We start from the raw sequence: 53497 nt of genomic DNA, 5'->3' as shown, positions 1-53497 counted from the left end.
TCCACTATTTGGGCATTGACCATCAGGTTCATTTGCATGCAATTGCGCTGTTCATTGTCACCGTTGCGGTGACCGGGATCAGCAGTGCGCGCAAGCTCTATTTTCTGGATGTGGCACCCAAAGAGCAGCGGGTGCGGGGATCGGCGGCGGTCAAGGCGTTCGCGCGTTTAACCGCGGTGTTGTTGTCTGCGGGCCTTGCCGCTGTCGCCCATATGCACGAGGTCGCGATGGCCGTCGCATTCATCGTCGTCGCCAGTCTGGTGTCCTGTATAAACTGCTACCGCATGATGCAACCAGAACGGAAAAAGGCGGAACAGCCCTCGAATTGAGTTTTTGGCGAGCGTCGCGAAAGCCTCAGAAGAAGGATGAAATCTCTTCCAGGGGTTTCTTGAGTTTTGCCACAGCAGGCACAGTCGCTCCTTCTGACGGGTGTCCCACCGCGATAATCATGGTTGGTTTTTCCGACGCGGGCCGGTCCAGCGCGTCGTTCAGAAACCGCATCGGGTTTGGGGTGTGGGTCAGGGTGCTGAGGCCCGCGTGATGCAGCGCGGCAATCAGAAAGCCGGTGGCAATGTTCACACTTTCCGGGACGTAGTAGTTCTTGTACCGCGTTCCATCCTCGAATTGCCCCCAGCGCTGGGCAAAAACCACGATCAGCCAGGGGGCGATTGTCAGATGTTCTTTGACCGCGTTGGTGCCGATGGGCTCCAGCGCCTTGATCCATTCATCCCCGGCGCCACCTGCGTAGAACCGGCGTTCTTCTTCTTCGGCTTCTTCCCGGATGCGGTGTTTCAGGGCAGGGTCCGAGATGGCTGCAAAATGCCAGGGTTGGTGATTGGCGCCTGACGGGGCGGTACCCGCAGTGCGCAGACTGGTTTCGATTACCTCACGGGCAACGGGGCGGGGGCTGAAATCCCGGATAGTATGACGCTGACGCATCTTTTCATAAAATGCCTGCGCCGCGCCCAGCATGTCTGCATCGCTGATGTCGCACCGGTCCGGCAGGGGAATCGGGTCATAGCCAAGAGCGTCACGTGAGAACATCGGTCCCTCCGAAAATGTCGTGTCTGTTTAGCTGCTTTGAGGCAGAAGCAAAATTCGTTCTGAGGCACGTTTGACAGCCTGGGTCAGAGGTTTGAGCGCGGGCGCAAGAACACGCCCAACCTGCCAGCTCAGCGCGACATCCAACGGCGCATCGGGCACGATGGGGCGCAACAGCCCATGTTTCAAAGCCTCCTGCACCAGAGCTGCGGGGTTCATGCCCCACCCAAGCCCGGCAATCGCCGCGTCCACAAATCCGTGTGAAGAAGGCAGGAAATGAGACGGGGGTGAAAGGCGTTTGCCAGTGTGCTGAACAATCCATGCCCTTTGCAGCCCGTCCTTTTGGTTGAAAACCAGGCAGGGTGCCTTGCCAAGTTCTGCCTCGGTCACTTTGTCCCGAAACCAGGTGTTGATGAATTCCGGGCTGGCTGTTGGCAGATAGCGCAACACGCCCAATGGGATCGCGTCGCACCCGGTCACTGTCTGGCCACCAACGGTGACGGCGGCGCTTACCTCGCCCCGTCGCAGCCAGTCTGCGGAGTGATCCTGATCGTCGATCACCAGATCGAACAGCATGTCAGGCACCTGCGCCATCGCATCAACAAACCAGGTGGCCAGACTGTCTGCAGGTACGGCGATACGGACGCGGGCGGACCTTGGTTCCTGCTCCAGCGTTAGTTCTCGAACCAGCTGTGCCTCAAGCAGTCCGACATCTTCCGCGTAACGGGCAATGCGCAGCCCGGCGGGCGTCCCGGTACAAGGGCTGCCCCGATGTATCAGGGTGGCTCCAATCCGATCCTCAAGCGCCCTGATCCGCTGGGATATCGCCGAGGGCGTCACCGCCAGCTCTGCCGCAGCCGCATCAAAGCTGCCATGACGCAGAATGGCAGACAAAGCGGACAGGTGAAGAGGATCTAGCAACATTAGTCAGGCTTAACTCGGGGTAACATCTTTAATTTGATAGATCGCACCAACGGCCTTAGTCAACGTCTTGCAATAGCAGGAGGTCCCATGCCCACGTCCATGATCGCCGGTTTCGCGCTGGGTTTCAGTCTGATCCTCGCCATCGGGGCACAGAACGCCTTTATTTTGCGACAGGGGTTGCGGCGTGAACATGTGTTTCTTCTGTGCCTGACCTGCTCAATGTCTGACGCGGTTTTGATTGTTGCAGGCGTCACAGGGTTCGGGACTCTGGCCCATTCAGCCCCCTGGTTTGAACCTGTACTGCGATTTGGCGGGGCCGCTTTTCTGACGTGGTATGGGCTGCGCAGCTTCGGGTCTGCCCTGCGGGGTGGCGCGGTGTTGGAAACGGGCAACGGCCAGCGAACCAGCCTTAGAACCGCGATGCTTACCGTTCTCGCCTTCACCTGGCTGAACCCGCATGTCTATCTGGATACAGTGGTTCTGATCGGTTCCATCTCGGCACAGTATGATGACCGGGTCGGATTTGCCATTGGGGCGGTCATTTCCAGCTTTGTCTTCTTCTTTTCACTTGGATACGGCGCAGGTGTTCTGTCTCCGGTGTTTGCGCGCCCGCGCGCCTGGCAGGTGCTGGATGCAGTGATCGGTGTCGTAATGCTGGGTATCGCACTGAAACTTGTTGTCATGTGAAGGGTTGTTCCCGGCAGGGTTTCGGTGTTCAACCTAAGCCATGACAACTCTCGCCGTATCGTCGCGCCCGCTTGCCGGTATGTTCTGGATGTTTGCCGCCGGGCTGTCCTTTGTTGTGATGACCGCATTGGTCAAATCTCTGGGCACGACGATGAATCCGATCCAGGCCGCATTCCTGCGTTATGCGCTGGGATTGGTGTTTCTGTTACCGGCCTTGCGGTCGATCATGGCGACCCGGCTGACACCCCGCCTGCTGACGCTGTTCGGTTTGCGCGGTGTAGTACACGCGATTGCTGTCATGCTTTGGTTCTTCGCCATGACACAAATTCCCTTGGCCGAAGTCACTGCGATGAACTACATGACGCCGGTTTATGTCACCTTGGGTGCAGCCCTGTTTCTGGGCGAGAAGCTGGCTTTTCGCAGGGTCGCCGCGATTCTGGTCGCTTTGGTGGGCGTGCTGGTCATCCTGCGCCCCGGGTTTCGCGAGGTCTCACAAGGTCACCTTGCCATGCTCGGAACGGCCCTGATGCTAAGCGGGTCCTATTTGCTGGCCAAGCTTCTTGTCCGCGACGTTCCACCTTCGGTTGTTGTGGCGCATCTGTCCATCTGGGTAACCATAGCCTTGATCCCCTTTGCGGTTGCCGTCTGGACCCGGCCCAGTATGCAAGAACTCGGGGTTCTGTTTCTGGTGGCCAGCTTTGCGACCGCAGGTCATTACTTCATGACATTGGCGTTGCAGGCCGCGCCTGTGGCCGTCACACAACCCGTCACTTTCCTGCAGTTGATCTGGGCCACGCTTGTGGGTGCAGCAATCTTCCACGAAAGCGTCGACCTTTGGGTTGTGGCTGGCGGAACCCTGATACTGGGCGCTGTAAGCTTCATCTCATGGCGCGAGTTCATGTTGAACCGGCGGGACTTGACGCCTCCCAGTATTGCGCCGAAGCTGTAACAAGACATCTCAGTGTTTACATTGATTGACGAGTCAATAAAAACATCCTAGCTTGGTCGCATGACACCTGTATGGGGAAAGCGATGCCAAAAGTTGGAATGGAGCCGATCCGCAAGGACGCGATTGTTCGAGCGACGATTGCTGAACTGGGTGTCAAGAAATCCCTGGATGTAACCGTAAGCCAGATTGCCAAACGCGCGGGCATGTCCAGCGCATTGGCACACCATTATTTTGGCGGAAAGGATCAGATATTTCTGGCCGCAATGCGTCAGATCCTCGCCGACTTCAGCGACGAAGCCAGGGCCCAGTTGAAAGCGGCCAAACCGGGCAATCGGGCAGAGGCGATTATCCACGCCTGTTTTGCCCCTTCGTGTTTCACACCTGACGTGACTGCCGCCTGGATGACGTTTTATGTGTTGGCGCAGACCAACAGTGACGCGCTGCGATTGTGGCAGATCTATCAGGCGCGCATCAGATCGAATCTGGTTCATGCCCTGCGTCCAAGGATGCTGGATCCGGTTGAGGCTGCCGAGAATATGATTGCCCTGATTGACGGGCTCTATATTCGCGCAGCACTCAGCGCCCCGGAAGAACCGCAACTGGCCGTGAACCACGCTATGCGCGTGCTCGATACTCTGCTCGAGGCTGAAAAATGTCAAAACCAAACATTCTGATCCTGATGGTGGATCAGCTGAACGGAACCCTCTTTCCCGACGGTCCCGCTGACTGGCTTCATGCTCCGAACCTGAAGAAACTGGCCGAACGGTCGACCCGCTTTGCCAACGCTTATACTGCGTCGCCGCTTTGCGCGCCGGGGCGGGCCAGCTTCATGTCCGGTCAATTACCCTCACGCACCGGCGTCTACGACAACGCGGCTGAGTTCCGCAGCGATATCCCAACTTACGCACACCATTTGCGCAGGGCCGGCTATTACACCTGTCTGTCAGGCAAAATGCACTTTGTCGGCCCGGACCAGATGCACGGGTTTGAGGATCGCCTGACAACTGATATCTACCCGGCCGATTTTGGCTGGACACCGGATTACCGCAAACCGGGCGAGCGGATCGACTGGTGGTATCACAACATGGGATCGGTGACCGGCGCGGGTGTTGCCGAGATTTCCAACCAGATGGAGTATGATGACGAGGTCGCCTATAACGCCAAGGCCAAACTGTATGACCTTGCGCGCGGCAAGGATGACCGCCCGTGGTGCGTGACGGTCAGCTTCACCCATCCGCATGATCCCTATGTCGCCCGTCGCAAATACTGGGACCTTTACGAGGATTGCGCGCATCTGCTGCCCGAAATCGCTGATATCGGCTATGACAACCAGGATCCTCACGCCAAGCGGATCTTCGATGCCAACGACTGGCGTAGCTTCGACATCACCCAAGAAGATATCCGAAAGTCGCGCCGCGCCTATTTCGCCAATATTTCCTATCTGGACGACAAGATCGGTGAAATCCTCGAAGTGCTCGAAACGACACGGCAAGAGGCGATCATCCTGTTCGTCTCGGATCACGGTGACATGCTGGGCGAACGTGGCCTTTGGTTCAAAATGAACTTCTACGAAGGCTCGGCGCGCGTTCCTTTGATGATTTCATCCCCGGACTTGCCTGCCGGGCGGATCGATACGCCAGTTTCCACCATCGATGTCACACCCACACTCGGGGCTCTGGCAGGTGTTGACATGGCCGAGATCGCCCCATGGACGGACGGTGAAAACCTGGTGCCGCTGGCGCAAGGCGGGGAACGAACCGCACCTGTGGCCATGGAATATGCGGCCGAAGCATCTTACGCGCCGCTGGTGTCGCTGCGCTATGGCAAGTGGAAATACAATCGATGCGCGCTGGACCCGGATCAATTGTTTGATCTCGAGGCAGACCCGCATGAACTGACCAATCTGGCAGACAGCCCCGAACATGCGGGCACGCTGCAAACACTGCGCGCAAAGTCCGAGGCCCGCTGGGATTTGGAGCGCTTCGACGCGGATGTCCGCGCCAGTCAGGCGCGGCGTTGGGTTGTGTACGAAGCGCTGCGGCAGGGCGGATACTACCCGTGGGATTATCAGCCGCTGCAAAAAGCGTCGGAACGCTACATGCGCAATCACATGGATCTGAACATCGTCGAGGAAAACGCCCGGTTCCCACGCGGCGAGTAACCTCTTCATCTTTTTGAAAATACTCCCGCCGGAGGCGTCATACCCGGCGGGTGAGGAGTTGTGAATATGGAAGCAGATTTTGTCATCGTTGGCGCAGGGTCCGCAGGCTGCGCAATGGCATATCGTCTGAGCGAAGGTGGGGCCTCGGTCCTTGTGATCGAGCACGGTGGTACCGACATGGGGCCGTTTATCCAGATGCCTGCCGCGCTCAGCTATCCGATGAACATGTCGCGCTATGACTGGGGGTATCAGTCCGAGCCCGAACCGCATCTGAACAACCGCCGTCTGGCCTGCCCGCGCGGCAAGGTAATCGGCGGGTCGTCGTCGATCAACGGCATGGTCTATGTGCGCGGTCACGCACGCGATTTCGACACCTGGGCCGAGATGGGGGCTGACGGTTGGTCTTATGCGGATGTGCTGCCCTATTACAAACGCATGGAGACATGGCATGACGGAGGCCATGGGGGCGATCCGGCCTGGCGCGGAACCAACGGGCCGTTGCACGTATCGCGCGGTCCACGAGCAAACCCACTGTTTCAGGCCTTTGTCGATGCAGGCCAGCAAGCGGGATACGAGGTCACCGGCGACTATAACGGAGAAAAGCAGGAAGGCTTTGGCCCGATGGAGCAGACCGTCTGGAAAGGGCGGCGCTGGTCGGCGGCGAATGCCTATCTGAAGCCAGCGCTCAAACGCGACAATTGCGATATCGTGCGGGGTCTTGCGTCTCGGGTTGTTATGGAAAACGGTCGCGCCACTGGTGTGGAACTGATCCGTGGCGATAAGAAAGAAATCATCAAGGCCCGGCGGGAGGTCGTTCTGGCCGCGTCCTCGATCAACTCGCCCAAGCTGCTTATGCTGTCCGGAATCGGACCGGGCGCGCATCTGGCCGAGCATGGGATCGACGTCGTTGCGGATCGTCCGGGGGTGGGTGCAAACCTTCAGGACCATCTGGAGCTGTATATTCAACAAGCTTCGCTACAGCCGATCACGCTCTACAAGCACTGGAACCTGTTCAGCAAAGGCCTGATCGGGGCGCAATGGTTGTTTACCAAGACAGGTTTGGGCGCATCGAACCAGTTTGAAAGCGCGGCGTTCATCAGGTCGAAACCGGGCGTGGAGTATCCCGACATTCAGTACCACTTTCTGCCGATCGCAGTTCGCTATGACGGGCAGGCGGCGGCAGAGGGGCACGGGTTCCAGGCGCATGTCGGCCCGATGCGGTCCCCGTCGCGCGGGGCGGTCACATTGCGGTCTGCCCAAGCCGCAGACGCGCCGGTGATCAAGTTCAACTACATGAGTCACGAAGAAGATTGGGAAGATTTCCGCACTTGTATCCGGCTGACCCGCGAAATCTTTGGGCAAAACGCTTTCAAACCCTATGCGGGCAAGGAAATTCAGCCGGGTGCCGCTGTGCAAACGGATGAAGAGCTGAACGCCTTTATCGCGGAACATGCCGAAAGCGCCTATCACCCCTGCGGCACCTGCCGGATGGGGCGTGCGGATGACAAAGGTGCGGTGGTCGATCCCGAGGGTCGCGTCATCGGCGTGGACGGGCTGCGCGTCGCGGACAGTTCGATTTTCCCGCAGATCACCAACGGCAATCTCAACGCGCCCTCGATCATGGTTGGCGAGAAAGTATCGGATTCTTTGCTGGGCAAAGACCCGTTGCCCAAGGCCAATGACCGCCCGTGGATTCACCCCGGCTGGGCAACCGCTCAGCGTTAATCCTTCTGAACTGCCCCCGGTTGAATGCGTAAATTTTCGGCGGTTGCCGGGGGTATGCTGGCAAAAAGTTCAGTGTTCCTGTCCAGATAAGCCTGAGCCACGTTTCAGAACAACTTGCCCCCTGCACGGCAGGATGGCGCGTGGCGTTGTTTTGAAATTCGCGGGATTATTACGGCTAGTTGATCCGGGTCAAAGCGAAAGCCCGGTCACGCTTCTATCACTGATTTGCAACGACATATGAAGGAGCGAACAGAGATGTCTCACACCCCGCATGAACTGGCCGAAGAGTTTCCGGACAAAGTTGAACTGATGAGCCAGCTCAAGCAGTCGGATGCGCATTTTGCCCGGCTGGCCGATGAGTATCATGAGGTCAACCGCGAAGTACACCGCGCCGAAACCAATGTCGAACCCATAGAGGAACTGGCCGAGGTTGATCTGCGCAAAAAACGCGCCGCGCTAAAGGATGAGATCTGGGCGATCCTATCCAAGGCTTAAACCACTGGCGGGGGCTCTGCCCCCGTCGTCGCCAGAGACGCGACTGCGGTGGGATAATAAATCAGACTAAGATCAGGTCACTTCATAGGGCAGGGTGCCGCGAATATGGGTGTCGATGCTCAGACGACGTTCCAGCGGCGGAACCGAACGCTGGTGACATGTTTGCCGCTCGCAGATGCGGCAGGAAATTCCGATGGGCTCGTAGGCGCTGGCATTGTTGATGTCGAGGTTGTCGGCATAAACAAGCGCCGGGGCATGACGGACCTCGCATCCCAGCGCAATGGCATACCTTCTGACGGGTGCACCGAACGAGCCCCCCGATTTTGAGACATCCCGCGCCAGCGAGATATAGCGAACACCATCAGGCGTTTCCGCCAGCTGCCGCAGGAAATGACCGGGTGTTTCAAAGGCCCGATGCACGTTCCAAAGCGGGCAAGCCCCACCAAAGCGCGCAAATTGCAGGCGTGTGGCCGAGTGCCGCTTGGTGATCGTCCCCGCCTGATCAACCCGAACGAAGAAGAACGGGATGCCCTTGGCGCCGGGACGCTGTAGTGTCGACAGCCGATGTGCAACCTGCTCGACCGACGCCCCGAACCGGTTGCTGAGCAGCTCCAGATCGTGACGCTCTTCCTGAGCGGCGGTCAAAAACGCGGTATAAGGCATCAGAGAGGCACCAGCGAAATAGTTGGCAAGACCGATCTTGGCGATGGCGCGGGCTTCGTCGCTTTGGAATTTGGCGAAATCCAGCGTCGCCTCCAGCAACTGGTCCTGACTGATCAGCGCGACCTGCAACAGAAGCTGGAACACCTGCGTCTGCGGCGCTGCACGGGAGGACAGGCGCAAAATTTTGCTGTCGACATCATAAGCGCGCAAGGGGCCCATATCTGAAAAAACCACCTGAATTCCGCGTTCTGAAAGGCTGCTCAGGGCGGCTTGCCGGATACCGCCGGGGCCGTCGGCGCGGTTGGCAAAAAGTTCCGCTGCCCTGTCCACGGCGTCGATGTAGTTGTCGCAATAGTGGAAGAAATCACGCACTTCTTCCCACGGGCTGGCCTGAATACGTGCATCTTCACGCCCCAAAGCCTCGTCCAGCGAGGCTAGTCGTTCATGTGTCTGCCGGTAGGTTTTGTGCAATTCGATAAACGCGCGCGCCAGGGCCGGGGCGTTGGAAGCTGTCAGGCGCAGATCGGCCAGAGGGGGCTGTATGTCGGCAAAAACAGGATCGGCCAGCGCCTCGCGCATGTCTGAAACAAGACGTTCGCTGTCGCCGGTGCTGAGTTCGGTAACATCCATTCCGAATTCCTGCGCCAGAGCCAGCACAACCGTGGTCGAGATCGGCCGGTTGTTGTTCTCCATCTGGTTCAGATAAGGTAGTGAAACGCCCAGTTTGGCGGCAAATTCGCGCTGCGTCAGGGTCAGGCGCGTCCGCATTTCGCGCAGTTTCGCGCCCGCATAGAGCTTTTGGGTGGCCATAGGATGCCTTTGCAAGTTTTCCAATTTCCGAGGTTAACTTTGCAAAGTCATTGGGGCAAGCGGTTACAGCCCCAATTGTCGTTCTCTTCGTACGACAGTTGAAATTGCGACGATCGCCAGAACGGCTGTTGCCAGCATCAGCCAAAGCAGCGGCATCGCGCCGGTTTCACGTGTCAGCAAGGCACCTGCCAGCGCGCTCAGCCCGGCGCCGCCGCCCAGCATGATGGCACCACTCAGGCCCGATGCGGTTGCAGCCAGTTGAGGGCGCACTGATAGCGCGCCCGAAGTTGCGTTGGGGATGACCATGCCATTACCGACGCCCACAAATGTCATGAACCCAAAGAAACTGAGTGCGGTTCCGCGGTCCGCTAGAAACAGCAATGCCGATACAGCTACGCCAAACGCATTGAACAGGCTTCCCCACAGCACCATGCGGTTCACGCCGAACCGCACTGAAAACCGCCCGCTCATGAAGTTGCCGACAAAATACCCAACTGCTGGTGCGCCAAAATAAATGCCAACCTGCGCCGCGCTCAACCCGAACAATTCTGTGCCAATGAAAGGTGCGCCGCCGAGATAGGCGAAAAACGAACCCGATGAGAAGGCGCAAGCCAGTGAGTATCCCCAGAACCGTGGCGAGGTCAGAAGTTCGGGGTATTCCTTGAACTGCTGGACAAGCGTTTTGCCGCTCTTTGCCGATGTTTCCCCAAAGTCCGAATAGGTCAGTGCCATAGTCAGCAAACCTACGGCAAAGGGCAGCCAGAAATTCGCTTTCCAACCAAAGCTTACTTCCAGCAAGCCGCCGACGGCAGGGCCAATCATCGGAACTACGGCCATGCCCATCGTCACATAACCGATCATTGAGGCAGCTTGGTCCTGATCGTACATATCCCGTACCGCAGCGCGGCTGAGAACCATACCGACAACCACAACCGCCTGACACATCCTGAACGCCAGAAAAACCGTAGCATTGGGTGCAAAGATGCACCCAAGGGTCGCCATCAGGAACAGGCCAAGGCCCCACAGTAAAACTGGTCTGCGTCCTGCCTGATCCGCAATTGGACCTATAAGAATTTGCAGAATGGCATTGATCAGCAGATAAAGCGCAATCGACAGCTGCATGACCTTGTAATCGGTTTCGAAATACTCGGCCATGTTTGGCAGGCTGGGCAGAAACAGGTTCATGCTCAGGGCGGACAGGCCCGAGAGTAAAACAAGCGTCGCCAATGTGGGTGGTGTGCGGTGGACCGCGTCAGAGCTGAACTGCATGGTTCACATGTATAGCCGTGGATTTACGGAATGCCAGCCATTCGCAAAATTGCCTGCGAGAATTCGCAGTTTTGCAATTATCCAAATTACTGTTGCTGAAATTTTGCAAATTTGCCGAAAATAGCTTTGGATGAGCGGCCCAAACAGGTAGGGTCCCGTCAAATTTATAAGGGGATAGTCGTCATGAAAGACATTCTTTCCGAGTTGGAAGGCCGCCGCGATAACGCGCGTCTGGGCGGTGGGCAGAAACGGATCGATGCCCAGCACGCTCGCGGCAAACTGACCGCGCGTGAACGGATCGAACTGCTGTTGGACGAGGGCAGCTTTGAAGAGTTTGACATGTTCGTCAGCCACCGCTGCACCGATTTCGGGATGGAAAAACAAAAGCCTGCGGGTGACGGTGTTGTCACCGGTTGGGGCACGATCAACGGGCGCATGGTTTATGTGTTCAGCCAGGATTTTACCGTCTTTGGCGGATCGCTGTCGGAAACCCATGCTCAGAAGATCTGCAAGATTATGGACATGGCGGTCCAGAACGGTGCCCCGGTGATCGGAATCAACGATTCGGGCGGCGCACGCATCCAGGAAGGTGTGGCTTCGCTGGCGGGGTATGCCGAAGTGTTCCAGCGCAATATCATGGCCTCGGGCGTGGTGCCGCAGATCAGTGTAATTATGGGGCCCTGCGCGGGTGGCGCGGTGTACAGCCCGGCGATGACCGACTTTATCTTCATGGTCAAAGACACCTCTTACATGTTTGTGACCGGCCCGGATGTGGTGAAGACCGTAACCAACGAAGTGGTAACTGCCGAGGAATTGGGCGGGGCCTCGACCCATACCAAGAAATCCTCAGTCGCTGATGGCGCGTTCGAAAACGACGTCGAAGCTTTGGCCGAGGTGCGGCGCCTGGTGGACTTCCTGCCCCTCAACAACCGCGAAAAGCCGCCCGTGCGCCCGTTCTTTGACGAACCCGGCCGGATCGAGGCTTCGCTGGACACTCTTGTGCCAGAAAATCCGAACACGCCCTACGATATGAAGGAACTCATCGCCAAAGTGGCGGACGAGGGCGATTTCTATGAAATTCAGGAAGATTTTGCGAAGAACATCATTACCGGGTTCATCCGGTTGGAAGGTCAGACCGTAGGCGTCGTCGCAAACCAGCCGATGGTGCTGGCCGGGTGTCTGGATATCGACTCCTCGCGCAAGGCTGCGCGCTTTGTACGCTTCTGTGACTGCTTCGAAATCCCGATTCTTACACTGGTCGACGTTCCTGGCTTCCTGCCGGGAACAAGCCAGGAATATGGCGGCGTCATCAAACATGGGGCCAAGTTGCTGTTTGCCTATGGCGAGGCAACCGTGCCGAAGGTGACGGTGATTACCCGAAAGGCTTATGGTGGTGCTTACGACGTTATGGCCTCCAAGCATTTGCGCGGTGATTTCAACTATGCCTGGCCCACCGCCGAAATTGCGGTCATGGGGGCCAAAGGGGCGACCGAGATCATTCACCGCGCCGATCTGGGGGATGCGGACAAGATCGCATCTCACACCAAGGATTACGAAGACCGATTTGCAAATCCCTTCGTGGCAGCCGAGCGCGGCTTCATCGATGAGGTGATCATGCCGCATTCGACCCGCCGTCGTGTATCCCGGGCATTTGCCAGCTTGCGCGGCAAACAGCTGAAGAACCCGTGGAAAAAGCACGACAATATCCCGCTGTGATCCTTCTGGGGGCGGGGTGGCCCGCCCCGCTCAATCTTAGACTGCCACAGCGGCTCTGAGACTAAAACGCCCTCAAATTGAGGCGGAATTGACAAAAACCGGCAAATAGTTGAATGATCCGACCCGTCAGACATAGAACCGCGCAGACCAATCGTACTGCGCGCGCGACCCCGGAAGGAGGAGCTCGCCGCTGGTGGGTCCGGGGTCGCGCCATTTGTCTGGTTGCTCTCGCCTTCAGCCATCCTGCTTTTGCAGACTCCGATACTTTGCTGCCGGTTCCGTCGGGCCAGCCAGTGCAACTGAGCGATGTCCTGCTGGACAACAATCCCGGCGAGCTTTGGCTGCGCTTTCGCTTTATCGCGCCCAGAATAGGCGCGTCAGTGGGACGGATCGGGTATGATGTTGCGTCGAAGGATATGGAGCATCTGTGCCAGATTCTGGCCGTTCCATATGTCGCGCAGCATGAATTGCATCCGGCGCGGGTCGTGATCTCTTTGTCCGATCGCCCGGTAGAGTTTGGTGATGCCGCCCCTGATGCGACCCAGTTTTTTGAGGCCTACCGGCTGGAGCAGTCCCAGTGTATCTGGGAGGGGCTTTGACCATGACCGCAGGAATCCATGAGTGCAAAGCGTCTCAGACCAACTGTGCGGCTTTGGAGGTGCGCATCATGATCCCATCCCTTTTCGGGCTCGAATTGCTTTTGTCTGCAAGTATGACACAAGAGGGCCTTTCATGCTGAAGCATCGTGGTTTCCCCGGTCGCCTTTCAGGCACTGACTTTCAGTTCACCATTCGTCGCGCCAACCCAAAGGGCGCTACACCGTTAACGCGGCGCGAGCGGTTTCGGGACCGTAAACCTGCGGACAGGCGCGCTGATAGTGCGTTCATGGAAGCCCTTTGGGCCCATTTCGGCGACCAGCCGTTCGAACGGGGCAATCTGGATGCTGGGCGTTTGAGCTGGCTGTTCGGGCGCGAAGTCATCCCGGCAGAAGACCCCTTTGATCCGGCCAGTTATGATGCCTTGCTCGTTATCGACGTAAACGCTGCGCGCGCATCCTTCCCGGACGTCATCGACGGGATGGACTGATTGTGACATTCGCTGCCGCACATAATCCGATCACTGCCAGTTTCGGGAAAATCCTGCCCGAAACCGGGCAGGATTTATGTGTGGTCTCAGAAGTTCAACTGGGCTGCAAGCTGAACGCGGCTGCCGTCAAAGGTTCTGCCGGTGGGCGCGTCATTCCGCTCGCCATAGATGTATTCGGCGCTGAGCGTCAGACTGTCTGTCGCCTTGTAGAACGCGTTGACATGGATGGTTTCCAGTTCGGTGAAGGACAGCGTGCCGGTCGAGGTCGGCAGATCATAGTCTTCACGACCGTAAGCAATGCCGACATTCCATTTTGCACCGATGTCCTGCCTGAATTCCACGGTATAGCCATCCACATCGTTGGCCTGCCCACCGACAATGGCATCGCCGAGACCGATCAGGTACGGGCCAAGCGCCTCACCTGTGACGTAGTTGACCTGGAACAACCCGCCTTGCCAGGGGCGAATGCCGCCGGAAAGCGTAAAGCCGGTTTGATCCACTTCGACATTGCCGGAATTGGCTTTACCGTACAAAACGGCACCACGGGCAATGTACGTACCGTCGTTATATTCCGCCGAGGCCGTCAGGACGGGATCATCGGAATTCGACCCGCTGACGTTCTCTTCGATCGAGACCGCAAACTGTGCATTGCTGCCAAGCTGTCCGGTGTATCTCAGCTGCGGGACACGAGCGAATGCGATACCCACCGGTCCGTTGAATTCGACAGTGGTCGGGTAGGTGTCCAATGGTTGGAAGTTGGTCCAGTACTGACCGATCAGGAACTGGTCTCCGATGGTGATGTTGGCATGGCGTATGCGCAATTCAGCCGTGCCGCCGGAACCGAACAGGTCAAGTTCAAGCTGTCCGCCAATGTCACCGATCCCGCTTGGGGTGGTGGTGCGCAGTCCGATCCGCGATTGGCGAACGGTTGCCCCGAAGGTGCCGTCGGTTGCGGCCGAGGGTTCGCCGATGACATTCACGAACGCCGTATCCCCCTGATCGTAGTCGAAGTCATAGAAGAAATCGGCCTTCACGTATCCGTAAACGTCCAGAACGGTGTTGCCGATGCGGAAATCTCCGTTGGCGGGGCTGCTTTTGGCGGCTTCCAGCGCCTCGACCCGGGCGCGCAAAGCGTCGAGTTCGGCCTGGGTCTGGGCGTCCTGGGCAACAGCAAACGTGCCGGTCACACTGAGCGCAGAGGCAGCGAGCAGGAGTGCCTTTTTTCTAGTCATAGTCATGTGGGTGTTCCTTTGAGTGCGAGTGTGCCCAAGGACCGTTTCACGCAGCAGAAATCTTTGGAAATCACGAGAAAGAGAATAGAACCATCTGATTTCTCAATAAAATGTGCCTTTTTCGACTTCTTGAATCACAGCGTCTTGAACCTGTCATCTAACGCGCTGTTGCGCCGTAATTCCTTCGCCGGTGGAGTGGCGGCGATTCGTGATGCTGCAACCGCAGAAAGCATCGGAAGCGACCCATTTTGTAACGAAACTGTGACGGTGAACGGGGCTTTCGTGCTGGTAATTCACTTGAATGCTGTCGGCACGAAGTTGCGCGCCATTTTGCGGCTTGGGCAGAAACCAGCCGAGTTGTCCCAGGGAAACAATACTGTGTTTGCTCAACAGATTGTGCCGTGCAAACTGAATGGGCCGTGCGGCTCTACTTTGCCTGCGCCGCACATGCACCTACTATTCCGTACCCCTTCCTTGCGCGGGCAGGCTTGTGTTCCCCACATAGACCTGTCCGCGTTTTTCTTTTTGGCTTCCACGGCCAAAGAGAAGCGAAAACCTGCACAAAACCTGCCTGCAATTGCATTGATATTGAATAACAGGCCCCATTTCGCGCATCTGATCCCAAACGAACCAAGAAACCTAAAAGGGCAGACACAATGCGATTCTCGAAACTCATCCTTGTTGCGGCGACCTGTGCGGGTCTGGCCGCGTGCGGTGACACCACGGGCGAACAGGCACTCCTCGGCGGTGGTGCCGGGGCTGTGGGGGCCGCGGTCCTCAATGCCGACCCGCTGTTTGGCGCGGCCGTCGGCGCAGCGGGCAACGTGCTGTACTGCAAGACACAGAACAACTGTAACTAACGCATATCCTTCGGGGCGCCTGGCGCCTCAGCCATCATTGCGCATCACGCCGTCGTGGGGATCGTACCCTGCGGCGGCGTTTTGCGTTTCCGGAACACCAAGCCAAAGGACGTTTCATGTTCAATAAGATCCTGATCGCCAACCGGGGCGAGATCGCCTGCCGGGTCATCAAGACCGCCCGCAAGATGGGTATCGGCACCGTTGCCATTTATTCGGACGCGGACAAGAACGCGCTGCATGTGTCGATGGCCGACGAAGCCGTGCATATCGGTCCGCCCCCGGCGAACCAGTCCTACATTGTGATCGACAAGGTCATGGATGCCATCCGTCAAAGCGGTGCGCAGGCGGTTCATCCCGGCTATGGCTTCCTGTCGGAGAACTCGAAATTCGCCGAGGCGCTCGAGGCCGAAGGTGTTGCCTTTGTCGGCCCCCCTGTCGGTGCAATCGAAAGCATGGGCGACAAGATCACGTCGAAGAAGATCGCACAGGAGGCCGGAGTTTCGACGGTTCCGGGTTACATGGGGCTGATCGAAGACGCGGACGAGGCGGTCAGGATCTCGAACGACATCGGTTATCCGGTCATGATCAAGGCCAGCGCCGGTGGTGGTGGCAAGGGTATGCGCATCGCGTGGAGCGATGAAGAGGCGCGCGAAGGCTTTCAGTCGTCCAAGAACGAAGCCGCAAACTCGTTCGGAGATGACCGGATCTTCATCGAAAAATTCGTAACCCAACCGCGCCATATCGAAATTCAGGTTCTGTGCGACAGTCACGGAAATGGCATCTACCTGGGCGAGCGTGAATGCTCGATCCAGCGCCGGAACCAGAAAGTGGTGGAAGAGGCACCGTCACCCTTCCTTGATCCTGAAACCCGCAAGGCGATGGGTGAACAGGCTGTCGCTCTGGCCAAGGCCGTGAACTACGCAAGTGCAGGTACGGTCGAGTTCATCGTGGACGGAAACAAGAACTTCTACTTCCTCGAAATGAATACGCGCCTGCAAGTGGAACATCCTGTTACGGAACTGATCACCGGCGTCGATCTGGTCGAGCAGATGATCCGTGTCGCAGCGGGTGAAAAGCTATCGATAACGCAGGATGACGTGACCCTGACCGGCTGGGCGATTGAAAACCGTCTGTATGCGGAAGACCCGTATCGCAACTTCCTGCCGTCGATCGGTCGGCTGACCCGGTATCGCCCGCCGCAGGAAACTTCGGCTGGTCCGTTGCTGGTCAACGGCAAATGGCAGGGTGAAGCACCCGATGGTGAAACCGCCGTGCGCAACGATACCGGCGTCTACGAGGGCGGCGAGATCAGCATGTATTACGACCCGATGATCGCCAAGCTCTGCACCTGGGCGCCGACCCGCGAAAAAGCAATCGAGGCGATGCGCGTGGCGCTGGACAGTTTCGAAGTGGAAGGCATCGGTCACAACCTGCCGTTCCTGTCGGCAGTGATGGATCACCCAAAATTTATCAGCGGTGACATGACAACGGCCTTTATCGCTGAAGAATACCCAGACGGGTTCGAGGGCGTCACGTTGCCCGAAGCTGATCTGCGCCGGATTGCTGCGTCCTGCGCGGCCATGCACCGCGTCGCCGAAATTCGGCGCACCCGTGTGTCGGGCCGGATGGACAATCACGAACGCAAAGTAGGCAAGCGCTGGGTTGTGACATTGCAGGGGCAGGAGTTCGCAGTGCAGGTCAACGCCGACAAAGAGGGGTCAACGGTCAAGTTTGAGGACGGACCGTCCCTGCGTGTCGCCTCGGACTGGACGCCGGGCGATCAGCTGGCGGTTCTGGACGTGGATGGCAGCCCGCTGGTTCTGAAAATCGGCAAGGTCTCGGGCGGGTTCCGTGTTCGCAACCGGGGCGCTGACATGAAAGTGCATGTGCGCCGCCCACGGCAGGCGGAACTGGCCAAACTGATGCCGGAAAAACTGCCGCCTGATACCTCGAAGTTGCTGCTCTGCCCAATGCCGGGCCTAGTCGTGAAGGTCGATGTCGAAGTGGGGCAGGAAGTGCAGGAAGGTCAGGCGCTTTGCACGATTGAGGCGATGAAGATGGAAAACATCCTGCGTGCCGAAAAGAGGGGCGTGGTGGCCAAAGTCAATGCAGGCCCCGGTGACAGCCTTGCTGTGGACGACGTGATCATCGAGTTCGAGTGACCATGTTGGCGCTTTCGATATACATTCCAACGTTCCCGGCGCATCGCGCCGGGGCCATTGGGTGTGGCGAAAGCGTTCAGCCCCCTTCGCGCCGGTCGCGGATCTCGCGTTCGCGCAGGGGGGTCTTGTCGATAGATCTGCCAATCTCACGCACGCTCCACGGGCTGGGTTTGCGCAATTTGACCACGCCGTCCTTGTCGACGAACACCATCTGGAAACCACGCGGTCGCAGCTTGGTCCGGATCGGGGACCGGGCAGACGGGTCCGTGTCTGTTAGCACGATGACATCGCGGTCGCGCATGGCTGCTTCTTCTGCGACAAGCATATCGATCTGCTGCTGGAACCGCGGATCGGCAGGCGTGTCAGCAAAAACCACGATGGGGCGTTTGACCCACAAGAACTCGCTGAGTTCACTTTCACCCACCGGGCGGACAAAACTGTCATCAGACGGCGCGGTTCCGTCTGCCGCCAGGGCAGCCAGAGGGATTAGTGCCGAGAAAACAAAGGCAAGCGTGCGTGTCATGTGGCCTCCTGTTCTTTCGAATATAGCCCCTGTGCCCGCGATTGCGACCGGCGATTTGTGCCGGGTAACCACATTTTCGCGCTTGTGCCTGAAAGAACAGGCCAAGTGCAGGACCTTGGCGCGGACGCTTTCAGCGACCGCCATCCGTATTGACGAGAGGAAATCGAAATGACCGACACAAAGGACTGGAAAGCGCTTGCCGAGAAAGAGCTGCGCGGACGTCCGTTGGGCGACCTGACCAAGGAAACGCTGGAAGGTATCGCGGTCAAACCGCTTTACACCCAGGAAGACACCGCCGATCTGCCGCATATGGGGTCTTTGCCGGGGTTTGGCCCGTTTACCCGCGGTGTCAAGGCCACTATGTATGCCGGGCGTCCATGGACGATCCGCCAGTATGCGGGCTTTTCGACCGCCGAGGAATCGAACGCGTTCTACCGACGCAATCTGGCAGCAGGCCAGCAGGGCGTTTCGGTTGCCTTCGATCTGGCGACACATCGCGGCTATGACAGTGATCACCCGCGCGTTGTGGGCGATGTCGGTAAGGCAGGTGTTGCCATCGACAGTGTCGAAGATATGAAAATACTGTTCGATGGCATCCCGCTCGACAAGGTCTCGGTCTCGATGACCATGAACGGCGCGGTTGTTCCGATCCTGGCCAGTTTCATTGTTGCGGGTGAAGAACAGGGTCACGACAAATCTGTCCTGTCCGGCACCATTCAGAACGACATTCTGAAAGAATTCATGGTGCGCAACACCTATATCTACCCGCCTGAACCGTCGATGAAGATCATCTCGGACATCATCGAATACACGTCGAACGAGATGCCCAAGTTCAACTCGATCTCGATCTCGGGCTATCACATGCAAGAGGCCGGGGCGAACCTTGTACAGGAACTGGCCTATACGCTGGCTGATGGGCGTGAATACGTCCGTGCCGCGACTGAGGCCGGGATGGACGTGGACAAGTTCGCGGGCCGTTTGTCGTTCTTCTTTGCCATCGGCATGAATTTCTTCATGGAGATCGCCAAACTGCGCGCCGCTCGCACGCTATGGCACCGGGTAATGACCGAGTTCGGGGCAAAGTCCGAACGGTCGAAAATGCTGCGCACCCATTGCCAGACTTCCGGCGTTTCGCTTCAGGAACAGGACCCTTACAACAATGTTATCCGCACCGCCTATGAAGCGATGAGCGCAGTTCTGGGTGGCACCCAATCGTTGCATACAAATGCTCTGGACGAGGCAATTGCGCTGCCCACCGATTTTTCGGCCCGCATCGCGCGGAACACACAGCTCGTGCTTCAGGAAGAAACCGGTGTAACTGATGTGGTCGATCCGCTGGCCGGTTCCTACTATGTCGAAAGCCTGACCAATGAACTGGTCGAAAAAGCCTGGGCCCTGATGCAAGAGGTCGAGGAGATGGGTGGCATGACCAAGGCGGTTGCCTCGGGTATGCCCAAGCTGCGCATCGAGGAAAGCGCAGCCCGCCGTCAGGCCATGATCGACCGGGGCGACGAAGTGATCGTCGGCGTCAACAAGTACCGCAAGGAACAGGAAGACCCGATCGACATTCTGGATGTCGACAACGTCGCCGTGCGTGAGGCGCAGGTGGCGCGGCTGGAACGCATTCGCGCAACCCGTGATGAAGCCGCGTGCCAAGCCGCGCTGGACGCCCTGACCAAGACCGCCCAGGAGGGCGGAAACCTGCTGGCCGCTGCGGTCGAAGCCGCCCGCGCCCGTGCATCCGTAGGAGAGATCAGCATGGCAATGGAGAAAGAATTCGGCCGCCACCGCGCCGAGGTGAAAACCCTGGCCGGTGTCTATGGCGCTGCTTATGAGGGCGACGAAGGCTTTGCCGCGATCCAGAAATCCATCGAGGACTTTGCCGAGGCCGAAGGCCGCCGCCCCCGTCTTCTGGTGGTCAAAATGGGGCAGGACGGGCATGATCGCGGTGCCAAGGTTATCGCCACGGCCTTTGCAGATATCGGGTTCGACGTGGACGTTGGCCCGCTGTTCCAGACACCTGCCGAGGCCGCGCAGGACGCGGCGGACAATGACGTGCATGTGGTCGGCATTTCCTCGCAGGCGGCGGGGCATAAAACACTGGCACCGCAACTGGTGGAAGAACTGAAGAAAGCAGGGGCCGACGATATCATCGTGATCTGTGGCGGGGTGATCCCGCAACAGGATTACCAGTTCCTGTATGACCATGGGGTCAAGGCTATCTTTGGTCCGGGCACCAACATTCCCGAGGCCGCTCAGGACATTCTGCGCCTGATCCGCGAAGCGCGGCCCTGACACAAGGCAAGTCTTTCAACGAAAGCTCTTGTGATCCTGCGCCAATGGCGAAAACATGCGGCCGGATCCCTTTGGGTCCGGTCGTTTTCGCAGGAGGGTGCACATGTTACTCGATCATCTGGCCGTCGCGGGCGAAACGCTTGAAGAAGCGTCTGCGCATATCGAACAGGCGCTTGGTGTTGCACTGCAACCCGGTGGGAAACACGAAAAATTCGGGACACATAACAGGCTGCTGGGGCTCAGAGACGGGCTCTATCTGGAAGCGATTGCCATCGATCCGCAGGCGCAGCCTCCGGGCAGGCCGCGATGGTTCGATCTGGACAATTTTCAGGGCGGCCCGCGTTTGACGAACTGGATATGCCGGGTCGAGGATATCGAGGCCACACTGTCGATCTTTCCCGATGGCACCGGAGAGCCCATCGACCTGACCCGCGGCGCGTTGCAATGGCGCATGGCAGTTCCGCCAACGGGGCGTTTGCCGTTCGACAATCTGTTTCCCGCCCTTATCGAATGGCAGGGCGACCTGCACCCGGCAAACATGTTGCAGGACAGCGCGTGCCGGTTGCGACGCCTGGTTGTCTATCACCCCGACGCCCTGACACTGGCCCGTCAACTGGGTGAACTGGATCATGTGGTGTTCGATACCGGCCCCGCGGCTTTGCAGGCAGAAATTGAGACACCTCATGGGCTTCGGGTGCTGGGATGAACATTCGCCCGGCCACAGTGTCAGATGCACCAGCCATTGCCCGGATCACCAATGCGATCATCCGGGACACTTTGGTCACTTTCACGACGGACGAGCGCAGCGCCGCCCAGATTGCCGAAGATATCAAGGCACGCGTGCCTGGTTATCTGGTTGCCGAGCACGACAGCCACGTTATCGGCTTTGCCACATATGGCCCTTTCCGCACCGGGCCCGGTTATGCGCAAACCTGCGAACATACGATCCAGCTGTCACCGGATGCGTGGGGCAAAGGGGTGGGACGTGCGTTGATGTCAGAGCTGGAGGAAGTCGCGCAATCCCAAGGCGTTCATGTTCTGGTCGCGGGCATATCCTCGGCCAATCCGGGGGCTGAGGCGTTTCATGCCGCACTTGGCTATTCGAAAGTTGGGGTGATGGCCGAAGTCGGGTTCAAATTCGGCCAGCGTCTGGATCTTGTGCTGATGCAGAAAATTCTTGGTGCTGAATGACCCGTTGGACCTGACAGTCCTGAATTGTGACGCTAGGGTGCGGTCATGTCGATCTGGACCCGCATATCCGATGCGCTGAGCGCGCTTGCCCAAGGCGAAAGCCTGACCGCAGTTTTTGAAAAACTACGCTCGCCACCGGAGCGGTCCGTGGCCTTTACGATTGCGGTCATCGCACTGGGTGCCAAAATGGCCAAGGCAGACGGTCAGGTGACCCGTGATGAGGTCACCGCCTTTCGCGACGTGTTTCAGATCGCGCGCGAAGATGAGGAAGGTGCAGCCCGCGTCTTCAACATGGCCCGTACGGACGTGGCGGGATATCAGGACTACGCGCGCAAAATTGCCCGCATGTTCTCGGAAGACAGCACAACCCTGTGTGACCTGATGGAAGGTCTTTTTCACATTGCTATGGCGGACGGTTTCTATCATCCGAACGAAAACGCATTTCTCGAAGATGTCAGCCATATTTTCGGACAGACCGACGCGCAGTTCAAAGCGCTGCGGGCGCGCTTTGTCCCCGATGCGCCAAACGATCCTTACACGGTTCTGGGCGTTCCGCATGACATGCCGCTGCCCGACATTCGCAATGTCTGGCGGCAGCTGGTTCGGGAAACGCACCCCGACGCCATGATGGCCCGGGGTGTCCCCGAAGAGGCGATCCGGCTGGCCGAGAAAAAGATGATCGACATCAATCGCGCCTGGGATGAAATCAACGGCGCGCGGGCCTGATCAGATGCGGCTGGCGACCTATAATATCGAATGGTTCGCCAATCTGTTTGACCAGAAAGACAGGCTGATCGTCGATGACAGCTGGTCCGGCAGGCACGACGTCACCAAAGCGCAGCAGATCGAAGCGATTGCCAAGGTTCTGACTGCCATTGACGCTGATGCGATTGTAATCGTCGAGGCGCCCAACACGGGCAGACGCCAGAACACGGTTCGGGCCCTGCAAGCCTTTGCCGAAGCGTTCGACTTGCGCACGTCTGATGCGGTGATGGGCTATGCAAACGACACGCATCAGGAACTGGCATTGCTCTATGACAGAACGGTGCTGAGTGTTCGCCACGATCCCAAGGGAGATATTGCAGATACCACAGCCCCCCGGTTCGATGGTGTATTCAAAATCGACCTCGACATTGATGCGACCGAGGATGTCGTGCGGTTCTCCAAACCGCCGATGGAACTGGCGGTGACGACGCAAGCGGGGCACAACATCCGCCTGATCGGGGCACATCTGAAATCCAAGGCACCGCACGGTGCCGAATCGCGGGACGAGGCGATCCGGATTTCGATTGCCAATCGCCGCAAACAGCTGGCGCAAGCGATCTGGCTTGCACGGCGCGTCGAATGGCATGTTGCGCAAAAACAGCCCGTCATTTTGCTGGGCGATCTGAACGATGGCCCCGGGCTGGATGAGTTTGAGCACCTCTTTGGCCGCTCGTCGGTCGAGGTGTTGCTGCAAGCCGGATTGTTCGACCCGAACGCCGTCACAGCCTACAGGTTTCGGCCCGGGCCGGTGCCTGCTACTGCGCGCTTTGCCCGCCCGGAAGAAGGTAAATTTCTGGACGCATTACTGGATTACATAATGATTACCACGGACCTGCAAGCATATCGCCCGTCCTGGCGTATCTGGCACCCGTTTCAGGATGCCGCCTGTTGGGCTGAACCGGAATTGCGGCAGGCGCTTTTGACGGCCTCCGATCATTTTCCGGTCACGCTTGATATTGAACTGTGACCTTTCCAGCCTGCCACACGGGCCTTATATGTCAGGTATGAAACGCATCTTGCTGATCAGTACGATCTCAGTGTTCCTTGCCGCGCCTGCAATGGCACAGGAAGACAATGAAAAATCCCTGATGGAACAGGGGGCCGAACTGTTTTTCGAAGGTCTGCGCAAGGAAATGGAACCGGCATTGGAAAACTTGCTGGGTCTGGCAGAAGAGTTTGGCCCGGCGATGCAGTCATTCTTGCAGCAGATGGGCCCGGCGCTTGCTGAACTGGCGGCTGAGGTCAAGGACTGGAGCGTTTATGAACCACCCGAGATCCTGCCCAATGGCGATATCATTATCCGCAGAAAACCGACCCAAGAGCCATCTGAGCCTGAAAAGCGGGATATCGAGGTGCCCGAAGGACCTACAGATATCTGACCCGCTCAAGAGTCAGCCTTTGACAATCACGCGAGTCTGAGATTTCAGCGCTGCTGCCAAGGCGCTTAACCGGGCTTCTGCCACTTCGCTGAACAGGGGGGCTGCGGCCTCGGGCAGATACAGTTCCAGCTCTCGCTTTTTGGGGAAAAACTTGAGCTGCCCCATATTGGCATCGTTGTGCATCCACAGCATCGCGCCAAACCGCATGGCCTTGCCCAAAATCTCGGCCTGTTTCTGGCTTTTTTCATCCAGCAATTCGTAAAGCCGAGAGAACCGATTGCCTTCCCGTTTGTTGCGATAGCGGTGTTGCAGTGCCAATCCGATGAAGACACGCTCGGAATGCTTCAAACCACCCAGATTGGCGCGCGTGACGTTGTCGAAACACACCTCGGCCCGATAGTCGGGATGCGCGCGCCAGCTTACATCGTGCAGCAGGCAGGCCGCCTTGATCAGGCGCACTCTGCTGGGCGGTGCCGATCTGAACAGCGGGATGACAAAATCATAGAGATTGCTGCCAAATCCGGGCAGGCGCGCGTCCTTGGCTTCCGAGAACCGGCTGGCTTCGATCAGCGGGTCGCGATCGCGCACTTCCTGCGGCATCTGCTCATATAGCAACCCCTCGCGAATCCCATAGCTTGAGATGGCGATATCTTTGGGTTTGAACGTGCGGATCAGCCGCGCCAGAACGTCCATCGCATACGGGATAAGCGCCATGCGCGAGCTCGACACGCCCGCCTGAGCACGCAGCTTTTCACCATCGTGTTTTTCGATGTATTTGATCGTCTCGCGCACCTGTTTGGTGGTCATGCGGTATTCATGCAGAACGTTCAGCGGATAGCCCCGCCGCAGCATGTCCAGCCGCGCAAAGGCGCGCCAGCTGCCGCCGACCAGAAACAAACGGTCTCGCTGCTGGCCCATCTGATTGCGCAGATCCTCCATCGTTTCCTTGATATGCGCTTTTCGCGCGCGCCGCCCGCCTTTGATGTCGCGCAGTTTCAGCGGCCCAAGCGGCGAGGTTACGCGACGGCCGACCTGACCACCGCCGATTTCGGCCAATTCCATCGACGATCCGCCAATATCGCAGATCAGCCCATAAGCTCCGGGCCATCCCAACAGGACACCCTGCGCCGACAGGCGGGCTTCTTCGTCACCGTCAATGATAGACACCTGCAAACCGGTTTCAGCCTGCACCTGATCGCAAAACTCGGGCCCATCCGAGGCTTCGCGCACAGCAGCGGTGGCGACAACATGCAAACCGGGCAAATCCAGATCCATTGCCAGGTGCTGGAACCGTCGTAGTGCCGACAAGGCGCGTTCGCGGCCACGCGGGTTCAGTCGCCCGGTTTCGGACAGGCCCGCCCCCAGTTCGCACATGACCTTTTCATTGTAGAAATAGGCCGGTGATCGGGCCGCCCCGTCGAAAATGACCATCCGGACCGAGTTCGACCCGACATCGACAACCCCGACGCGCGACAGCGCCCGTGCGTCCGGTTTGTCAAACAGGGGCTTTCCGAACGTTCCCCAGTCCGGGATATCGGTTTTGACGGTCTGATCCATGTGTGTTCCAGATAGTTCTGCCTGAGGATGCGAAATTGACGTCAGCGGGTCAATCATTGGTCTCGACCTCATCCGGGGCCGTGTTCAGTACGCGAATGGCAAGCGCGCGTGTAATGTCGCGTTTTTCAGCCAGGGCCAGTTGGTCCAGTTGGGATACAACGTCGGCTGCGCTTTCAAACCGCCGGTCCATATGCTTGACAAGATAGGCGATGACATCGGGGCCGGGGTTGAGCTGCCTGTCGACAAACAGCTTGGCAAGTACTGCGCCCAGCAATGCGTCATCGGGCGGATCCAGTGCGACGTGATGGGCGCCTTCGACCCGGCTTTGCAGGTCGGCCAGCGGCAACTCCCAGAATTTCGGTGCAAGACGGCCTGTCATCAGCAGGGGGTGCCCCTCGGCCAGAACAAGATTGTGCAGGTGGAACAGCGTTTTTTGCAGCTCGAGATCACCGGCGATCAAAGGCACGTCTTCGATCGCGATCGGCATGCGCGCCAGGTCTGGCACATCGTCATAACTCAGGTCTCTGGCCTGAAGGATTCGACCGCCGGTTTCAGCGGCCCAGACATGGGCCAGATGGGTTTTGCCCGCGCCAGCGGGCCCACTCAGTACCAGTTTGTTGCCGGGCCAGGACGTGGCCGAGATCATTGCCACCGCCAGCGCATTGGCCGGTGACACAAAGAAATCCTCTCGCCCGAGCGCAGTTTTGGCGGGCAGATCAAAGCTGAGTTGTCGGGCCATTTATTCGGTTTCCTGATCCAGACCTTCAAGACCAGTGTACAATCTGCTGTCGAGGTATAGCGATGTGGCAAAGCGGGCCAGAACGCCCAATGCTGCGGCGACCGGGACTGCCACCAACATGCCCACAAAGCCAAACAGCGCGCCAAAGACCGACAGGGCCAGCAGCAACCAAACCGGATGCAGCCCGACAGAGCTGCCGACCAGCTTGGGTGTCAGGAAATTGCCCTCGGTGACCTGCCCGATGGCAAAGATACCCGCGATCAGCCCGATATGAGCCCAGTCGCCCCAGAACTGAAACAGCGCAAGCCCGATGGCCAGCGAGCCTCCGATAAGGGCGCCCAGATAGGGTATGAACGTGACCAGGCCCGCGATAAAACCCACAATCAGGCCGAATTGCAGACCAGCAAGCATTAGTGCGACCGCGTAATAGGTGCCAAGGATCAAACAAACTGTTCCCATGCCGCGCACGAACGAGGCCAGAACCGCATCGATCTCACCCGCCAACCGCCTGATGATGGGGGCGTGGTCACGTGGCAGCAGCTCTCCGATGCGGGCGGTCATGCGGTCCCAGTCCAACAGCAAGTAGACGGCCACGACCGGCACAATGACCAACAGAACAACGATGTTGATCGCGGAACCCAGCGAGGTCAGCAGCGTTTGCATAACGTCCCCGGTCTTGGATTTCAGCGTTTCGCCAAAGGACACCAGCATCGCGTGCGTGCTTGATTCCCGGTCAAGCAATGACGGGAATTGTTTTTCTATGAAACTGCGCAATTGTTTGAACAGATCAGGCAGTACATCGACAAGATCCAGCAACTGGGTGATCAGCGCAGGGACCACCATCAGAATTGCCAGTACAAATCCCAGAACACCGACGACCGTGATGACCGCCGTGGCGGCCATACGCGACAGGCCCAGCCGCTCCAGCCGGTCAGCGACCGGATCAAGGAAATAGGCAATGGCCCCGCCGATGACAAAAGGCAACAAGACATCGCCAAGGGCCCACAGGATCAACGCGAAAACCGCAGCGGCGATGCTCCAGTATCTCAGCTGATCCTTAACCGGCAAAGCCATGGCGATCCCCTTGTTCAGGCCCTTGCAGGTGTTCTTGGCGCATCAAAGCCCATGATGCAAGCGGTTCATGGCGCTTGGGTTTGCAGGGGTCAGCCGCGCAAGGTTCCCAATTCAGGCGTGTCTTTGGTGGCGGTCTCATCGGGCCAGTTGGTGCGCCAAATCTCGGCCGACCAGTGCCCGCAATGAACCGCCGGACGATCAAAGCCGGGCAGGGGTGGCAGCAAAGGCGCGACGACGACGTCGTGACGGGGCACCGCGAAAAAGGGAAAAGAATACCGTTCCTGACCCGATCGGTTCACAACCCGATGGGGCGTGGATTTCAACCGCCCGCCCGACCACAGTTCAAGCATGTCGCCGATATTCACCACGAAACCACCGGGCGGGCAGTCGGGCGTGATCCAGCCGCCGTTGCGGGTCTGCACCTCAAGCCCGCCCACCGGATCGGGGGCAATGATGGTCAAGGCGTCGGTATCCTTGTGCGGATGGATACCATAGCCTGCCTCATCCTCGGCCTGTGGCGGGTAATGCAGCAGGGTCATGTTGGTCATCGGGACCCGGAATGCACTGCGCAGCGCGTCGGCTTTCAGATCCAGTCCCGCCTCTAACGCGCCCAGCAACAGATCGGTGACGCGATCCAGTTGCCGCCAGTAACCCAGAATGACCTCTTTCGCACCGGGTACACCGTCGGGCCAGAGGTTTGGCCCGTATAACGCGCAATCCTCACGCACCGGGTCGTCTGCTGCGACCTCGTGATGCAGTTTGTACCCCTCGTATTTGTCGGCTTTGCCCGAGCCATCATTGGGTGTGAAAAACCCCATGGGTATATAGCCGCGATAGTTGGCGCGGGTGATGGCCTGATCCCATTTTTGCGCGTCATCGACGGCAAAAATCTGTCGGGTGATCTGGCGTACCTGATCCACGGTCTGCCGGGATACGCCTGTCCCGGTGATCGACAAAAAGCCGATCCCCTGACAGGCCGCAAGGATGTAACGGACCGTCGCGTCATAGGCTGCGGTTCCCGGGGCAGTCAAAGGCGCGATATCAATCGTTGGGATACTGTCCATCAGTGAATCCTCACCCCCTGGCGTTGCAATTCAGCGCGAACCGGTGCCAGATTCAGCTGGTCCAGCTCCTGATTGCTTTTCAGTGAGACCGCAGCGGCGATGCCCGCGCCCTGACCTAAGACCGCGCAACAAGCCATGTTTCGGGTTGCGGCATGTGCCACCCGGTCCGCGCCATGCGACCGTCCTGCAACCAGCAGGCCTTTGATGCCCTTGGGCAGCATCGAGCGATAAGGGATTTGCATGTACCGCCCCGTAGTTGGCAGGATCAGAATGCCATAGCCGTCGATGAACTCGGGATAGATACCTATTGTATCCTCGAACCGGCCCTGATGGCGGGCATCGTTTTCGGTCATGTTGTAAACCGCGTCGATCTTGCGGGTGTCGCGGATGCCGATGGTCATCCCGAAATTCCGCAAACGCGCGTTTTCGCAACCGGGCATGAACCGGCGCAGCGCCTCGATGGCCAGCATGGTCTGGCGGCGACCTTCAATCTCGCCGCGCGTCAGGCTGTCCGGGTCGGTGCCATCGATCTCGGCCAGATGGATGAGGTTCATGTAGGTCAGCTCGCCCGTGTCATGCATCGCGCCCCAGGTTCCGGCGATGGTATTCAGGTGCGGCGGGATCAGCCCCTCATCAATCGCTTGCTGGAACGGTTTGTGCACGAAGGGTGAGAACATGTCGTCCTCTTTCCCCGAGGTCTCAATGTTCCACTCTCCGCCGCCGCCCCAGTCCTTGTAGGTCTGCGGGTCAGCTTTCACACCTTCCATAAAGGCCCGCTTGTCAACGCCCGCCAGGTGAAACATGACCGAGGCCGCCATCATGTCCTCGCGCGGAGTTTTGTGGGTCGGCGCGCCCGAACGATGGGCTACATCCGCGTCGCCGGTGGCATCAATGACGACCTTGGCCAAAATCGCCTCGCGCCCGGCCTTGGATTCTGTGATGACGCCGGTGATCCGGTCTCCATCCAGGATCGGCGCGACGAATTGTCGGTGCAGCATCGGGTGCACGCCCGCCTCTTCGACCAGCTTGTCGGCGACCAGTTTGAAGCCTTCGCTGTCCAACTCATAACTTAGCGACTGGCTTTCCGGAACGGCGGCCCCCATCTCCTTGGCGCGGGTTTCGAACTCCATCCCGATGCCGCCTGCCTCGACGGTTTGCTCGTGCCGGTACCAGGCAAATCCTTCGACGCCGACCGCCGTGATGTTGCCACCCATGCAGCCGAACCGATCAATCAAAGATACCTCGGCCCCCGCACGTGCCGCTGCAAGCGCTGCGGCCAACCCGGCGGGGCCGGAACCGACGACCAGAACATCGGTTTGATGAATGACGGGGATTTGGCGTGCGGGTTCCTGAATGGTCTGCATTGGCGCCTCATGGAATTTGCGTTTCCGCTACCATTGGGATTCCCGATTGGCGGGTCAATCAAAAAACCGACTGCCGCAAGGTCGGAAAAACACCAATGCGCGATTGCCCCCGGCGGGGCTTTGGCATAATCACCTGTCCAGTCGAATTCTTACCTTTGAAGGTCCGTCCATGCGCCTGAGCCGTTACTTTCTGCCCGTTCTCAAGGAAACCCCGTCCGAGGCTCAGATCGTCAGCCACCGGCTGATGCTGCGTGCAGGGATGATCAAGCAGGCCTCTGCCGGGATTTATTCCTGGTTGCCGCTGGGCTTCAAAGTGCTGCGCAAGCTGGAAAACATCGTCCACGAGGAACAGGCGCGGGCCGGTCACATCGCGATCCAGATGCCCATCATCCAGTCGGCGGATCTGTGGCGTGAATCCGGGCGCTATGACGATTACGGTCAGGAGATGCTGCGGATGAAGGACCGGCATGACCGGGACATGCTGTTCACGCCGACGGCCGAGGAATTGGTTACAGATATCTTCCGCGGCCACGTCAGCAGCTACAAGGATCTGCCGCTGACGCTCTACCAGATCCAGTGGAAGTTTCGCGATGAAATCCGCCCGCGTTTCGGCGTGATGCGGGGCCGTGAATTCTACATGAAGGACGGATACAATTTCGACCTGACCAAGGAAGATGCGCTGCACGCCTATAACCGCCATCTGGTCAGCTATCTGCGCACTTATGAACGGATGGGACTTCAGGCGATTCCGATGCGCGCCGATTCCGGCCCCATCGGTGGCGATGACACGCATGAGTTCCTGGTTCTGGCCGATACCGGCGAATCCGAAGTTTTCTATGACAGTGCTGTCACTGACCTGACCTTTGGCGACCGTGACATCGATTATGACAACCGCGAACAGTGTCAGGCCATTCTGGAAGAGTTCACTTCGAAATACGCCCGCACTGATGAAACCCATGACGAGGCGCTGTTCAATCAGATCCCCAAAGAACGTCGCCGCGTGGCGCGTGGCATCGAGGTGGGTCAAATCTTTTACTTTGGCACCAAATACTCCGATCCCTTGGGCGCGACTGTCCAAGGCCCGGATGGCAAACCGGTTCCGGTTCACATGGGCAGCCATGGTATCGGTGTCAGCCGCCTTGTAGGAGCAATCATCGAGGCCAGCCATGACGACAAGGGCATCATCTGGCCCGAGGGCGTGACCCCATTCCATTGCGGTATCGTCAACCTCAAGCAGGGCGATGAAGAAGCAGATTCAGCCTGTGACAAGATCTACACGGCGCTGACAGCTTTGGGTCTGGAGCCGCTCTATGACGACCGCAACGAACGCGCAGGCGGCAAATTCGCCACGATGGACCTGATCGGTCTGCCCTGGCGCATCACGGTTGGCCCGCGTGGTCTGAAGAATGGTGTGGTTGAACTGACCTGCCGCCGTACCGGCGAAAGCGAGGAACTGAGCCCCGAGGCGGCCGTTACCAAAGTTGCTGAGATTTACCAGCAGATCGCCTGAGCGACCATCAGTTGCTGCATGAAGCGGGCGTTGAAACACGCCCCGTGATCCGGAAGGGGTGCCGAAGGCTCAGACCTGGCGGCCCTTCCCAGGCTACCTGAAGGCCGACCGCGTCAGTCGGTCGGTTCTCAGTTTTGATCCGACGTCGGGCGCTCGGCCAGGACGTCTCCGTTGGCTCCGTCACCTGTGGCCACAACAATCGGGCGGCCAAGGCGGCTGATCAGTTCGCGAAACTCGATATCCAGAAAGCGCAATCCGCAAATCCGCGCATCGGTTGCCCGATCCGTGATACACAAACGGCCCTGCCGGAACACCAGACGATATCCTTTGTCTTTCAGGATGTCTGCCAGATTGCCCCAGCTTGCTGCGGTGACAAAGATCGGCCGGATGGCCGCGCGCAGCAAGGCTGCGGTCTCACAATCCAATTCTGTTGAAGCCTGACGGGTCGAAATTGCACCCGCGCCATTGGTTGAAATTCGTAAATTCATTGAGCGACCCCCGCTCTTTAAATGTGTTCCCCCATGGTTAGGGTGGCAAAGTTTCTGAAAATAATCAAAAAGAGTAATAAAATTTCGCACTTATTGTTGCCTTTACGATTCAGTGGCTCACGATGTGCGATGATTAACGTCATACCTGAAACAATCACCTTCTGTCTGTGATGCGCTTCACAACTCATGGTGTAGCGCCCGAATTAGAAGACACCTGTTTTGCACGTGTATTTTGGTCATGTCCAGCAACGATTCGGCTCATTCAGGCTGAGGAGCCAGTTCAGAGTGACAACCGGCTTGACCATTGGGCGAAATGCCGAAAGGGTCGCCGCAAACAAGAAAACCCGGAGCAGGCATGGCCAAGACACCCCCGCCCTTTGCCCCTTTTGAATGGAAAATCGCCTGGCGATATCTGCGCGCGCGCAGGGCCGAAGGCGGTGTCAGCGTGATGACATGGATCTCTTTGATCGGGATCACGCTTGCCGTGTTTGCGCTGATTGCAACGCTGGCTGTCCGTTCAGGTTTTCGCTCTGAATTCGTCGGCACCATTCTGGGTGCCAATGCGCATGTGACGGTCTATTCCTCGGGTGAATTTGACGCGCAGGGCCGGGTGGATCGAACAATTGCCGACTACAAGGAACGCACCGACCGCATAGCGCAGGTGCCCGGAGTTGAGCGTGCCGCACCGCTGGTGAAGGGGCAGGTGCTGATCACCAACCGCGACAGCAGCAGCGGGGTCGAGGTGTTTGGCATCCGACCCGACGATCTGCTCGACTTGCCGGGTATCGCGCAGGCGGAACAGGCGGCGGGGGACCTGTCGGACTTCCAGACGGGTGAGGATGTCATCGCCATTGGATCGGGTGTGGCCCGCAGCATCGGGGTCACTGTCGGGGATGTGGTCAAACTGACCTCGCCCAACGGGGTCAAAACCGCCTTTGGCACGTCGCCGCGCGTGAATGCCTATCGCGTTGTCTATGTGTTTTCGGCCGGTCGCTATGACATCGACCGCACCCGCGTCTACATGCCGTTTTCGCAGGCGCAGGGCTTTTTCAACCGTGAAGGTGTGGCGGATGAGATAGAAGTGATGGTGGACAAGCCCGAAGATCTTGGCCCGATCCTGATTCCCATTCTTGAGGCGTCGGGCGAGCGCAGCCAGATCTGGACATGGCAGGACGCATCCGGCGGCTTTCTGCGCGCGCTCGAGGTTGAGGATAATGTGATGTTCATCATCCTGTCGATCCTCGTTCTGATTGCTGCGATGAACATCGTTTCGGGCCTGATCATGCTGGTCAAGAACAAAGGGCGCGATATCGGTATCCTGCGCACGATTGGCCTGAGCGAAGGATCGGTTCTGCGTGTCTTTTTCATCTGCGGTGCGTTCACCGGCCTGATCGGCACTGCAATGGGGGTTATCCTGGGATGCCTCTTTGCAATCTACATTGATCCGATTTTCTCATTCGTAAACTACGTGATGGGCGGTGGCGTGTGGGATCCGTCGATCCGTGGCATCTACGCCCTGCCGGCCGAACTGCATCTGAGCGATGTGCTCAAGGCGACGGGCCTGTCGCTTGGCCTGTCTTTCATCGTCACCTATTTCCCCGCCCGCCGCGCGGCGCGGCTGAACCCGGTCGAGGCGCTGCGCTATGAATGATGTCACCTTGCGACTGAACGGTCTGACCAAGACCTACCTCAAAGGCACACCGGGCGAGGTGCAGGTTCTGCGCGGGGTCGACCTCGAACTGCGCGCGGGTGAGGCTGTGGCCATGGTTGCGCCGTCAGGGGCGGGTAAATCGACGCTTCTGCACATCGCCGGTCTGCTGGATAGGCCCGACAACGGAACCGTGGAAATCGGGGGGCAGAATGTGAACGGCAAGGGCGACCGAACCAGAACGGCGTTGCGTCGGCAGGATATCGGGTTCGTATATCAGTTCCATCACCTGCTGCCCGAGTTTACGGCGCTGGAAAACATCACATTGCCGCAACTGGCCAATGGCGCGTCCGAAAAAGCTGCTCAGGCACGGGCATTGGACTTGCTGGACCGTGTGGGCGTCGCCCCGCGCGCCAGCCACCGCCCTGCGGCGCTGTCGGGCGGTGAACAACAACGCGTGGCTTTTTGCCGGGCGCTTGCCAACGCGCCGCGTGTTTTGCTGGCTGACGAACCGACAGGCAATCTGGACCCTGAAACTTCGGATCAGGTGTTCGATGCGCTGATGACACTGGTGCGGGACGAGGGATTGTCGGCGTTGATCGCGACCCACAACCTCGAACTGGCGGCGCGCATGGACCGAATGGTCCGGCTTGAGGGCGGCGTGCTCAGGCCAGTTGAGTGATTGCAACACCGATGGCCATGACCGCGATACCACTCGCCCGCATCAGGGTGAGTGGCGCCACCTGTGCGCCGAACAGGCCGAAGTGATCGATTGCCGCGGCACTGGTCAATTGCCCCAATAGGACAAAGAACACGGCGTTTCCCACACCGAAATGCGGGGCGACATGGGTGATCGACAACACATAGAATGCAATCAGGATGCCAGCGAACAACAGGTGTTTCGGGGCCTGCGCAACCTTGGACAAGGCTGCAAAACCGGGAAACAACAGCATGGTCAGCGCCGAGGCGGCCAGGGCAATTGCAAACAGCACCACGGCTGCAGTTGTTGGTGATCCGATGACCTTGCCAAGGGCCGCGTTAAGAGCGGCCAGTATCGGAATTCCAAATCCGGCGGCCAGCATGATGGCTGCGTATTGTGTCATTGCCCGAACCCTCTGCACCTGTTTCGTTGATCTGGATCATTGCGCCCATATGCCTGTCGGGCAACCCTGCAAATGTCAATTGTGACAGGAGGATACGATGTTCAAGGCAACGATCGGTATGCTGGTTCTCGGGGTTTCGGCTGCTGCCGCACAGGCTGCTTGGGCGCAGGATGCCGTGACCGGAGAGGAACTCTATTTGCATTACTGCGCGACCTGTCACGGGATTGACGCAACCGGGCAGGGGCCGATGGCCAGCGTGCTGGTTGTTCAGCCGTCCGATCTGACCGCATTGTCCGGCGAAAGCGGGGTGTTCCCGACCGCCCGCGTTGTTGCCCGCATCGACGGCAGGGACCCGCTGGTCAGCCATGGCAGCCCGATGCCGGTCTATGGCCCTTATTTTGACGGGCAGGACACATCCATGAAAACACCGGAAGGTCAGCCGATCCTGACCAGCCAGCCGATCGTTGATCTGGTGGCATATCTGGAAACCCTGCAGCGCGCCCGGAACTAACTGCAAATCCCCTCGATCCTGGCTTCACTCCACGGGATCAGGACCGGGCGCTCGCGCCCCTGTTCCGGCAGGGGCGACAGATCAAAATGGACGCCCAGCATGTCATGCAGTCGTTTGGTGCGCTTGGCCTGAGGGGCCAGCGCGCGACAGCACACGTATTCCTCGACGATCGCGCCCTGCTGTTCGAATCCGTAGGTCAGAAAATCGGGAGAGGTTTCGAGGTCGAACAGATATGGATCCCTCCGGCCCCCATGTTCCGCTGCAGCGCGCAGGGGGTGGTAACCGGTGGTCCGGCGATTCTGCCATTGCCAGACATGCGTCAGCTCGTGGGCCAAAAGCATCGCGGCCAGCAGGTTCATCTGATCCGGAAAGTCGGACATATAGTCCTCCAGATACCAGTCGCGGGTAAAATAAACTTTGTTGAACAGGGCCACGGCGGCAGGTTTGCCCGTCACCGGCCCGGGGTCCACCGGGGGCAGAATGCGCTCGCGGCAGGCCAGTCGCGGGCGTTCTTCGCGGAAATACGTCACGTTGGTAACCGGGGCACCTTCGACCAGACGGATGTGATCCAGATTCAGGGTTCCCCCCTGAATGGTCTCCGCAAAATCGCGCTCCTGCTCGGTCAACTCACGACCGCAGGCGGCCAGCAACAAAAGAGAAGCAAAGAATACACGCAGAACCATAAGTTGAATCTTATTCCGCTGCGGGTATTCCGCAAACCGTTTTCACAGACTCATGGCCAGAACCCGGCTGATTTCCGTAAGTGATCGCCCGGACTGACCCATCCATGTATTAAAGGCGTTCTGAACCGCCTCCATCGCTTTCTTCGAGGTGGCAGGCTTGTCGATCACACCTTCGGCAATCAGGCGGGCGGTGACATCCTGGGACAGAATGAAGCTGTCCCTCCCGGCAAACCGCATCGCGTACTGTGCCGAAGCGCCGCCCAGTCGGGCCCCGCGTTTGGCCAACATGGCCAGAAGATTGACGTAGTCATCAGATGGCCAGCCGCCCAGCACTTTACCCACGCCGCCTTCCTCGCGCAGCTCAAGCAGGAACGCAGCGTTATCCCGTACAGCCGCGATCTTGGTTCCATTCCTGACGATGCGCGTATCCTGCAACAGGGTGTCAAACTTCTCATCATCCATGAACGCGCATCGCCCCACGTCGAACCTGTCAAAGGCTGTTTCGAACCCGTCCCATTTGTTTTCGATGACTTTCCAGTTGAAACCGGCCTGAAAGATGCATTTCGTGATGACCGACAGCCAGCGGTCCTCAGGCATCGCTGCCAGTTCCGCGGGGGTTTTCGGTTTGCTCAGTTTTGCGTCCAGTGCTTCTGGACCGCCGTGGCGCACGGCTGCGATTTCAAAGATTTCGTCAAACGTTCGCATCTGTCTAACCTTGATGTTGCCCGACTATAAATGTTTATCTTTTGTTCTTGTTTGGCAATGAAAAATCTGACCGTGTCCAGATTTGAGGCAGCCCAACGAATAACTGGATTCGCAGAAAAATGCGGATTTTCGAAAGAAGTTCTCGACAAAAGGTGGCAAAATGTTTTCTGATTGACTCGTCAGTCAATGTCCCGTCTTAGCGAAATGAAACAAGGGCTAGCCGGGTTGGATGCGTAAAGGGAGCCGGGAGGGGGGAACAATCTGGCAGAAAGATCTTTTCCACAATTTGGAAACGGATCACTGTTCTTTTCCAGCCAAATTTGTGCATGCTGCGGCATGGCATTGTCATCAGACAGGAAGACCGGCGGGAAAATCCTTGCCGGGATGGGCAAAACAAATATGACAGGGAGTTAAGTCCATGAAAAAACTAAGTGTAAGCCTAATGGCTCTGAGCGTTGCAGGCGCGGCGCAGGCGGCGGATATGGGCGCCGTGGATGAACCGATCAAACTGGCGATCAACGAATGGACCGGCCAGCACGTCACCACGCATGTGGCGGGTGAGATGCTCAAGGCAGCCGGGTACAACGTCGAATATGTGACCGCTGGCATGATGAACCAGTTCCAGGCGCTGGCCGATGGCGACATCGACGCGACACTGGAAATCTGGTCTTCCAACGTTTCCGATGAATACGCCAAGAAAATCGGTGAAGGCACTGTGGTCGAAATCGGTGATCTGGGTCTGGATGCCAAGGAAGGCATCGCATACCCGGCGCATGTGGCCGATCTGTGCCCGGGCCTGCCCGCATGGGAAGCGCTGAAAGATTGTGCACAGGTCTTTGCGACGGCGGAAACTCTGCCCGGTGGTCGTCTGGTCGACTACCCGGCCGATTGGGGTACTCCGGGCGCGGATCGCATGACCGGTCTGGAATTGCCGTTCAAAGCCGTACCAGCAGGGTCCGAAGGGGCGCTGATCGCGGAATTGCGCGCTTCGACCGAACGCAAATCGCCACTGCTGATCACCTTCTGGCAGCCGCATTGGGCGATGTCGGCCTATGACGTTCAGTTCGTTGAACTGCCCGCCGGTGAAGAGGCGTGCTTCAGTGATCCGGCCTGGGGCCCGAATCCGAACGCTGTCAATGACTGCGACTTCTCTCCCTCGCGCATCTTCAAAGCCGGCTGGAGCGGTATGGAAGAGAAATGGCCAGCAGCCTTTGAAATCCTGACCAACTATCAGCTGGCGGTTGAAGACCAGCAGCCGATGATGGGCGCGATCGACGTTGACGGCGGAAAGGTCGAAGAAGTTGTCGCCGCATGGATGGCTGAAAACGAAGGCAAATGGCGTCCGGTTGTAGACGCGGCAACCCAGTGAGCCCGCGTAAGTGACGGACACGACTATGCCAGCCATCGCCTGCCGGAATCTCTGGCAGGTGTTTGGCCCCGGCGCTGACAAAGCCCTGACCGACGCGCTGTCTCGGTCAGGGAATGACGCCGACAAGGCTGCCGCCGCCCTTCGGGAACAGGGGCTGATCCCCGCCGTTCAGGATGCCAATTTCGAGGTTCAGGAAGGTGAACTTTTCGTCATCATGGGCCTGTCGGGCTCGGGCAAATCCACGCTGATCCGCTGCATCTCGCAGCTGTTGCCGGGCACAGGTGGTGAGATTCGGGTGGATGGCGAAAATGTCATCGGAGCCTCAAAAAAGGCGCTGACCGAGTTGCGCCGCAAAAAACTGGGCATGGTGTTCCAGCATTTCGGCCTGTTCCCGCATATGACCGTTTCTGAAAACGTGGCCTATCCGCTGCGCGTGCAGGGTGTGGGCAAGAAGGAACGGCTGGCGCGCGCGCAGGAGGTGATCTCCCTGGTCGGTCTGGAAGGGCGCGAAGACAGTTTTCCGCGCCAGCTTTCAGGTGGCCAGCGTCAGCGTGTGGGCATTGCCCGCAGCCTCGCCGTAAATCCTGATATCTGGTTTCTGGATGAACCGTTCTCGGCCCTCGACCCATTGATCCGCCGCCAGTTGCAGGATGAATTCCTGCGCATTCAGGCGACGCTGAAGAAATCTATCGTCTTTATCACCCATGACATTCAAGAGGCGCTGAAGCTGGCCGACCGCATTGCCATCATGCGCGACGGCAAGATTGTTCAGATCGGAACGCCCACTGACATAGTGTTGCGCCCGGTGGATGATTACGTGCGCGAATTCTCGAAGGATGTCGCCAAAGGTCAGCACGCCAAGGTCGCCTCGGTCATGCGGAGCGAGGCGGAATGTGGCCCGGATGATCCCGGCCTCACCACCTCGATGACGCTGGACGCAGCCCTTGCGCATTGCATGGAGCTGTATGAACCCGTGCCCGTGCGGGATGAGGCGGGCAATGTCGTTGGCACGGTGCATCCGTCCGATCTGGCCGCAGCTCTTCAGGTGGACGAGACATGACCGCCATAACCGACCTCCCGACACGGCGCAGTGCGCAGTTGACGGCAGGTGCGAAGGCCGCCCTGATAACTGTTATCGTCGGTGCAGTTTGCCTTGCGCTCGAGGGTATCGCCCCGTGGCTGGTCAAGTGGCCCGCCGCGTGGGAACTGCCTGCAACCCAATGGGTTGGCGCGTTTCTGGACTGGTTTCTGAACCTGATCAAACCGGCAATGCGGCTGTTTTCGGACCTGATGACCCACCCAATGAACTGGGCGAATTTCGTGCTGGGCAAAACGCCATGGCCCATTCTGATCGGGATCGTGACCGCGTTGGGCTGGTATCTGGGCGGCTTGTCCATGGCCGCACTTGGCTTTCTGGGCCTGAGCTTTGTTTTGGCCTCGGGCTATTGGGCCGAAAGCATGAATACGCTGGCGCTTGTCGCCGTGTCTGTCCCTGTGGCGCTGGTCATTGGGGGCGCCATAGGCATCCTCGCCAACGAAGTGCAAAAGGTGAAATCCTTTGTGCAGGCCGTGCTGGACATCATGCAGACGGTGCCAACCTTTGCCTATCTGACACCGCTGCTGCTGCTGTTTGGATTTGGTCCTGTTGTTGGTCTGATTGCTTCGGCCATCTATGCCGCACCACCAATGGCGCGCAATGTGATGCTGGGATTGGAACGGGTAGAGCCCGAAATAAAAGAGGCGGCCATCATGTCTGGCGGCACTCGGTTCCAGCAGCTGTTCCAGGTCGAAATCCCTGCCGCCACCACTCAGATCATGGTCGGTGTGAACCAATGTCTGATGGCCGCATTGTCGATGGTTATCATCGCCGCTGTCATCGGTGGGTTCAACGATATCGGCTGGGAGGTTCTGCTGACCATGCGCAAGGCGCAGTTCGGCGAATCGCTGATGGCGGGTCTGGTTATCGTGGTCTTTGCGGTGGTGATCGACCGGATGAGCGGCACTTTGGCGACCGAGCGTAAACGCTATGACAGCCGCGTTGTCTGGGCGATGCTGGGCTTTGCTGTTGTCTTCACTGCGGCCTTCTGGGCGTGGTTGCCAAACCCTGCGGAATTGACCCTGCTGGGCCCGATGGCCGAGGTCGTGGACAGCGGCCTGACCGCGTTCACGCAGGCCAACGGCCAGTGGCTGGACGCCCTCAAGAACAACTCGTTGTTCTATGTATTGCTACCGCTTCGGATCGGGCTAGATCAGGCGGTGCTGCCCTTCACATGGGGTTTCCAGTGGACGTCGAGCATGAGCTATGGCCTGTTCGCGGCCGGTGCCGGGATTGCGCTGTTGATGGCGTGGCGCGGGCGGCTGACTGGCGGGCTGGTCGTTCTGATCCTGATCGGAATGCTGGAAACCGGCATCGCGAACCTGCCCTGGCCCTTTGTCCTGACCGGCGCTGCCGCGCTGGGCTGGGTCGCCGGGGGCTGGCGTCTGGCCGCGCTCTGCGTGGGGCTGCTCTGCACCATCCTCGTCTCGGGCCTGTGGGAAAGGGCGCTGCTGTCGCTTTATCTTAGCGGTGCAGCAGTGTTTACCTGCGCTTTGGCAGGGGGGGCGATCGGTCTTGCCAGCGCGGTATGGCAGCCTGTGTGGAACGTGGTTCGCCCGATCTGCGATATGTTGCAGACGATCCCCCTGTTCGTGTTCCTGATCCCGGTGCTGATGGTGTTCCAGATTGGTGAGTTCTCGGCCTTTCTGGCGATCTGTGCGTATGCGATTGTCCCGATGATCCGCTACACACGGCACGGGCTGGTCAATACACCGGATGAGATGATGGAGGCCGCAATCTCAAGCGGTGCGACCGAGTGGCAGATCATGCGCGATGTGCGGGCGCCTTACGCGGCGCCGACCATTCTGCTGGGGCTGAACCAGACCATCCTTTATGCCTTTGCCATGCTGGTTATCGCGGCACTGATCGGGACCACCGGTTTGGGGCAGTCGATCTATCTGGCACTGGGTCAGGCGGATGTAGGATTGGGCATATCTGCCGGGGCCGCGATGGCGATTCTGGCACTGATCGCCGACCGCATCGTTCAGGGCTTTGCCGAAGAACGCCGCGCGGCGCTTGGGCTGTAATACAGGGCAGGGGCGGCGTATCCGCCCCTGCGACCCAACTTGATTTCGGGCAAGGAAGTCGCTGTCCTCCCAGTCTAGACCGACCCCAACACGTTTGGAGAATATCATGACCGGTTGGGGCCTGTTTCTTGCAGCACTCATCGCTTTCCTACTCAGCCATGCAATTCCTATTCGGCCCACCGTGCGGGGCTGGCTGATCGGCGCGCTCGGGCGCCGGGGGTATTTCGCGGCCTATTCACTTCTGTCGCTGGCCGTGCTGGCCTGGCTGATTGTCGCCGCTGCAAACGCCCCCTATGTCGAGGTCATTCCGCCGTTCGCAGTCTTGCGCTGGGTGCCAATACTGATCATGCCCGTGGTGTGCTGGCTGGCTGTGGCCGGGCTTGCGATCCAGAACCCGTTTTCTTTTGGTGGGATGGGCAAAAGGCCTTTTGACCCCGAACACCCCGGTATTCTGCGCACCACCCGCCACCCGATCCTTGCCGCGCTGCTGTTGTGGTCCTTGGCGCATCTTCTGGCCAATGGAAGCCTGTCACATGTGATTCTGTTCGGCCTGTTTGCCGGATTTTCTGTTATGGGCATGGACCTGATCGACAGGCGTAAATCGCGTGAGATGGGCTTTGAATGGGTCCGGTTGTCCCGAAATACGTCGCGGTTCTCACTCCGCTCACCGCGACCCTGGCCACGCCCTTGGGTCTGGCTGACCGCACTGGCCGTTTATGCGGTTCTTCTTCACCTGCACGCACCTGTGATTGGTCTGTCGCCGCTTCCTTGACTGGGGGAGTGGTCGGGCAGCGCCTTGCGTGCTATTTGAAACGTCACAATCGATTTACAAGAGGTCCAAGATGCATCTGGCCTATGTCACCACCACCGACCGCGGCGCGACGGATCGCCTGCTCAGCGCTGTTGCTGAACGTCTGCTGGCGTCTGGCGCGAAACTGGCCGGTGTCGTGCAAACGAACACGGAATGTACCGACAGCAGCAAGTGCGACATGGATGTCCGCGTGTTGCCGGATGGTGAAACCATCCGAATCTCACAATCACTGGGCACCCAGTCGCGCGGCTGCCGTCTGGACCCCGCAGCACTGGAACAGGCGGTGGGATATGTGACCGCCTCGCTTGCGAACGCACCGGACCTGCTGATTATCAACAAATTCGGCAAACATGAATCCGATGGGCGGGGGTTCCGCCCGGTGATCGGCGAAGCGCTGGCGCTGGATATTCCGGTGCTGGTCGGCGTGAACGGGTTGAACGCGGAAAAATTCAACGCTTTCGCCGAAGGCGCAGCGGAAGCCCTCCCGGCGGATCTGGAAGCAATCGAGGCGTGGTTCAACAAGGTCTCGGAACTGCGTCCGGTGGCGGAATATAACCTCCTAAGCATTTGATAAAGATTCAAAAAGGCGGCGCTGATTGTTGGTCAGCGCCGCCTTTTTTGAAGTTGGATGGAATTAGGTTGTCTTAAGCCTGCGGTACCCCAACAGGCCCAGAACGGTCCCGATCAAAAGCAGCCCGCTTGCGGGCAGGGGGACCGGTGCAACAACAAGGTTGTCTACCCAGATTTCCCCGCAGTATTGGCTACACCATGCCGTGTTTGGTGTTGTCACAAACGGGTGCCGGATCTGCGAAGGGCTGTCGTAGGTCAGCAGAAGCGCGTCAATGGCAGTAAAAGCGCTAGAGAAGCCAAAGGTGGCTAAAGGAGTGTTACCAAAGGTCTGACTGGCGACAACAGCCCCATTCCGCAGCCCGGAAAACGTGACTGTAGGAAAGGTGGTTGGTCCCCCTGTAAGCCATTGATTGTACGCTGCGGTCCCGTGTGCGGGCGCTGGTCCAGACCCCGTTGTGTAAGCTAGAGACGCACCTAGAATATCGGCAGTCTGCACGGTAAATCTGCCGCCATTGACCGGCTTGATTGTGGTCGAGAGAACCCCGCTATCATCGTGAAGGTTGATGTAGTTGCCAAAGCTGTAAACAGCTGCGTAGTCAAACGTGAAGCCCTGGCTTGTTCCCTGGTACGTCGTAAACCCAGACCTCGGATCGTTTGGAAAGTTAACGTCGAACGTTATGGTCAGCGCATTGACCGCGCTTGCAAAGCAAACGGCCAGAGCCGCAATAATCAGTTTCATAGCAATTTACCCCACTAAAGAAGGTCAGGCTACAAGAGAAAACATCTTTTTCAAGCTTGGTAAAAGGAACAGTTGGGGAACAGATCATCGGATATGAGTACCAACTTGAGTACCTGATGAGTGCCGGGGTTTGCCGCGATTCCGAAATTGAAACTCTAACAGCGGCGATATTTGGCTATGTTTTCAGATGTTTATGAGAGTGGTGGGCGACCCTGGAATCGAACCAGGCGTGCGTCTCCGCGAGGGAGTTACAGTCCCCTGCCACACCTTGCGGCCTGTCGCCCACTGTCAGGCGTTGCACCTGACGTGGAGGCGTGATTACTAGCGCACCAAAGGAGCGTCAACAGGAAAATTTCCCTTTGGCGTAGGAAACCGAATTCCCGGCCCGGAGGCCCTTGAAATGAAGAAACCCAAATGGGTCGTCGAAAAGGAACAGGCGCGCAAAGCAGCTGCTGCGGAAACAGTCTGGCTGTTTGGCCTGCACGCGGTTCGCGACGCTTTGATGAACCCGAAACGGCAAAAACTACGCCTGATGGTGACGCGGAATGCGTGTGACAAACTGGCGGAAGCTGTTGAATTTGCTGGGATCGAGGCCGAAATAGTTGACCCGCGCAAGTTTTCTGCGCCCATCGATGCTGGATCCGTGCATCAGGGCGCAGCGCTGGAGGTCAAGCCGTTGGAATGGGGCAGTCTGGCAGATAACTGCATCGGTCGCGAAAACCCTCGCGTCATTCTGCTGGACCGGGTCACCGACCCGCACAATGTCGGGGCGATTCTGCGCTCGGCCGAAGTTCTGGGGGCCAGTGCTGTGATCGGCACACGCCACCATTCCGCGCCCGAGACCGGGGCACTGGCAAAAACCGCCAGCGGTGCGCTTGAGCGGCAGCCTTATCTGCGGGTGCGCAACCTTGCGGACGCGATTGTCGAGCTTCAGGGCATGGGCTTTCTGGTCCTTGGGCTGGACGGAGAAGCCGACATGACAATCGAAGGTGCGCTAAGCGATGGCCGTGACCGCCCTGTCGCGCTTGTGCTGGGCGCGGAAGGTCCGGGCTTGCGGCAGAAGACAAAGGAAACCGTGGATCAGTTGGTTAAAATTGACGCAGCCGGGGGATTTGGTTCGCTGAACGTCTCAAATGCTGCGGCAATCGCCTTATATGCATCGCGACCCTGAGCAAAGGAGAGCGTCATTCCCGGTCCTGCCAAAATCGCGACCTGCTGCTATTGCGGCACCCGGGCTGCCTTGATCCTGAAAGGCAAGGAACGGCACGAGCTTAGCTGCTCCAGCTGTGGAGCGCCGCTGCACAACCTGAAGATGCTGCCCGCGCGGAAAGTACACAAACCCGAACCGCTGCGCGTAGCTGTGTCTCATGCTGCCCCTCGGAAAGCAAAGCGCAAAAAGAGGAAGAAGACCATGCTTGCGCGCGTGTTCGACGAAGCATGGGACGTGATCGAAGACATCTTTGACTAAGTTTCAACTGGCGAACACTCGTTCACATCCGCGTCAACAGGGGTTCCGAAAAACGCGAAAAGTTGCATCTTGATGGTCTTGAATGTGCAGATTCCCATATGACGATGCTGAACCGACGTACTTTTATGAGCTCGCTGAGCACTGTATTGCTGGCTCCTGCCGTGTTTGCGCAGGACAATCCCGTGTATTACGCCACTGACGGTGTGGCGTTGGCGGGGTATGATCCCGTGTCCTATTTTGACAGCGACGCGCCTTCAAAAGGGGCACCCGAAAACGCGGTCATGTGGAAGGGCGCCCGGTGGCATTTCAAATCGCAGGCAAATCGCGAGCTCTTTGAAGGCAACCCGCGCGCCTTTGCGCCGCAGTTCGGTGGTTATTGCTCGTACGGGATGGCGATGGGTGTGTTGAAAAGCACGGATCCGAATACGTGGCAGGTGGTCGATGGGCGTCTTTACCTGACGCATTCACCCGCGGTCGAGGAAATCTGGCAGCAGAATCAAACAGGATACATTGCGATGGCAGAAGAAAACTGGCCCGCAATTCTCTATGGGGAGTAGGCAGGGTTCAGCTAATTGTGAAAAGTCATCACAAAAATGCGCCACCCCTCTTTTTTTTAACGGATCCATGCTTAAATGTCACAGTGACCGCGGAACGGAACTGCCGCGGGTCATTTCACTGTCCCTCGTTCCAACAACTGGCGCCCAAGCTTTCTTGGGCGCTTTTTTCTTTTTGGAACCCTGTTAAGGATAGGGCATGCCAGACTATTCCGATCAGTACCTTAAGGCTATTTTGCAACGCACCAAGACGGTGGCCGTTGTCGGCGTTTCCATGAACCCTGTGCGACCCAGCTATTACGTGGCGCGCTATTTGTCGCTGAAAGGGTTCAAGGTGATTCCCGTCAATCCGGGCCACGCGGGCAAAGACCTGTTTGGTCAGACGGTTCGCGGCAGCCTGTCAGAGATCTCCGAGCCTGTAGACATGGTGGACATTTTCCGGCGGTCCGAGGCCGTGCCACCCATTGTAGATGAGGCGCTGGAGGCTTTCCCGTCGCTCGGTACGATCTGGATGCAGATTGGCGTGGAACACCCTGAAGCGGCGGTAAAGGCTCAGGCCCGTGGCGTGGATGTGGTGATGAACCGTTGCCCAAAGATCGAATATCAGCGCCTGTTTGGCGAATTGCGCATGGGCGGATTTTCGACGGGGATCATCTCGTCCAAGCTTTAGGGTTTGGCGGGGACGTAAGGTTTCAGACGGGCGACCTGTTCCTTCCGCCGCTTTTCCAGCACCACGTCGCGCGGAACCCAGTCATACCGGGTATCCTCGACCAGCGGAGACCAGAACAACACGCCGCCATAACGCCACGGGTCCAATACGACACCGTCATACAGCGTCGCACCTTTACCGCTGATGATTGCGGTGCTGTGGTCGATCCGCGTCGGGTTGTCCGCGTTTGCAATGGCACGGTGCAGCTCCAGTGTCCGGAAGTTTTCCTGTTTCAGCCGCCGCTCGATATCCTCGGCCCAATGCCAGCACAGCCCACGCGGGCGCAGCCCCTTGTTGACCTTCATGTTATGGATCAGGGGCGGGTCTGTGATCTGGTATTCCTCGACCAGCTGAGCGGTATAGGCGTAAGCAATTCCCGCTGCGCGTCGGGCCTCCTCAGGGTCGATATCCGGGCCAAGGCCCTGAATCTCCGTGGCGAGCCGCTGCACCTCATCCCCGGTCGAGCGCGGCGGCGCGGCGCAGCCAGCGACGATGGCAAGGGTTGCCACAAGCATCAAAATTCGGATCATAACGCGCCTTCGCCCTGACAGTCTGGCATCCGAGTATAACGGCCCAGGAGCCAGTGCGGAACCCGGACGTTACCCTTTGGGGCGGGCAGCTTTTTCGGCGATACCGCTGGTGCCCTGACGGCGGTCCAGCTCGGCCAGAACATCATCCAGCGCCACGTCCCGCGCGGCCAGCATGACCAGAAGGTGATACAACACGTCCGCCGCTTCCGAGGTCAGCTTAACCTGATCCCCTTTTACGGCTTCGATGATGGCCTCTATGGCCTCTTCACCGAATTTCTCGGCGCATTTCTCAGGGCCTTTCGCAAGCAGCTTGGCCGTCCAGCTGCTTTCGGGATCAGCCCCCTTGCGTGCCTCGATCGTGGCGGCCAGATCGTGCAAGATGCTCATGTTAGCCTCATGGGGATGCCAGCTGCGGCCATATGTTCCTTGGCCTCGCGGATGGTGTATTCGCCGAAATGGAAAATCGATGCCGCCAACACGGCGCTTGCACCGCCCTTGGTGACGCCCTCGACCAGATGGTCCAAAGTACCAACACCGCCCGAGGCGATCACGGGCACATCCACCGCGTCGGAAATGGCGCGGGTCAGCGGCAGGTTGAACCCGGATTTGGTGCCGTCGCGGTCCATCGAGGTCAGCAGGATTTCACCGGCCCCCTTGGAGACCACGGTTCTTGCAAAGGCAACCGCGTCAATGCCGGTGGGTTTGCGCCCACCATGGGTAAAGATCTCCCACTTGCCGGGGCTGACGGTCTTGGCGTCGATGGCGCAGACAATGCACTGACTGCCGAACTGATCTGCCGCTTCGGCAATCACATCCGGATTGGCAACCGCGGCCGAGTTGAAGCTGACCTTGTCCGCCCCCGCCAGCAGCAAGGCGCGCACATCGTCTTTTGTTCGCACCCCACCGCCCACGGTCAGTGGCACGAAACACTGTTCCGCCGTACGCTGCACCACATCGAACATGGTGCCGCGATTCTCATGGGTCGCGTGAATGTCGAGAAAGCAGATCTCGTCCGCTCCGGCAGCATCATAGGCCTTGGCCGATTCCACCGGGTCGCCCGCATCGCGCAGGCCCACGAAATTTACGCCTTTGACCACTCGGCCATCGGCAACATCAAGGCAGGGAATGATCCGGGTTTTCAGCATAGGATATCCTTTATGGGCGCACCTCTAGCGGCAAAGCCCTGCCGATGCCAGACTTGTGATTGTGAGAGGTCTCAATTCTGTGAAAACTGGGGTGAATTTCACAGAAGGAATATCGATATGCGTAGACTGATACTGGCTTGTGTTTTTTCAATCGGAGGCGCGCTGACCGCAATGGCAGATGATCTGATCAAGGTTCAAACCGACAAATCCGTGGCCGAGGCGCTGGACGCGCTGGAAGCCGTCGTCGGAAATGCAGGCGCAACCGTGTTTGCCCGCATCGACCACGCGGCCGGGGCGGAAAAGATCGGTACGTCCATTCCTGCCAATCAGGTGCTGATCTTCGGCAACCCGGCGCTGGGTACGCCAGCCATGCAGATCGACCCGCGCGCCGGGCTGTTTCTGCCTCTCAAGGTGCAGGCGTACGAAGACTCCAATGGCCAGGTCTGGCTGATCTATGAAGACCCGAAAGAGACATTGGACGACCTGAACGATGTCGACAAATCACCGGTCATCGAAAAGATGCGCGGTGCACTGGCCAAGCTGACCGCCGCAGCCGCGCAATAACCGATCACGACAGGGCGCGGATGGCCTCGGCCAGGTCAATTGCGCCATCATATAGCGCCCGGCCTGAAATCGCGCCGTTCAGCGCAACGCCGCAATCGCGAAGGGCGATCAGGTCGTCCAGCGAACTGACACCGCCCGAGGCGATCACAGGGATGGAAACGGCCTGTGCCAGGGCTGCGGTCGCTTCGATGTTCGGGCCCTGCATGGCACCGTCTCGGTTGATGTCAGTGTAGATGATTGCGGCCACGCCCGCGTCTTCGAAACTACGGGCCAGATCGGTGACCTGAACATTGGTCTCTTCGGCCCAGCCCTTGGTGGCCACCATGCCATTGCGTGCGTCTATGCCGACGGCGACCTTGCCGGGAAAGGCTTTGGCTGCTTCGCGCACCAGACCGGGGTTTTCGACAGCGACAGTGCCCAAGATGACCCGCGCAAGCCCCTTTTCGATCCATGTTTCGATCGTGGCCATGTCGCGGATGCCACCACCCAGTTGCGCAGGCACCTTGCACGCTTTCAGAATTGCCTCAACCGGTGCTGCGTTGACCGGCTCGCCTGCGAATGCGCCGTTCAGGTCGACCAGATGCAACCATTCGCACCCCGCCTCGACAAAGGCACGGGCCTGAGCGGCCGGGTCTTCGTTGAACACGGTGGCCTTGTCCATTTCACCACGCAGCAGGCGTACGGCCTGGCCGTCTTTAAGGTCGATGGCGGGGTAGAGGATCATGTCAGGCGGCCCTATATCACTGTTACACGCGCGGGATATCGCACAAGCAGGGCAGGGGATGCAACGCGACGCTGGGTCATTCTTGCCCGCCGCCCATTAGCGGGTCAGACTGCCCACAAAACAGGGAGAAAATCATGAAGACTTTTACTCTTTCAGCGGGCCTGATGCTGCTTGCTACAGCTGCATTTGCGGACGATCCGGTTGACGGCCTGTGGAAAACCGCGCCGGGCGACACGGGTGGCTATCTGCATGTGACGATTTCCGAATGCGGCAGTGCGATCTGCGGCACCATCGACAGCGCGTTCGACGCGGATGGCAACCAGCAGCTGGAATATGAGAACCTTGGCAAAAAGATCATCTGGGACATGGTTCCCGAAGGGGGCGGCAGCTATGACAGCGGTAAGATCTGGGCCCCCGACCGGGACAAAACCTACAACTCGAAAATGTCTCTGGACGGCCAGAATGCGCTGACCGTCAAGGGCTGTGTGGCGGGCGGCCTGATCTGCCGCGGGCAAACCTGGACGCGGGTTCAGTAAGCCTCAGGGCTTCCAGGTCAGGAAGTTGCCCAGCATACGCAGGCCAACATCCTGGCTTTTCTCGGGGTGAAACTGCATCCCAACCATCGTGTCGCGGCCAATCACGGCCGTGACGTCCTGCCCGTATTCCACATAAGCCAATCGCTGCGCCGGGTCGGACACGCGAAAATGGTAGGAATGGACGAAATAGGTGTGATCGCCTGATTTCACCCCGGCAAAGATCGGGTGATCGCTTTCCAGAACCAGATCGTTCCAGCCCATATGCGGCACTTTCAAAGCGGCATCTGACGGTTCGATTCGAACAACATCGCCTGCCACCCAGCCCAGACCATCGGTCTCGGTGTATTCATGGCCTTTGGTTGCCATCAGTTGCATGCCAACGCAGATGCCCAGAAAAGGGCGGCCCTTCTGTTCGACCGCTTCGACCATCGCGTCATAAATACCCTTGTGGCCGCGCAGCTCGGCAGCACAGGCCGGGAAGGCACCATCACCGGGCAGAACCAGTCGGTCCGCACGCGCAACTACATCCGCGTCCGAGGTGACAACAACGTCACCTGCGCCGACCTCTTGCGCCATGCGCTGAAACGCCTTTTCCGCTGAATGCAGATTGCCGCTTTCGTAATCAATTATGGCTGTGAGCATTTACAACGCGCCCTTGGTCGACGGAATCGCATCCGCTTTGCGCGGATCGGTCTCAACCGCATCCCTCAACGCGCGTGCAACGGCCTTGAACGCGGCCTCGGCGATGTGGTGACTGTTGAAGCCGTGCAACTGGTCGATATGCAGGGTGATGCCGCCATGGGTGCTGAGCGCCTGAAAAAACTCGCGCACCAGTTCTGTGTCGAACGTACCGATCTTTTGCGTCGGCAGATCGACATTCCAGATCAGGAACGGGCGGCCCGACAGGTCCAGCGCACAGCGCACTTGCGCGTCATCCATCGGCAGATGGCATTCGCCATAGCGCCGGATACCCTTCTTGTCGCCCAGGGCCTGTGTCAAAGCCTGACCCAGCGCGATGCCGGTATCCTCGACCGTGTGGTGATCGTCGATGTGATAGTCGCCCTTGGCGCGGATTGTCATATCGATCAACGAGTGGCGCGCCAGCTGGTCCAGCATATGGTCAAAGAACCCGACGCCGGTCTGATTGTCATATGTACCGGTGCCATCCAGATTGACCGAGACCGAAATTTCGGTTTCGGCAGTCTTGCGGCTGATCGAAGCGGTGCGCATGGGCAAATTCCTTTTGCTACAGGCGCGCTTATAGACGGGGTGGGGTGGGTTGATCCAGACCATGCGTTGCAATCGCTGCAAACTGTTGCAAGGGATTGCACCCGGCCCGGCACCATGTCAGCTTGCAGACAACATGAACCAACAGGGCCAAGCCATGTCCACCTGCGTATTCATCCAGATCCGCTGCAAACCCGGCACCACCTACAAGGTCGCCGAGGAAATCGCCCTGCGCGAAATACACTCAGAGCTTTATTCTACCAGCGGTGAGTTTGATCTGATGCTCAAGCTCTACATCCCCGAAACCGAGGATGTGGGCCATTTCATCAACGAACACCTGCTGGTGATTCCCAATATCGAACGCTCGCTGACGACGATGACGTTCAAGGCGTTTTAACCCAGTTCAAAGGTGGTCACGCCATAGATGCGGGACAGGTCGATATCCGGCTGATCGCCGGAATACATCCGGGCGGTTTCGAACACTTTCGTAAGACCCAGCGCATCCGCCAAAGCAAAAGCAGCCGCGTTGGGCTGTGGCATGTCGATGAAAACCGCTTGGTCGCTGGCTGTTGCTGATACGGCAGTCAAAAGACTGGCAAGCAGGCCCCGTGCGACACCGGCGTCATCTGCGAAAAGCGGCCCGATCTTGTACCCTGTCTTACACGGTCTCAAGGTGGCATATCCCCTGATCTGCTCCTCCACTGTACACACCCGTGAGATATGATTCGGCGCACTCAGCCAACCTGTTAGAAACGCGTCGCGCTGCGCAGGGAAGAGTTGCCGGTCATAGGCGAACAGCTCCGGCGATGGCTGACTGAGCGGGCTGATTGATGCGTCATCGCTCTGCCCTAGAGTGTCGAGAATGCCTCTGACAGTGCCGGTGAAGCGGTAATTGTTATAGGCAAAGGTGAAACCAGACTTGCGGTAATTGTGTTGCTGATCAACGACCCCGTCGAGCCCGATATTGCGCCCGGTTCGTTGCGCCAAAGCCTGATGCCAGATTTTCAGCCCGTAACCCGACCCCCGAAATTCCGGACGTACAATGTAAAATCCCAGAAACGAAAACGCATCACCATAGTCCACCACAGACACTGATGCGATCATCTCATCGTCCAGAAACCCGCCCAGAAACCCGTTGGGGTCGGTGCCGTAGAAACAGGCGGCGTCGTGGTGGCCGGGGTTCCAGCCCTCTTGGCCTGCCCAGTCGACAGCGGTCTGCATTTCATCCGCAGTCAGGGGGCGAATGACATAGTCGGACATAAGCATTTCCCGTGCGTGATTGAAACCATAGCCACAATGGCGCAATGCCAACGAAAGAACCATATGTTTGGGAAAACTTGGTATCTGGAGCGGGCGAGGCGATTCGAACGCCCGACCCTAACCTTGGCAAGGTTATGCTCTACCCCTGAGCTACGCCCGCATCAGATACATATGTGGTCCGAAGACCTCTCAATGGAGCGGGCGAGGCGATTCGAACGCCCGACCCTAACCTTGGCAAGGTTATGCTCTACCCCTGAGCTACGCCCGCGCCGTTGAGTGAGGAGGGATGTATAAATTCCCACGCGGGGCTGCAAGCGGAAAAACACAAAAAGCGGGAAAAATCTTTTCGACGGAATCCGGCCCGTGACCCGTTCAACCCGTAACTCAAATCAACAAAACACAGGCAGGAGGTGCCGTCATGATATCCGTTGCAGACCTGAAGATCGTGATGCTTGCCGCGATGATTCTGATCGGCGCTGCCATCCTGAAACCGGATCGGCATGAACATGACCGGTTCACACCGGTTCTGCTGGGCGCACCGCAGATCGAAACAACCGTTCTGGCAGGGTAACACCCGCCAGATTGCCTAAAGCGTCAGAATCAAGTTTGCAAAAGCCGCACCCAGAATGGCGAGGAAGGTCAGGCTCATGCCGGCCTGCCGCAGGATGACGATCTGTGGCGTCCGTCCAAATCCGTACGCATGCAAAAGACGCCCCGCCAGCAACATCAGCCCCAGCAGATGGACCAAAACCCCGGCCGCGCCCTGCAACTCGACCATAGCAATCAGCAGCAGGGAAATCGGGGCGTATTCGGCGCAGTTCGAGTGTGTCCGTATCGCCTTGATCATCAGCTTGCTGCCACCATCCCCGACCGAGATTCAGTCGCTGCGCCGTTGCAGGATCACTTTGACGCTGAGTGTGACGTAGAGAAGTGCGACCAAGGCCGCATAGATCGGGGTGATTGCAAGCATAATGGGTCTCCGCTCAATCATAGAAAAAGGCCGTGCGGTCTCCCACACGGCCTGATGAACATTAGGTTGTTTTCCGACTTATTCCAGTTCGATCAGAAGGTCCTTTGCGTCAATCTGGCCGCCGGGCTGGATATGCACGGCTTTGACGGTCGCATCACGCTCGGCATGGATGCCGGTTTCCATCTTCATCGCCTCGATGGTCAGCAGCATGTCGCCTTCCTTGACCTGCTGGCCCGCGGTCACGGCAACAGTGGCCACAACACCCGGCATAGGCGCACCGACATGATCGGGGTTGCCGACCTCGGCCTTGGGGCGCGCCTGAGTGGTTGATGTGACCATCCGGTTCGGCACCCGGATCACACGCGGCTGGCCGTTGAGTTCGAAGAACACTTTGACCTCGCCTTTTTCATCCGTCTCGCCGATAGCCTGACACCGGATTTCCAGCGTCTTGCCGGGGTCGATTTCGGCCGTGATCTCTTCGCCGGGCTCCATACCGTAAAAGAAGGTGCGCGTGGGCAGGGTGCGGACCGGGCCGTAAATCCGGTGACGGCCCATGTAATCCAGAAACACCTTGGGATACATCAGGTACCCGTTCAGATCCTCGTCATCGACCTCTTTGCCCTCAAGCTGCTTGGACAGCTCGGCGCGGGTGGCCTCAAGATCGACGGCAGGCACGTCCTTGCCGGGGCGCTGGGTGTTGGGGGCCTCGTCCTTCAGCACCTTCTTGATGATGGTGTTCGGGAAGCCGCCCGGAGGCTGACCCAGATTGCCGCGCATCATGTCGACGACCGAGTCGGGGAAGGCCACATCTGTCGCCGG

At 58.5% G+C, this 53497-nt stretch carries 61 protein-coding genes and 3 tRNA genes (2 of these 64 running past the window's edge); 35 read left to right on the top strand and 29 right to left on the bottom strand.

Annotation, left to right across the window (positions count from 1 at the left end; all coding sequences use genetic code 11):
- Positions 1 to 329, top strand: the end of a protein-coding gene (locus ACR0DS_RS02220; RefSeq protein ID WP_480537391.1) for an MFS transporter. 952 nt of this gene lie to the left of the window's left edge; 329 of the gene's 1281 nt are visible here — the last part of the coding sequence; the start codon falls outside the window, past its left edge; the stop codon is at positions 327 to 329.
- A 25-nt stretch (positions 330 to 354) separates the two neighbouring features.
- Here the strand turns inward: ACR0DS_RS02220 and ACR0DS_RS02215 are convergent, their stop codons facing one another.
- On the bottom strand, positions 355 to 1044 hold the full coding sequence (locus tag ACR0DS_RS02215) for a nitroreductase family protein (protein WP_480557637.1): 690 nt from the start codon (positions 1042 to 1044) through the stop codon (positions 355 to 357).
- Between the two features lie 27 nt (positions 1045 to 1071).
- The gene (locus ACR0DS_RS02210) at positions 1072 to 1965 is read right to left on the bottom strand and encodes a LysR family transcriptional regulator ArgP (RefSeq protein ID WP_480506213.1); all 894 of its coding nucleotides are present in this window, start codon (positions 1963 to 1965) and stop codon (positions 1072 to 1074) included.
- Between the two features lie 87 nt (positions 1966 to 2052).
- Here ACR0DS_RS02210 and ACR0DS_RS02205 point away from each other — a divergent pair, with 87 nt between their 5' ends.
- The 6 genes from ACR0DS_RS02205 to ACR0DS_RS02180 all read left to right on the top strand — a co-directional run bounded on the left by ACR0DS_RS02205 (position 2053) and on the right by ACR0DS_RS02180 (position 7982).
- Positions 2053 to 2652, top strand: coding sequence for a LysE/ArgO family amino acid transporter (locus ACR0DS_RS02205; protein WP_480557635.1), 600 nt, complete (start codon positions 2053 to 2055; stop codon positions 2650 to 2652).
- Between the two features lie 40 nt (positions 2653 to 2692).
- The gene (locus ACR0DS_RS02200) at positions 2693 to 3601 is read left to right on the top strand and encodes a DMT family transporter (protein ID WP_267365210.1); all 909 of its coding nucleotides are present in this window, start codon (positions 2693 to 2695) and stop codon (positions 3599 to 3601) included.
- 83 nt (positions 3602 to 3684) lie between these two features.
- Complete coding sequence (betI, locus tag ACR0DS_RS02195; RefSeq protein WP_480557633.1) at positions 3685 to 4275, top strand: choline-binding transcriptional repressor BetI; 591 nt, start codon at positions 3685 to 3687, stop codon at positions 4273 to 4275.
- A complete protein-coding gene (betC, locus tag ACR0DS_RS02190; protein WP_480557631.1) occupies positions 4254 to 5762 on the top strand; it encodes a choline-sulfatase in 1509 nt (502 codons plus the stop codon). The genes betI and betC overlap by 22 nt, the downstream gene beginning before the upstream one ends.
- 66 nt (positions 5763 to 5828) lie before the next feature.
- Complete coding sequence (gene betA, locus ACR0DS_RS02185) at positions 5829 to 7487, top strand: choline dehydrogenase (RefSeq protein ID WP_480557629.1); 1659 nt, start codon at positions 5829 to 5831, stop codon at positions 7485 to 7487.
- Between the two features lie 255 nt (positions 7488 to 7742).
- Positions 7743 to 7982 carry an HP1242/YdcH family protein gene (locus tag ACR0DS_RS02180; protein ID WP_480557627.1) on the top strand — a complete coding sequence of 80 codons (240 nt, stop codon included), beginning with the start codon at positions 7743 to 7745 and terminating at the stop codon, positions 7980 to 7982.
- Between the two features lie 72 nt (positions 7983 to 8054).
- Here ACR0DS_RS02180 and ACR0DS_RS02175 read toward each other — a convergent pair whose 3' ends face one another.
- Positions 8055 to 9455 carry a helix-turn-helix domain-containing protein gene (locus ACR0DS_RS02175; RefSeq protein ID WP_209504590.1) on the bottom strand — a complete coding sequence of 467 codons (1401 nt, stop codon included), beginning with the start codon at positions 9453 to 9455 and terminating at the stop codon, positions 8055 to 8057.
- Positions 9456 to 9518: 63 nt separating this feature from the next.
- Positions 9519 to 10724: a multidrug effflux MFS transporter gene (locus ACR0DS_RS02170; protein ID WP_480557625.1), complete on the bottom strand. Its 1206-nt coding sequence runs from the start codon at positions 10722 to 10724 to the stop codon at positions 9519 to 9521.
- Positions 10725 to 10907: 183 nt separating this feature from the next.
- On the opposite strand from ACR0DS_RS02170, the gene ACR0DS_RS02165 reads away from it, so the two are divergent.
- The 3 genes from ACR0DS_RS02165 to ACR0DS_RS02155 all read left to right on the top strand — a co-directional run bounded on the left by ACR0DS_RS02165 (position 10908) and on the right by ACR0DS_RS02155 (position 13526).
- Positions 10908 to 12440 (top strand): acyl-CoA carboxylase subunit beta, encoded by a 1533-nt coding sequence (locus ACR0DS_RS02165; protein ID WP_209597857.1) that lies wholly within the window; start codon positions 10908 to 10910, stop codon positions 12438 to 12440.
- A gap of 113 nt (positions 12441 to 12553) precedes the next feature.
- Positions 12554 to 13039, top strand: a complete 486-nt coding sequence (locus tag ACR0DS_RS02160; RefSeq protein ID WP_209504587.1) for a DUF6497 family protein — start codon at positions 12554 to 12556, stop codon at positions 13037 to 13039.
- Positions 13040 to 13172: 133 nt separating this feature from the next.
- Positions 13173 to 13526, top strand: a complete 354-nt coding sequence (locus ACR0DS_RS02155) for a hypothetical protein (protein WP_480557623.1) — start codon at positions 13173 to 13175, stop codon at positions 13524 to 13526.
- An 86-nt stretch (positions 13527 to 13612) separates the two neighbouring features.
- On the opposite strand, the gene ACR0DS_RS02150 is transcribed toward ACR0DS_RS02155, so the two are convergent.
- Both ACR0DS_RS02150 and ACR0DS_RS02145 read right to left on the bottom strand, forming a co-directional pair.
- Positions 13613 to 14764 (bottom strand): DcaP family trimeric outer membrane transporter, encoded by a 1152-nt coding sequence (locus tag ACR0DS_RS02150; protein WP_480557621.1) that lies wholly within the window; start codon positions 14762 to 14764, stop codon positions 13613 to 13615.
- Between the two features lie 147 nt (positions 14765 to 14911).
- Positions 14912 to 15148 (bottom strand): hypothetical protein, encoded by a 237-nt coding sequence (locus tag ACR0DS_RS02145; protein ID WP_480557620.1) that lies wholly within the window; start codon positions 15146 to 15148, stop codon positions 14912 to 14914.
- A 266-nt stretch (positions 15149 to 15414) separates the two neighbouring features.
- Here ACR0DS_RS02145 and ACR0DS_RS02140 point away from each other — a divergent pair, with 266 nt between their 5' ends.
- Positions 15415 to 15618, top strand: coding sequence for a hypothetical protein (locus tag ACR0DS_RS02140; protein ID WP_209504584.1), 204 nt, complete (start codon positions 15415 to 15417; stop codon positions 15616 to 15618).
- 116 nt (positions 15619 to 15734) lie between these two features.
- Positions 15735 to 17780: an ATP-binding protein gene (locus tag ACR0DS_RS02135; protein ID WP_480557618.1), complete on the top strand. Its 2046-nt coding sequence runs from the start codon at positions 15735 to 15737 to the stop codon at positions 17778 to 17780.
- 76 nt (positions 17781 to 17856) lie between these two features.
- Here the strand turns inward: ACR0DS_RS02135 and ACR0DS_RS02130 are convergent, their stop codons facing one another.
- Entirely contained in the window at positions 17857 to 18303 is a 447-nt protein-coding gene (locus tag ACR0DS_RS02130; RefSeq protein WP_480475841.1) for a DUF4174 domain-containing protein, read from the bottom strand.
- A 168-nt stretch (positions 18304 to 18471) separates the two neighbouring features.
- Between ACR0DS_RS02130 and scpA the strand changes: the two genes are divergently transcribed.
- From scpA to ACR0DS_RS02100, 6 genes are all read left to right on the top strand, one after another.
- Positions 18472 to 20598 carry a methylmalonyl-CoA mutase gene (gene scpA, locus ACR0DS_RS02125; protein ID WP_480557616.1) on the top strand — a complete coding sequence of 709 codons (2127 nt, stop codon included), beginning with the start codon at positions 18472 to 18474 and terminating at the stop codon, positions 20596 to 20598.
- 103 nt (positions 20599 to 20701) lie between these two features.
- Positions 20702 to 21304, top strand: a complete 603-nt coding sequence (locus ACR0DS_RS02120; RefSeq protein ID WP_480557614.1) for a VOC family protein — start codon at positions 20702 to 20704, stop codon at positions 21302 to 21304.
- Positions 21301 to 21789, top strand: a complete 489-nt coding sequence (locus ACR0DS_RS02115; RefSeq protein ID WP_480557612.1) for an N-acetyltransferase family protein — start codon at positions 21301 to 21303, stop codon at positions 21787 to 21789. Before ACR0DS_RS02120 ends, ACR0DS_RS02115 begins: the two co-directional genes overlap by 4 nt.
- A 45-nt stretch (positions 21790 to 21834) precedes the next feature.
- Positions 21835 to 22515 carry a TerB family tellurite resistance protein gene (locus ACR0DS_RS02110; protein WP_480557610.1) on the top strand — a complete coding sequence of 227 codons (681 nt, stop codon included), beginning with the start codon at positions 21835 to 21837 and terminating at the stop codon, positions 22513 to 22515.
- A gap of 4 nt (positions 22516 to 22519) precedes the next feature.
- Positions 22520 to 23521, top strand: a complete 1002-nt coding sequence (locus tag ACR0DS_RS02105; protein WP_480545819.1) for an endonuclease/exonuclease/phosphatase family protein — start codon at positions 22520 to 22522, stop codon at positions 23519 to 23521.
- Between the two features lie 37 nt (positions 23522 to 23558).
- A complete protein-coding gene (locus tag ACR0DS_RS02100) occupies positions 23559 to 23933 on the top strand; it encodes a hypothetical protein (protein ID WP_480481945.1) in 375 nt (124 codons plus the stop codon).
- A gap of 12 nt (positions 23934 to 23945) precedes the next feature.
- Here ACR0DS_RS02100 and ACR0DS_RS02095 read toward each other — a convergent pair whose 3' ends face one another.
- From ACR0DS_RS02095 to ACR0DS_RS02075, 5 genes are all read right to left on the bottom strand, one after another.
- Positions 23946 to 25490, bottom strand: a complete 1545-nt coding sequence (locus tag ACR0DS_RS02095) for a Ppx/GppA family phosphatase (protein WP_480537395.1) — start codon at positions 25488 to 25490, stop codon at positions 23946 to 23948.
- A 49-nt stretch (positions 25491 to 25539) separates the two neighbouring features.
- A complete protein-coding gene (locus ACR0DS_RS02090; RefSeq protein WP_480557607.1) occupies positions 25540 to 26229 on the bottom strand; it encodes an HdaA/DnaA family protein in 690 nt (229 codons plus the stop codon).
- Positions 26230 to 27303, bottom strand: coding sequence for an AI-2E family transporter (locus tag ACR0DS_RS02085; RefSeq protein WP_267365997.1), 1074 nt, complete (start codon positions 27301 to 27303; stop codon positions 26230 to 26232).
- An 89-nt stretch (positions 27304 to 27392) separates the two neighbouring features.
- A complete protein-coding gene (locus ACR0DS_RS02080) occupies positions 27393 to 28367 on the bottom strand; it encodes an isopenicillin N synthase family dioxygenase (RefSeq protein WP_480557605.1) in 975 nt (324 codons plus the stop codon).
- On the bottom strand, positions 28367 to 29731 hold the full coding sequence (locus tag ACR0DS_RS02075) for an FAD-dependent oxidoreductase (protein ID WP_480545764.1): 1365 nt from the start codon (positions 29729 to 29731) through the stop codon (positions 28367 to 28369). The genes ACR0DS_RS02080 and ACR0DS_RS02075 overlap by 1 nt, the downstream gene beginning before the upstream one ends.
- A 169-nt stretch (positions 29732 to 29900) precedes the next feature.
- On the opposite strand from ACR0DS_RS02075, the gene proS reads away from it, so the two are divergent.
- On the top strand, positions 29901 to 31241 hold the full coding sequence (gene proS / locus ACR0DS_RS02070; protein WP_480557603.1) for a proline--tRNA ligase: 1341 nt from the start codon (positions 29901 to 29903) through the stop codon (positions 31239 to 31241).
- 128 nt (positions 31242 to 31369) lie between these two features.
- On the opposite strand, the gene ACR0DS_RS02065 is transcribed toward proS, so the two are convergent.
- The gene (locus tag ACR0DS_RS02065) at positions 31370 to 31729 is read right to left on the bottom strand and encodes a hypothetical protein (protein WP_267366022.1); all 360 of its coding nucleotides are present in this window, start codon (positions 31727 to 31729) and stop codon (positions 31370 to 31372) included.
- A gap of 355 nt (positions 31730 to 32084) precedes the next feature.
- On the opposite strand from ACR0DS_RS02065, the gene ACR0DS_RS02060 reads away from it, so the two are divergent.
- Positions 32085 to 33380 carry a lipoprotein-releasing ABC transporter permease subunit gene (locus ACR0DS_RS02060; protein ID WP_480545762.1) on the top strand — a complete coding sequence of 432 codons (1296 nt, stop codon included), beginning with the start codon at positions 32085 to 32087 and terminating at the stop codon, positions 33378 to 33380.
- Entirely contained in the window at positions 33373 to 34059 is a 687-nt protein-coding gene (locus tag ACR0DS_RS02055) for an ABC transporter ATP-binding protein (protein ID WP_480486346.1), read from the top strand. The genes ACR0DS_RS02060 and ACR0DS_RS02055 overlap by 8 nt, the downstream gene beginning before the upstream one ends.
- Here ACR0DS_RS02055 and ACR0DS_RS02050 read toward each other — a convergent pair.
- On the bottom strand, positions 34043 to 34480 hold the full coding sequence (locus ACR0DS_RS02050) for a DMT family transporter (protein ID WP_480557601.1): 438 nt from the start codon (positions 34478 to 34480) through the stop codon (positions 34043 to 34045). The genes ACR0DS_RS02055 and ACR0DS_RS02050 overlap by 17 nt on opposite strands.
- A 97-nt stretch (positions 34481 to 34577) precedes the next feature.
- Between ACR0DS_RS02050 and ACR0DS_RS02045 the strand changes: the two genes are divergently transcribed.
- On the top strand, positions 34578 to 34991 hold the full coding sequence (locus ACR0DS_RS02045) for a c-type cytochrome (protein WP_480486343.1): 414 nt from the start codon (positions 34578 to 34580) through the stop codon (positions 34989 to 34991).
- Here the strand turns inward: ACR0DS_RS02045 and ACR0DS_RS02040 are convergent.
- The gene (locus ACR0DS_RS02040) at positions 34988 to 35674 is read right to left on the bottom strand and encodes a hypothetical protein (protein WP_480557599.1); all 687 of its coding nucleotides are present in this window, start codon (positions 35672 to 35674) and stop codon (positions 34988 to 34990) included. The genes ACR0DS_RS02045 and ACR0DS_RS02040 overlap by 4 nt on opposite strands.
- Before the next feature lie 42 nt (positions 35675 to 35716).
- Complete coding sequence (locus ACR0DS_RS02035; RefSeq protein WP_209597830.1) at positions 35717 to 36379, bottom strand: DNA-3-methyladenine glycosylase I; 663 nt, start codon at positions 36377 to 36379, stop codon at positions 35717 to 35719.
- Between the two features lie 418 nt (positions 36380 to 36797).
- Between ACR0DS_RS02035 and ACR0DS_RS02030 the strand changes: the two genes are divergently transcribed.
- The 5 genes from ACR0DS_RS02030 to ACR0DS_RS02010 all read left to right on the top strand — a co-directional run bounded on the left by ACR0DS_RS02030 (position 36798) and on the right by ACR0DS_RS02010 (position 42253).
- A complete protein-coding gene (locus ACR0DS_RS02030; RefSeq protein WP_209504562.1) occupies positions 36798 to 37748 on the top strand; it encodes an ABC transporter substrate-binding protein in 951 nt (316 codons plus the stop codon).
- A gap of 10 nt (positions 37749 to 37758) precedes the next feature.
- A complete protein-coding gene (locus tag ACR0DS_RS02025) occupies positions 37759 to 38808 on the top strand; it encodes a quaternary amine ABC transporter ATP-binding protein (protein ID WP_480475875.1) in 1050 nt (349 codons plus the stop codon).
- Entirely contained in the window at positions 38805 to 40871 is a 2067-nt protein-coding gene (locus ACR0DS_RS02020) for an ABC transporter permease (RefSeq protein WP_480557597.1), read from the top strand. Before ACR0DS_RS02025 ends, ACR0DS_RS02020 begins: the two co-directional genes overlap by 4 nt.
- A gap of 106 nt (positions 40872 to 40977) precedes the next feature.
- Positions 40978 to 41643, top strand: a complete 666-nt coding sequence (locus ACR0DS_RS02015) for an NnrU family protein (protein WP_480557595.1) — start codon at positions 40978 to 40980, stop codon at positions 41641 to 41643.
- A gap of 70 nt (positions 41644 to 41713) precedes the next feature.
- Positions 41714 to 42253, top strand: a complete 540-nt coding sequence (locus ACR0DS_RS02010) for a DUF2478 domain-containing protein (protein WP_480557593.1) — start codon at positions 41714 to 41716, stop codon at positions 42251 to 42253.
- 63 nt (positions 42254 to 42316) lie between these two features.
- On the opposite strand, the gene ACR0DS_RS02005 is transcribed toward ACR0DS_RS02010, so the two are convergent.
- Entirely contained in the window at positions 42317 to 42991 is a 675-nt protein-coding gene (locus tag ACR0DS_RS02005) for a VPLPA-CTERM sorting domain-containing protein (RefSeq protein WP_480557591.1), read from the bottom strand.
- Between the two features lie 200 nt (positions 42992 to 43191).
- Positions 43192 to 43275: transfer RNA gene (locus ACR0DS_RS02000), tRNA-Tyr, on the bottom strand.
- 116 nt (positions 43276 to 43391) lie between these two features.
- Here ACR0DS_RS02000 and rlmB point away from each other — a divergent pair.
- The 4 genes from rlmB (at position 43392) to ACR0DS_RS01980 (ending at position 45683) form a co-directional block, all read left to right on the top strand.
- Positions 43392 to 44162, top strand: a complete 771-nt coding sequence (gene rlmB / locus ACR0DS_RS01995) for a 23S rRNA (guanosine(2251)-2'-O)-methyltransferase RlmB (RefSeq protein WP_480493780.1) — start codon at positions 43392 to 43394, stop codon at positions 44160 to 44162.
- Positions 44163 to 44177: 15 nt separating this feature from the next.
- Positions 44178 to 44459, top strand: a complete 282-nt coding sequence (locus ACR0DS_RS01990) for a hypothetical protein (RefSeq protein WP_267363344.1) — start codon at positions 44178 to 44180, stop codon at positions 44457 to 44459.
- A 125-nt stretch (positions 44460 to 44584) separates the two neighbouring features.
- Positions 44585 to 45016 carry a YHS domain-containing (seleno)protein gene (locus ACR0DS_RS01985; RefSeq protein ID WP_480481912.1) on the top strand — a complete coding sequence of 144 codons (432 nt, stop codon included), beginning with the start codon at positions 44585 to 44587 and terminating at the stop codon, positions 45014 to 45016.
- A 196-nt stretch (positions 45017 to 45212) separates the two neighbouring features.
- Positions 45213 to 45683, top strand: a complete 471-nt coding sequence (locus ACR0DS_RS01980) for a CoA-binding protein (RefSeq protein WP_480481910.1) — start codon at positions 45213 to 45215, stop codon at positions 45681 to 45683.
- On the opposite strand, the gene ACR0DS_RS01975 is transcribed toward ACR0DS_RS01980, so the two are convergent.
- The 3 genes from ACR0DS_RS01975 to hisF form a co-directional block, all read right to left on the bottom strand.
- Positions 45680 to 46252, bottom strand: a complete 573-nt coding sequence (locus ACR0DS_RS01975; protein ID WP_480481908.1) for a hypothetical protein — start codon at positions 46250 to 46252, stop codon at positions 45680 to 45682. The genes ACR0DS_RS01980 and ACR0DS_RS01975 overlap by 4 nt on opposite strands.
- A 69-nt stretch (positions 46253 to 46321) precedes the next feature.
- Complete coding sequence (locus ACR0DS_RS01970; protein WP_480481906.1) at positions 46322 to 46639, bottom strand: phosphoribosyl-ATP diphosphatase; 318 nt, start codon at positions 46637 to 46639, stop codon at positions 46322 to 46324.
- On the bottom strand, positions 46636 to 47397 hold the full coding sequence (hisF, locus tag ACR0DS_RS01965; RefSeq protein WP_209504552.1) for an imidazole glycerol phosphate synthase subunit HisF: 762 nt from the start codon (positions 47395 to 47397) through the stop codon (positions 46636 to 46638). Before hisF ends, ACR0DS_RS01970 begins: the two co-directional genes overlap by 4 nt.
- A 117-nt stretch (positions 47398 to 47514) precedes the next feature.
- Between hisF and ACR0DS_RS01960 the strand changes: the two genes are divergently transcribed.
- Positions 47515 to 47961 carry a DUF302 domain-containing protein gene (locus tag ACR0DS_RS01960; protein WP_480537404.1) on the top strand — a complete coding sequence of 149 codons (447 nt, stop codon included), beginning with the start codon at positions 47515 to 47517 and terminating at the stop codon, positions 47959 to 47961.
- A 4-nt stretch (positions 47962 to 47965) separates the two neighbouring features.
- Here ACR0DS_RS01960 and hisA read toward each other — a convergent pair whose 3' ends face one another.
- On the bottom strand, positions 47966 to 48685 hold the full coding sequence (hisA, locus tag ACR0DS_RS01955; RefSeq protein ID WP_480486320.1) for a 1-(5-phosphoribosyl)-5-[(5-phosphoribosylamino)methylideneamino]imidazole-4-carboxamide isomerase: 720 nt from the start codon (positions 48683 to 48685) through the stop codon (positions 47966 to 47968).
- A gap of 134 nt (positions 48686 to 48819) precedes the next feature.
- On the opposite strand from hisA, the gene ACR0DS_RS01950 reads away from it, so the two are divergent.
- Positions 48820 to 49221 (top strand): DUF2147 domain-containing protein, encoded by a 402-nt coding sequence (locus ACR0DS_RS01950; protein ID WP_480481901.1) that lies wholly within the window; start codon positions 48820 to 48822, stop codon positions 49219 to 49221.
- A 3-nt stretch (positions 49222 to 49224) separates the two neighbouring features.
- On the opposite strand, the gene hisH is transcribed toward ACR0DS_RS01950, so the two are convergent.
- Positions 49225 to 49863: an imidazole glycerol phosphate synthase subunit HisH gene (hisH, locus tag ACR0DS_RS01945; RefSeq protein WP_480537406.1), complete on the bottom strand. Its 639-nt coding sequence runs from the start codon at positions 49861 to 49863 to the stop codon at positions 49225 to 49227.
- Positions 49864 to 50451 carry an imidazoleglycerol-phosphate dehydratase HisB gene (gene hisB / locus ACR0DS_RS01940; RefSeq protein ID WP_480481897.1) on the bottom strand — a complete coding sequence of 196 codons (588 nt, stop codon included), beginning with the start codon at positions 50449 to 50451 and terminating at the stop codon, positions 49864 to 49866.
- 154 nt (positions 50452 to 50605) lie between these two features.
- Between hisB and ACR0DS_RS01935 the strand changes: the two genes are divergently transcribed.
- Positions 50606 to 50845, top strand: coding sequence for an Lrp/AsnC family transcriptional regulator (locus ACR0DS_RS01935; RefSeq protein WP_480482339.1), 240 nt, complete (start codon positions 50606 to 50608; stop codon positions 50843 to 50845).
- On the opposite strand, the gene ACR0DS_RS01930 is transcribed toward ACR0DS_RS01935, so the two are convergent.
- The 3 genes from ACR0DS_RS01930 to ACR0DS_RS01920 all read right to left on the bottom strand — a co-directional run bounded on the left by ACR0DS_RS01930 (position 50842) and on the right by ACR0DS_RS01920 (position 51976).
- Positions 50842 to 51771, bottom strand: a complete 930-nt coding sequence (locus tag ACR0DS_RS01930) for a GNAT family N-acetyltransferase (protein WP_480528528.1) — start codon at positions 51769 to 51771, stop codon at positions 50842 to 50844. The two genes, ACR0DS_RS01935 and ACR0DS_RS01930, sit on opposite strands and share 4 nt — an antisense overlap.
- 22 nt (positions 51772 to 51793) lie before the next feature.
- Positions 51794 to 51868 (bottom strand) — tRNA-Gly (locus tag ACR0DS_RS01925).
- 33 nt (positions 51869 to 51901) lie between these two features.
- A tRNA-Gly gene (locus ACR0DS_RS01920) sits at positions 51902 to 51976 on the bottom strand.
- Between the two features lie 150 nt (positions 51977 to 52126).
- Between ACR0DS_RS01920 and ACR0DS_RS01915 the strand changes: the two genes are divergently transcribed.
- On the top strand, positions 52127 to 52279 hold the full coding sequence (locus ACR0DS_RS01915) for a hypothetical protein (protein ID WP_209597812.1): 153 nt from the start codon (positions 52127 to 52129) through the stop codon (positions 52277 to 52279).
- Positions 52280 to 52294: 15 nt separating this feature from the next.
- On the opposite strand, the gene ACR0DS_RS01910 is transcribed toward ACR0DS_RS01915, so the two are convergent.
- The gene (locus tag ACR0DS_RS01910; protein ID WP_480557588.1) at positions 52295 to 52555 is read right to left on the bottom strand and encodes an MAPEG family protein; all 261 of its coding nucleotides are present in this window, start codon (positions 52553 to 52555) and stop codon (positions 52295 to 52297) included.
- Between the two features lie 201 nt (positions 52556 to 52756).
- Positions 52757 to 53497, bottom strand: partial view of a pyruvate carboxylase gene (locus ACR0DS_RS01905; RefSeq protein WP_480557586.1) — the final stretch only. 2697 nt of this gene lie beyond the right edge of the window; only the last 741 of its 3438 coding nucleotides appear in the window; its start codon lies off the right edge, out of view — the gene reads right to left on this strand; its stop codon occupies positions 52757 to 52759.

Source organism: Ruegeria sp. AF5 (assembly GCF_056541905.1).
Note: the sequence above shows the minus strand (reverse complement) of the source record. Positions and strands in the feature narration are given on the sequence as shown.

Excerpts from the sequence above, each read along its gene's own strand:
- ACR0DS_RS02215 (WP_480557637.1), bottom strand. The coding sequence starts at position 1,044 with ATGTTCTCACGTGACGCTCTTGGCTATGACCCGATTCCCCTGCCGGAC.
- ACR0DS_RS02210 (WP_480506213.1), bottom strand. The coding sequence starts at position 1,965 with ATGTTGCTAGATCCTCTTCACCTGTCCGCTTTGTCTGCCATTCTGCGT.
- ACR0DS_RS02205 (WP_480557635.1), top strand. The coding sequence starts at position 2,053 with ATGCCCACGTCCATGATCGCCGGTTTCGCGCTGGGTTTCAGTCTGATC.
- ACR0DS_RS02200 (WP_267365210.1), top strand. The coding sequence starts at position 2,693 with ATGACAACTCTCGCCGTATCGTCGCGCCCGCTTGCCGGTATGTTCTGG.
- betI (WP_480557633.1), top strand. The coding sequence starts at position 3,685 with ATGCCAAAAGTTGGAATGGAGCCGATCCGCAAGGACGCGATTGTTCGA.
- betC (WP_480557631.1), top strand. The coding sequence starts at position 4,254 with ATGTCAAAACCAAACATTCTGATCCTGATGGTGGATCAGCTGAACGGA.
- betA (WP_480557629.1), top strand. The coding sequence starts at position 5,829 with ATGGAAGCAGATTTTGTCATCGTTGGCGCAGGGTCCGCAGGCTGCGCA.
- ACR0DS_RS02180 (WP_480557627.1), top strand. The coding sequence starts at position 7,743 with ATGTCTCACACCCCGCATGAACTGGCCGAAGAGTTTCCGGACAAAGTT.
- ACR0DS_RS02175 (WP_209504590.1), bottom strand. The coding sequence starts at position 9,455 with ATGGCCACCCAAAAGCTCTATGCGGGCGCGAAACTGCGCGAAATGCGG.
- ACR0DS_RS02170 (WP_480557625.1), bottom strand. The coding sequence starts at position 10,724 with ATGCAGTTCAGCTCTGACGCGGTCCACCGCACACCACCCACATTGGCG.
- ACR0DS_RS02165 (WP_209597857.1), top strand. The coding sequence starts at position 10,908 with ATGAAAGACATTCTTTCCGAGTTGGAAGGCCGCCGCGATAACGCGCGT.
- ACR0DS_RS02160 (WP_209504587.1), top strand. The coding sequence starts at position 12,554 with ATGATCCGACCCGTCAGACATAGAACCGCGCAGACCAATCGTACTGCG.
- ACR0DS_RS02155 (WP_480557623.1), top strand. The coding sequence starts at position 13,173 with ATGCTGAAGCATCGTGGTTTCCCCGGTCGCCTTTCAGGCACTGACTTT.
- ACR0DS_RS02150 (WP_480557621.1), bottom strand. The coding sequence starts at position 14,764 with ATGACTATGACTAGAAAAAAGGCACTCCTGCTCGCTGCCTCTGCGCTC.
- ACR0DS_RS02140 (WP_209504584.1), top strand. The coding sequence starts at position 15,415 with ATGCGATTCTCGAAACTCATCCTTGTTGCGGCGACCTGTGCGGGTCTG.
- ACR0DS_RS02135 (WP_480557618.1), top strand. The coding sequence starts at position 15,735 with ATGTTCAATAAGATCCTGATCGCCAACCGGGGCGAGATCGCCTGCCGG.
- ACR0DS_RS02130 (WP_480475841.1), bottom strand. The coding sequence starts at position 18,303 with ATGACACGCACGCTTGCCTTTGTTTTCTCGGCACTAATCCCTCTGGCT.
- scpA (WP_480557616.1), top strand. The coding sequence starts at position 18,472 with ATGACCGACACAAAGGACTGGAAAGCGCTTGCCGAGAAAGAGCTGCGC.
- ACR0DS_RS02120 (WP_480557614.1), top strand. The coding sequence starts at position 20,702 with ATGTTACTCGATCATCTGGCCGTCGCGGGCGAAACGCTTGAAGAAGCG.
- ACR0DS_RS02115 (WP_480557612.1), top strand. The coding sequence starts at position 21,301 with ATGAACATTCGCCCGGCCACAGTGTCAGATGCACCAGCCATTGCCCGG.
- ACR0DS_RS02110 (WP_480557610.1), top strand. The coding sequence starts at position 21,835 with ATGTCGATCTGGACCCGCATATCCGATGCGCTGAGCGCGCTTGCCCAA.
- ACR0DS_RS02105 (WP_480545819.1), top strand. The coding sequence starts at position 22,520 with ATGCGGCTGGCGACCTATAATATCGAATGGTTCGCCAATCTGTTTGAC.
- ACR0DS_RS02100 (WP_480481945.1), top strand. The coding sequence starts at position 23,559 with ATGAAACGCATCTTGCTGATCAGTACGATCTCAGTGTTCCTTGCCGCG.
- ACR0DS_RS02095 (WP_480537395.1), bottom strand. The coding sequence starts at position 25,490 with ATGGATCAGACCGTCAAAACCGATATCCCGGACTGGGGAACGTTCGGA.
- ACR0DS_RS02090 (WP_480557607.1), bottom strand. The coding sequence starts at position 26,229 with ATGGCCCGACAACTCAGCTTTGATCTGCCCGCCAAAACTGCGCTCGGG.
- ACR0DS_RS02085 (WP_267365997.1), bottom strand. The coding sequence starts at position 27,303 with ATGGCTTTGCCGGTTAAGGATCAGCTGAGATACTGGAGCATCGCCGCT.
- ACR0DS_RS02080 (WP_480557605.1), bottom strand. The coding sequence starts at position 28,367 with ATGGACAGTATCCCAACGATTGATATCGCGCCTTTGACTGCCCCGGGA.
- ACR0DS_RS02075 (WP_480545764.1), bottom strand. The coding sequence starts at position 29,731 with ATGCAGACCATTCAGGAACCCGCACGCCAAATCCCCGTCATTCATCAA.
- proS (WP_480557603.1), top strand. The coding sequence starts at position 29,901 with ATGCGCCTGAGCCGTTACTTTCTGCCCGTTCTCAAGGAAACCCCGTCC.
- ACR0DS_RS02065 (WP_267366022.1), bottom strand. The coding sequence starts at position 31,729 with ATGAATTTACGAATTTCAACCAATGGCGCGGGTGCAATTTCGACCCGT.
- ACR0DS_RS02060 (WP_480545762.1), top strand. The coding sequence starts at position 32,085 with ATGGCCAAGACACCCCCGCCCTTTGCCCCTTTTGAATGGAAAATCGCC.
- ACR0DS_RS02055 (WP_480486346.1), top strand. The coding sequence starts at position 33,373 with ATGAATGATGTCACCTTGCGACTGAACGGTCTGACCAAGACCTACCTC.
- ACR0DS_RS02050 (WP_480557601.1), bottom strand. The coding sequence starts at position 34,480 with ATGACACAATACGCAGCCATCATGCTGGCCGCCGGATTTGGAATTCCG.
- ACR0DS_RS02045 (WP_480486343.1), top strand. The coding sequence starts at position 34,578 with ATGTTCAAGGCAACGATCGGTATGCTGGTTCTCGGGGTTTCGGCTGCT.
- ACR0DS_RS02040 (WP_480557599.1), bottom strand. The coding sequence starts at position 35,674 with ATGGTTCTGCGTGTATTCTTTGCTTCTCTTTTGTTGCTGGCCGCCTGC.
- ACR0DS_RS02035 (WP_209597830.1), bottom strand. The coding sequence starts at position 36,379 with ATGCGAACGTTTGACGAAATCTTTGAAATCGCAGCCGTGCGCCACGGC.
- ACR0DS_RS02030 (WP_209504562.1), top strand. The coding sequence starts at position 36,798 with ATGAAAAAACTAAGTGTAAGCCTAATGGCTCTGAGCGTTGCAGGCGCG.
- ACR0DS_RS02020 (WP_480557597.1), top strand. The coding sequence starts at position 38,805 with ATGACCGCCATAACCGACCTCCCGACACGGCGCAGTGCGCAGTTGACG.
- ACR0DS_RS02015 (WP_480557595.1), top strand. The coding sequence starts at position 40,978 with ATGACCGGTTGGGGCCTGTTTCTTGCAGCACTCATCGCTTTCCTACTC.
- ACR0DS_RS02010 (WP_480557593.1), top strand. The coding sequence starts at position 41,714 with ATGCATCTGGCCTATGTCACCACCACCGACCGCGGCGCGACGGATCGC.
- ACR0DS_RS02005 (WP_480557591.1), bottom strand. The coding sequence starts at position 42,991 with ATGAAACTGATTATTGCGGCTCTGGCCGTTTGCTTTGCAAGCGCGGTC.
- rlmB (WP_480493780.1), top strand. The coding sequence starts at position 43,392 with ATGAAGAAACCCAAATGGGTCGTCGAAAAGGAACAGGCGCGCAAAGCA.
- ACR0DS_RS01985 (WP_480481912.1), top strand. The coding sequence starts at position 44,585 with ATGAGCTCGCTGAGCACTGTATTGCTGGCTCCTGCCGTGTTTGCGCAG.
- ACR0DS_RS01980 (WP_480481910.1), top strand. The coding sequence starts at position 45,213 with ATGCCAGACTATTCCGATCAGTACCTTAAGGCTATTTTGCAACGCACC.
- ACR0DS_RS01975 (WP_480481908.1), bottom strand. The coding sequence starts at position 46,252 with ATGATCCGAATTTTGATGCTTGTGGCAACCCTTGCCATCGTCGCTGGC.
- ACR0DS_RS01970 (WP_480481906.1), bottom strand. The coding sequence starts at position 46,639 with ATGAGCATCTTGCACGATCTGGCCGCCACGATCGAGGCACGCAAGGGG.
- hisF (WP_209504552.1), bottom strand. The coding sequence starts at position 47,397 with ATGCTGAAAACCCGGATCATTCCCTGCCTTGATGTTGCCGATGGCCGA.
- ACR0DS_RS01960 (WP_480537404.1), top strand. The coding sequence starts at position 47,515 with ATGCGTAGACTGATACTGGCTTGTGTTTTTTCAATCGGAGGCGCGCTG.
- hisA (WP_480486320.1), bottom strand. The coding sequence starts at position 48,685 with ATGATCCTCTACCCCGCCATCGACCTTAAAGACGGCCAGGCCGTACGC.
- ACR0DS_RS01950 (WP_480481901.1), top strand. The coding sequence starts at position 48,820 with ATGAAGACTTTTACTCTTTCAGCGGGCCTGATGCTGCTTGCTACAGCT.
- hisH (WP_480537406.1), bottom strand. The coding sequence starts at position 49,863 with ATGCTCACAGCCATAATTGATTACGAAAGCGGCAATCTGCATTCAGCG.
- hisB (WP_480481897.1), bottom strand. The coding sequence starts at position 50,451 with ATGCGCACCGCTTCGATCAGCCGCAAGACTGCCGAAACCGAAATTTCG.
- ACR0DS_RS01935 (WP_480482339.1), top strand. The coding sequence starts at position 50,606 with ATGTCCACCTGCGTATTCATCCAGATCCGCTGCAAACCCGGCACCACC.
- ACR0DS_RS01930 (WP_480528528.1), bottom strand. The coding sequence starts at position 51,771 with ATGGTTCTTTCGTTGGCATTGCGCCATTGTGGCTATGGTTTCAATCAC.
- ACR0DS_RS01915 (WP_209597812.1), top strand. The coding sequence starts at position 52,127 with ATGATATCCGTTGCAGACCTGAAGATCGTGATGCTTGCCGCGATGATT.
- ACR0DS_RS01910 (WP_480557588.1), bottom strand. The coding sequence starts at position 52,555 with ATGATCAAGGCGATACGGACACACTCGAACTGCGCCGAATACGCCCCG.